This window comes from Streptomyces sp. DT224 (assembly GCF_049844595.1).
Classification (GTDB): domain Bacteria; phylum Actinomycetota; class Actinomycetes; order Streptomycetales; family Streptomycetaceae; genus Streptomyces.
On sequence record NZ_JBNCLI010000013.1, the window covers coordinates 183,005 to 238,087 of the forward strand.

Annotated in this window: 51 protein-coding genes (1 of these 51 running past the window's edge); 18 read left to right on the top strand and 33 right to left on the bottom strand. The window is 73.8% G+C overall.

Annotation, left to right across the window (positions count from 1 at the left end; all coding sequences use genetic code 11):
* On the bottom strand, positions 1-2,457 hold the 5' portion of the coding sequence (locus ACLQ2N_RS30265; RefSeq protein WP_425817967.1) for a tetratricopeptide repeat protein. 1,953 nt of this gene lie to the left of the window's left edge; the window shows 2,457 of its 4,410 coding nt (coding positions 1-2,457); its start codon is at positions 2,455-2,457; the stop codon falls past the left edge of the window.
* A gap of 6 nt (positions 2,458-2,463) precedes the next feature.
* Complete coding sequence (locus ACLQ2N_RS30270; RefSeq protein WP_425817968.1) at positions 2,464-2,784, bottom strand: CU044_2847 family protein; 321 nt, start codon at positions 2,782-2,784, stop codon at positions 2,464-2,466.
* A gap of 119 nt (positions 2,785-2,903) precedes the next feature.
* On the opposite strand from ACLQ2N_RS30270, the gene ACLQ2N_RS30275 reads away from it, so the two are divergent.
* Positions 2,904-3,896: a hypothetical protein gene (locus ACLQ2N_RS30275; protein ID WP_425817970.1), complete on the top strand. Its 993-nt coding sequence runs from the start codon at positions 2,904-2,906 to the stop codon at positions 3,894-3,896.
* Positions 3,897-3,910: 14 nt separating this feature from the next.
* On the opposite strand, the gene ACLQ2N_RS30280 is transcribed toward ACLQ2N_RS30275, so the two are convergent.
* The 8 genes from ACLQ2N_RS30280 to ACLQ2N_RS30315 are packed head-to-tail and all read right to left on the bottom strand — an operon-like array spanning position 3,911 to position 17,122.
* Positions 3,911-6,481, bottom strand: a complete 2,571-nt coding sequence (locus tag ACLQ2N_RS30280; protein ID WP_425817972.1) for an AAA family ATPase — start codon at positions 6,479-6,481, stop codon at positions 3,911-3,913.
* Positions 6,478-7,866, bottom strand: coding sequence for a hypothetical protein (locus tag ACLQ2N_RS30285; RefSeq protein WP_425817974.1), 1,389 nt, complete (start codon positions 7,864-7,866; stop codon positions 6,478-6,480). Before ACLQ2N_RS30285 ends, ACLQ2N_RS30280 begins: the two co-directional genes overlap by 4 nt.
* The gene (locus tag ACLQ2N_RS30290) at positions 7,856-8,515 is read right to left on the bottom strand and encodes a 4Fe-4S single cluster domain-containing protein (RefSeq protein ID WP_425817976.1); all 660 of its coding nucleotides are present in this window, start codon (positions 8,513-8,515) and stop codon (positions 7,856-7,858) included. Before ACLQ2N_RS30290 ends, ACLQ2N_RS30285 begins: the two co-directional genes overlap by 11 nt.
* Positions 8,512-10,068 carry a VWA domain-containing protein gene (locus ACLQ2N_RS30295; protein WP_425817978.1) on the bottom strand — a complete coding sequence of 519 codons (1,557 nt, stop codon included), beginning with the start codon at positions 10,066-10,068 and terminating at the stop codon, positions 8,512-8,514. The genes ACLQ2N_RS30290 and ACLQ2N_RS30295 overlap by 4 nt, the downstream gene beginning before the upstream one ends.
* Positions 10,065-11,390 (bottom strand): hypothetical protein, encoded by a 1,326-nt coding sequence (locus ACLQ2N_RS30300; RefSeq protein WP_425817980.1) that lies wholly within the window; start codon positions 11,388-11,390, stop codon positions 10,065-10,067. The genes ACLQ2N_RS30295 and ACLQ2N_RS30300 overlap by 4 nt, the downstream gene beginning before the upstream one ends.
* Positions 11,387-14,023: a hypothetical protein gene (locus ACLQ2N_RS30305; RefSeq protein WP_425817982.1), complete on the bottom strand. Its 2,637-nt coding sequence runs from the start codon at positions 14,021-14,023 to the stop codon at positions 11,387-11,389. Before ACLQ2N_RS30305 ends, ACLQ2N_RS30300 begins: the two co-directional genes overlap by 4 nt.
* A complete protein-coding gene (locus tag ACLQ2N_RS30310; RefSeq protein ID WP_425817984.1) occupies positions 14,020-15,201 on the bottom strand; it encodes a hypothetical protein in 1,182 nt (393 codons plus the stop codon). The genes ACLQ2N_RS30305 and ACLQ2N_RS30310 overlap by 4 nt, the downstream gene beginning before the upstream one ends.
* Positions 15,202-15,229: 28 nt before the next feature.
* On the bottom strand, positions 15,230-17,122 hold the full coding sequence (locus tag ACLQ2N_RS30315) for a hypothetical protein (RefSeq protein WP_425817986.1): 1,893 nt from the start codon (positions 17,120-17,122) through the stop codon (positions 15,230-15,232).
* A 329-nt stretch (positions 17,123-17,451) separates the two neighbouring features.
* On the opposite strand from ACLQ2N_RS30315, the gene ACLQ2N_RS30320 reads away from it, so the two are divergent.
* Together ACLQ2N_RS30320 and ACLQ2N_RS30325 are read left to right on the top strand one after the other, a co-directional pair.
* On the top strand, positions 17,452-18,516 hold the full coding sequence (locus ACLQ2N_RS30320) for a hypothetical protein (protein ID WP_425817988.1): 1,065 nt from the start codon (positions 17,452-17,454) through the stop codon (positions 18,514-18,516).
* Entirely contained in the window at positions 18,513-19,685 is a 1,173-nt protein-coding gene (locus ACLQ2N_RS30325) for a hypothetical protein (RefSeq protein ID WP_425817990.1), read from the top strand. The genes ACLQ2N_RS30320 and ACLQ2N_RS30325 overlap by 4 nt, the downstream gene beginning before the upstream one ends.
* 86 nt (positions 19,686-19,771) lie before the next feature.
* Here the strand turns inward: ACLQ2N_RS30325 and ACLQ2N_RS30330 are convergent, their stop codons facing one another.
* The 3 genes from ACLQ2N_RS30330 to ACLQ2N_RS30340 all read right to left on the bottom strand — a co-directional run bounded on the left by ACLQ2N_RS30330 (position 19,772) and on the right by ACLQ2N_RS30340 (position 21,217).
* Complete coding sequence (locus tag ACLQ2N_RS30330) at positions 19,772-20,209, bottom strand: NUDIX hydrolase (protein ID WP_425817992.1); 438 nt, start codon at positions 20,207-20,209, stop codon at positions 19,772-19,774.
* A gap of 30 nt (positions 20,210-20,239) precedes the next feature.
* Positions 20,240-20,596, bottom strand: coding sequence for an SDR family oxidoreductase (locus ACLQ2N_RS30335; RefSeq protein ID WP_425818181.1), 357 nt, complete (start codon positions 20,594-20,596; stop codon positions 20,240-20,242).
* Between the two features lie 78 nt (positions 20,597-20,674).
* Positions 20,675-21,217: a flavoprotein gene (locus ACLQ2N_RS30340; RefSeq protein WP_425817994.1), complete on the bottom strand. Its 543-nt coding sequence runs from the start codon at positions 21,215-21,217 to the stop codon at positions 20,675-20,677.
* Between the two features lie 238 nt (positions 21,218-21,455).
* Between ACLQ2N_RS30340 and ACLQ2N_RS30345 the strand changes: the two genes are divergently transcribed.
* Complete coding sequence (locus ACLQ2N_RS30345; protein ID WP_425817996.1) at positions 21,456-22,391, top strand: pseudouridine synthase; 936 nt, start codon at positions 21,456-21,458, stop codon at positions 22,389-22,391.
* A 5-nt stretch (positions 22,392-22,396) separates the two neighbouring features.
* On the opposite strand, the gene ACLQ2N_RS30350 is transcribed toward ACLQ2N_RS30345, so the two are convergent.
* From ACLQ2N_RS30350 to ACLQ2N_RS30360, 3 genes are all read right to left on the bottom strand, one after another.
* A complete protein-coding gene (locus ACLQ2N_RS30350; RefSeq protein ID WP_425817998.1) occupies positions 22,397-23,026 on the bottom strand; it encodes an MBL fold metallo-hydrolase in 630 nt (209 codons plus the stop codon).
* Positions 23,026-24,111, bottom strand: coding sequence for an S-(hydroxymethyl)mycothiol dehydrogenase (locus tag ACLQ2N_RS30355; protein WP_425818000.1), 1,086 nt, complete (start codon positions 24,109-24,111; stop codon positions 23,026-23,028). The genes ACLQ2N_RS30350 and ACLQ2N_RS30355 overlap by 1 nt, the downstream gene beginning before the upstream one ends.
* A gap of 106 nt (positions 24,112-24,217) precedes the next feature.
* Positions 24,218-24,919 carry a FadR/GntR family transcriptional regulator gene (locus tag ACLQ2N_RS30360; RefSeq protein ID WP_425818002.1) on the bottom strand — a complete coding sequence of 234 codons (702 nt, stop codon included), beginning with the start codon at positions 24,917-24,919 and terminating at the stop codon, positions 24,218-24,220.
* A 142-nt stretch (positions 24,920-25,061) separates the two neighbouring features.
* On the opposite strand from ACLQ2N_RS30360, the gene ACLQ2N_RS30365 reads away from it, so the two are divergent.
* Together ACLQ2N_RS30365 and ACLQ2N_RS30370 are read left to right on the top strand one after the other, a co-directional pair.
* On the top strand, positions 25,062-25,571 hold the full coding sequence (locus ACLQ2N_RS30365) for a gluconokinase (protein ID WP_425818004.1): 510 nt from the start codon (positions 25,062-25,064) through the stop codon (positions 25,569-25,571).
* Between the two features lie 11 nt (positions 25,572-25,582).
* Entirely contained in the window at positions 25,583-26,980 is a 1,398-nt protein-coding gene (locus tag ACLQ2N_RS30370; RefSeq protein WP_425818006.1) for a GntP family permease, read from the top strand.
* On the opposite strand, the gene ACLQ2N_RS30375 is transcribed toward ACLQ2N_RS30370, so the two are convergent.
* The gene (locus ACLQ2N_RS30375) at positions 26,966-27,655 is read right to left on the bottom strand and encodes a cytochrome b/b6 domain-containing protein (protein ID WP_425818008.1); all 690 of its coding nucleotides are present in this window, start codon (positions 27,653-27,655) and stop codon (positions 26,966-26,968) included. The two genes, ACLQ2N_RS30370 and ACLQ2N_RS30375, sit on opposite strands and share 15 nt — an antisense overlap.
* Positions 27,597-28,262 (bottom strand): molybdopterin-dependent oxidoreductase, encoded by a 666-nt coding sequence (locus tag ACLQ2N_RS30380; protein WP_425818183.1) that lies wholly within the window; start codon positions 28,260-28,262, stop codon positions 27,597-27,599. The genes ACLQ2N_RS30375 and ACLQ2N_RS30380 overlap by 59 nt, the downstream gene beginning before the upstream one ends.
* A gap of 182 nt (positions 28,263-28,444) precedes the next feature.
* On the opposite strand from ACLQ2N_RS30380, the gene ACLQ2N_RS30385 reads away from it, so the two are divergent.
* Complete coding sequence (locus tag ACLQ2N_RS30385; protein WP_425818010.1) at positions 28,445-28,885, top strand: ASCH domain-containing protein; 441 nt, start codon at positions 28,445-28,447, stop codon at positions 28,883-28,885.
* 7 nt (positions 28,886-28,892) lie between these two features.
* Here ACLQ2N_RS30385 and ACLQ2N_RS30390 read toward each other — a convergent pair whose 3' ends face one another.
* Positions 28,893-30,143, bottom strand: coding sequence for an FUSC family protein (locus tag ACLQ2N_RS30390; protein ID WP_425818012.1), 1,251 nt, complete (start codon positions 30,141-30,143; stop codon positions 28,893-28,895).
* 129 nt (positions 30,144-30,272) lie between these two features.
* Complete coding sequence (locus ACLQ2N_RS30395) at positions 30,273-31,928, bottom strand: FAD-binding dehydrogenase (protein WP_425818014.1); 1,656 nt, start codon at positions 31,926-31,928, stop codon at positions 30,273-30,275.
* 182 nt (positions 31,929-32,110) lie between these two features.
* Here ACLQ2N_RS30395 and ACLQ2N_RS30400 point away from each other — a divergent pair, with 182 nt between their 5' ends.
* Genes ACLQ2N_RS30400 through ACLQ2N_RS30415 form a run of 4 tightly spaced genes read left to right on the top strand, consistent with a single transcriptional unit; the run spans position 32,111 to position 34,309 of the window.
* Positions 32,111-33,001, top strand: a complete 891-nt coding sequence (locus tag ACLQ2N_RS30400) for a DMT family transporter (protein ID WP_425818016.1) — start codon at positions 32,111-32,113, stop codon at positions 32,999-33,001.
* 48 nt (positions 33,002-33,049) lie between these two features.
* Positions 33,050-33,562 carry an NUDIX domain-containing protein gene (locus tag ACLQ2N_RS30405; RefSeq protein WP_425818018.1) on the top strand — a complete coding sequence of 171 codons (513 nt, stop codon included), beginning with the start codon at positions 33,050-33,052 and terminating at the stop codon, positions 33,560-33,562.
* A gap of 43 nt (positions 33,563-33,605) precedes the next feature.
* Entirely contained in the window at positions 33,606-34,001 is a 396-nt protein-coding gene (locus ACLQ2N_RS30410; RefSeq protein ID WP_425818020.1) for a YidH family protein, read from the top strand.
* The gene (locus ACLQ2N_RS30415; RefSeq protein ID WP_425818022.1) at positions 33,998-34,309 is read left to right on the top strand and encodes a DUF202 domain-containing protein; all 312 of its coding nucleotides are present in this window, start codon (positions 33,998-34,000) and stop codon (positions 34,307-34,309) included. Before ACLQ2N_RS30410 ends, ACLQ2N_RS30415 begins: the two co-directional genes overlap by 4 nt.
* Before the next feature lie 15 nt (positions 34,310-34,324).
* Here the strand turns inward: ACLQ2N_RS30415 and ACLQ2N_RS30420 are convergent, their stop codons facing one another.
* Positions 34,325-35,269 (bottom strand): NADP-dependent oxidoreductase, encoded by a 945-nt coding sequence (locus ACLQ2N_RS30420; protein WP_425818024.1) that lies wholly within the window; start codon positions 35,267-35,269, stop codon positions 34,325-34,327.
* A 47-nt stretch (positions 35,270-35,316) separates the two neighbouring features.
* Positions 35,317-36,606, bottom strand: a complete 1,290-nt coding sequence (locus ACLQ2N_RS30425; protein WP_425818026.1) for a glucarate dehydratase family protein — start codon at positions 36,604-36,606, stop codon at positions 35,317-35,319.
* Positions 36,607-36,761: 155 nt separating this feature from the next.
* Here ACLQ2N_RS30425 and ACLQ2N_RS30430 point away from each other — a divergent pair, with 155 nt between their 5' ends.
* Positions 36,762-37,784 carry a phosphotransferase family protein gene (locus ACLQ2N_RS30430; protein ID WP_425818028.1) on the top strand — a complete coding sequence of 341 codons (1,023 nt, stop codon included), beginning with the start codon at positions 36,762-36,764 and terminating at the stop codon, positions 37,782-37,784.
* A gap of 5 nt (positions 37,785-37,789) precedes the next feature.
* On the top strand, positions 37,790-39,004 hold the full coding sequence (locus tag ACLQ2N_RS30435) for an acyl-CoA dehydrogenase family protein (protein WP_425818030.1): 1,215 nt from the start codon (positions 37,790-37,792) through the stop codon (positions 39,002-39,004).
* A gap of 4 nt (positions 39,005-39,008) precedes the next feature.
* Here ACLQ2N_RS30435 and ACLQ2N_RS30440 read toward each other — a convergent pair whose 3' ends face one another.
* Entirely contained in the window at positions 39,009-39,173 is a 165-nt protein-coding gene (locus tag ACLQ2N_RS30440; protein ID WP_425818032.1) for a hypothetical protein, read from the bottom strand.
* A gap of 74 nt (positions 39,174-39,247) precedes the next feature.
* Here ACLQ2N_RS30440 and ACLQ2N_RS30445 point away from each other — a divergent pair, with 74 nt between their 5' ends.
* Positions 39,248-40,141, top strand: coding sequence for a LysR family transcriptional regulator (locus tag ACLQ2N_RS30445; RefSeq protein ID WP_425818034.1), 894 nt, complete (start codon positions 39,248-39,250; stop codon positions 40,139-40,141).
* On the opposite strand, the gene ACLQ2N_RS30450 is transcribed toward ACLQ2N_RS30445, so the two are convergent.
* Genes ACLQ2N_RS30450 through ACLQ2N_RS30460 form a run of 3 tightly spaced genes read right to left on the bottom strand, consistent with a single transcriptional unit; the run spans position 40,131 to position 43,183 of the window.
* Entirely contained in the window at positions 40,131-40,724 is a 594-nt protein-coding gene (locus tag ACLQ2N_RS30450) for a TetR/AcrR family transcriptional regulator (protein ID WP_018103668.1), read from the bottom strand. The two genes, ACLQ2N_RS30445 and ACLQ2N_RS30450, sit on opposite strands and share 11 nt — an antisense overlap.
* Positions 40,725-40,763: 39 nt before the next feature.
* Complete coding sequence (locus ACLQ2N_RS30455) at positions 40,764-42,422, bottom strand: class I adenylate-forming enzyme family protein (RefSeq protein WP_425818036.1); 1,659 nt, start codon at positions 42,420-42,422, stop codon at positions 40,764-40,766.
* The gene (locus ACLQ2N_RS30460; RefSeq protein WP_425818038.1) at positions 42,419-43,183 is read right to left on the bottom strand and encodes an SDR family oxidoreductase; all 765 of its coding nucleotides are present in this window, start codon (positions 43,181-43,183) and stop codon (positions 42,419-42,421) included. Before ACLQ2N_RS30460 ends, ACLQ2N_RS30455 begins: the two co-directional genes overlap by 4 nt.
* A gap of 184 nt (positions 43,184-43,367) precedes the next feature.
* Here ACLQ2N_RS30460 and ACLQ2N_RS30465 point away from each other — a divergent pair, with 184 nt between their 5' ends.
* Positions 43,368-44,654: an exo-beta-N-acetylmuramidase NamZ family protein gene (locus ACLQ2N_RS30465; RefSeq protein WP_425818040.1), complete on the top strand. Its 1,287-nt coding sequence runs from the start codon at positions 43,368-43,370 to the stop codon at positions 44,652-44,654.
* 42 nt (positions 44,655-44,696) lie between these two features.
* On the opposite strand, the gene ACLQ2N_RS30470 is transcribed toward ACLQ2N_RS30465, so the two are convergent.
* Positions 44,697-47,537 carry a penicillin acylase family protein gene (locus tag ACLQ2N_RS30470; protein ID WP_425818042.1) on the bottom strand — a complete coding sequence of 947 codons (2,841 nt, stop codon included), beginning with the start codon at positions 47,535-47,537 and terminating at the stop codon, positions 44,697-44,699.
* Between the two features lie 229 nt (positions 47,538-47,766).
* On the opposite strand from ACLQ2N_RS30470, the gene ACLQ2N_RS30475 reads away from it, so the two are divergent.
* Complete coding sequence (locus tag ACLQ2N_RS30475; RefSeq protein WP_425818044.1) at positions 47,767-48,378, top strand: hypothetical protein; 612 nt, start codon at positions 47,767-47,769, stop codon at positions 48,376-48,378.
* 42 nt (positions 48,379-48,420) lie between these two features.
* On the opposite strand, the gene soxR is transcribed toward ACLQ2N_RS30475, so the two are convergent.
* A complete protein-coding gene (soxR, locus tag ACLQ2N_RS30480; RefSeq protein ID WP_425818046.1) occupies positions 48,421-48,936 on the bottom strand; it encodes a redox-sensitive transcriptional activator SoxR in 516 nt (171 codons plus the stop codon).
* Positions 48,937-49,067: 131 nt separating this feature from the next.
* Between soxR and ACLQ2N_RS30485 the strand changes: the two genes are divergently transcribed.
* Positions 49,068-49,529, top strand: coding sequence for a MaoC family dehydratase (locus ACLQ2N_RS30485; protein ID WP_425818048.1), 462 nt, complete (start codon positions 49,068-49,070; stop codon positions 49,527-49,529).
* A gap of 65 nt (positions 49,530-49,594) precedes the next feature.
* Here ACLQ2N_RS30485 and ACLQ2N_RS30490 read toward each other — a convergent pair whose 3' ends face one another.
* From ACLQ2N_RS30490 to ACLQ2N_RS30500, 3 genes are all read right to left on the bottom strand, one after another.
* The gene (locus tag ACLQ2N_RS30490) at positions 49,595-50,218 is read right to left on the bottom strand and encodes a TetR/AcrR family transcriptional regulator (protein WP_425818049.1); all 624 of its coding nucleotides are present in this window, start codon (positions 50,216-50,218) and stop codon (positions 49,595-49,597) included.
* Positions 50,219-50,305: 87 nt separating this feature from the next.
* A complete protein-coding gene (locus ACLQ2N_RS30495; RefSeq protein WP_164398473.1) occupies positions 50,306-50,596 on the bottom strand; it encodes a YiaA/YiaB family inner membrane protein in 291 nt (96 codons plus the stop codon).
* A gap of 59 nt (positions 50,597-50,655) precedes the next feature.
* Entirely contained in the window at positions 50,656-51,807 is a 1,152-nt protein-coding gene (locus ACLQ2N_RS30500; protein ID WP_425818051.1) for an acyl-CoA dehydrogenase family protein, read from the bottom strand.
* 65 nt (positions 51,808-51,872) lie between these two features.
* Here ACLQ2N_RS30500 and ACLQ2N_RS30505 point away from each other — a divergent pair, with 65 nt between their 5' ends.
* Positions 51,873-52,547, top strand: coding sequence for a TetR/AcrR family transcriptional regulator (locus ACLQ2N_RS30505; RefSeq protein ID WP_425818053.1), 675 nt, complete (start codon positions 51,873-51,875; stop codon positions 52,545-52,547).
* Here the strand turns inward: ACLQ2N_RS30505 and ACLQ2N_RS30510 are convergent.
* Both ACLQ2N_RS30510 and ACLQ2N_RS30515 read right to left on the bottom strand, forming a co-directional pair.
* The gene (locus ACLQ2N_RS30510; protein WP_425818055.1) at positions 52,544-53,623 is read right to left on the bottom strand and encodes a Zn-dependent alcohol dehydrogenase; all 1,080 of its coding nucleotides are present in this window, start codon (positions 53,621-53,623) and stop codon (positions 52,544-52,546) included. The two genes, ACLQ2N_RS30505 and ACLQ2N_RS30510, sit on opposite strands and share 4 nt — an antisense overlap.
* Positions 53,624-53,667: 44 nt before the next feature.
* Positions 53,668-55,062 (bottom strand): aldehyde dehydrogenase family protein, encoded by a 1,395-nt coding sequence (locus ACLQ2N_RS30515; RefSeq protein ID WP_425818057.1) that lies wholly within the window; start codon positions 55,060-55,062, stop codon positions 53,668-53,670.
* Between the last annotated feature and the right edge of the window lie 21 nt (positions 55,063-55,083).

The window sequence follows — 55,083 nt, forward strand, 5'->3', positions numbered from 1 at the left end:
GGGCACCGCGTGGAAGCGGCCGCCGGCCAGCGCGGAGCGCAGCAGTTCCTCGGCGCGGTCGATGTCGCCCTGGCCGACCAGCAGGGAGCCGAGGCTGGCCTGGGCGACCGAGGCGACCTGGCCCGCCATGGACTCGCCGACCGCGCGGGAGAGCGACCACGGCTGCTCGACGGGTTCGGCGCGCCCGGCCGGGACGCCGCCGGCCCGCACAGTGGCCTTGCCCTGGCCGCTGCCGGGGCGCTGTCCCGTACGCGCTCCGGCGGCGTCGCCGTCGGCGCCGCTGAGGACGCTCACCAGGCGGGCCTGGGCGAGCGGGGCGGCCTCGGTGTCGCCGGCCGCGACGATCGCCTCCAGCATGCGTTCGGCGCGCTCCTCCTCGCCGTCCGCGTGGAGCAGGGTGGCCAGCCCGACCTGCGCGACCTGGGAGAGCTGGGGGTCGCCGGCCGCGACGGCGCTCTCCAGGAGCCTGCGGGAGCGGTCGCGGTCCCCGTACATCATGAGCAGTTCGGCCAGGACGGTCCGGGCGAGCGGGACGACGCTGTCCACGGCGGACTCCGCGGCGCGTTCCAGGAGCCGGGCGGCCGCGTCGAAGTCGGCCAGGTAGAGGTGCATCTCGCCGAGCATGAGGGCGGCCCAGGCGGCGCTGTCGCGGTCGTCGGTGCCGTCCGCGATGCGGTGCAGGAGCCGTTCGGCGATGGCGGCCTCGCCCCGGACGAGCGCGGTGTAGGCGCTGGGGAGGAGTGCGGCGGCGGGGCGGCGGTCGGCGAGGTACTTCCAGGCGAACCACGGGACCGGGGCGGACGGGTCGTCGTCGCGGCGGTCCAGGTACTCCGAGAGGTACGGGGTGCTGGCGTAGCCGCCGGGGCCGGGGGCGCGGTGGACGAGCGCGATCGTGCCGGCGACCGGTTCGCGGGCCCAGGCCAGGGCGGTGCGGTAGGCGGTTTCGTCGGCGTCGAGCGCGGGGTGGTGCTCGGCCAGGTAGCCGGCGAACAGTTCGCGCAGCACGGCGTCCGGGACCGGGTCGGTGACGCCCATGCGCATCCAGTCGGCGGCGGCCCTGGCCAGGGCCCAGCCGGGCGGGCAGCTCTCGGCGCCGTCGGTGAAGCGCCGTTCCAGGCTGGGGGCGGCGACCATGAGTTCACCGATGCCCCGGGCCGCGAAGTCCTCCCCCGGGTAGGCCGCCCGGGCCGCCTCCGCGTCCTGGGGGCCCAGCAGGGTGGGCAGTTCGACGGTGCTCGCCTTGTCGATGACGGTGCGGGCGATGCGGCCGACGTCGTTCTCCATGGCGGTGAGCGCGGCCCGCTGCTTGGCGGGGAGGGTCGCCGCGATCGTCACGGCCGGCTGCCGGCGGGCCAGCCGGTCCAGGATCTGGAGGTCGAGGCCACCGGGGTGGAGGTAGCGGTGCAGGTCGTCGAGCCAGAGCACGACGCGGTCGGAGCCGGTGGGCAGGCTGAGCCGGCTGAGGTCGTCCAGCGTCCGGCGGGCCGAGTCGCCGGGGCGCGGCACGACGAGCCGGGCGTCCGGCATCGCCCGGGCCAGCGCCTCGTACAGGGTGCGCGACTTGCCCGCTTTGGAACGCCCGGCGAGCAGCACGAACCTGCGGGTGGCGAGGAGTTCGGCGAGCCGGGCGTCCTGAGGGCTGCGGCGCACGTAGGGGGCGCCGGCGGAGCCGCCCCGGTCCGGGTCGCTGTACTTGGAGCGGCAGACGCCGATGTCGTACGGGTCCACCTCGTCGACTCGCGGGATGCGGCCGTCCTCGGTGAGCGGAATCCAGAGCAGGGCCTCCAGCCGGTCGCGTACCTCGGTCGTCGTCAGGTCGCGGACGAGGGGGCCGAGTCCGGGCCAGTAGCGGGCCAGGGCCTCCGCCTTGACGGCGTAGGCGGTGCGCCGGTCGACGGAGGTCACCGAGTCGCGGGCGACGAGCATGCCGACGACGCCCTGGCGGTCGACGTCCCACACGGGTCCGCCCGAGAAGCCCTTCTCCAGGCCCCAGCCGGTGTGCGGGCCCGCCTCCACCTGGATCCACTCGCTGCCGGCGTGGCCGATGATGTCGCCGCGGACCGGGACGCCCCGGCGCTTGTGCTCCTCGGGGTAGCCGTAGGCGCGGAAGCGGTGGTCCCAGGTGCCGGGGCCGGTGGTGCGGAGCGGGGCGGGCAGGGCCTCGGGGGGTGCGGGCGCGGCGAGTTCGAGGACGGCGACGTCGCCGGTGCCGTCCCCGGTGTCCGGGTGCCAGCCGCCGGGGACGACCGCGGCGGGCAGCGGGTCGTGCGGAGCGGCGTACTGGAACCGTACGAAGACCGGCCGGGCGGGCGGCTCGGGGGACCGTCCGGGGCCCACGACGTGGGCGCAGGTCACGATGTGGCGCGGGGTGACGAGGAATCCGGCGCCCACCGGGTCGCCGTGCTCGGTCCTGCGTACGCCGACCAGCCAGGGCGGGCGTTCCCAGTCCGGAGACACCGCAGGTCAGTCCGCCTGCGGGCGGTTCCAGGAGACCTTGACCGCGAAATGCCCCTCGATCGCGGTCTTGGCGATCACCACGCCGGACTCGGCGTTGAACTTCATGCCGAACTCGATCTCGTACGCGTCGGGGCCGAGCGCCCGTACGGACTCCATGACGGAGCGGAGCGCGGGGCGGGCCTGGGCGAGCGCGTCCTCCAGCCGCCGGCCGGCGCGCACGACCTCGCCCGAGTCGCGCGAGATGCGTTCGAGTCCGGGTGCGTCGTCGGGAACCTCGACCTGGAGCGAGGCGCCGTCCGGCCCTTCGAAAGACACGACTTCCGGCATGAAGTCCCCCTGCGTTCAAGTGGGTTGCGGATCGATCGTATCGGGCGGGACGGCCCCCGCGAGGGGCTTCGGGTGATGTGATGATGGTGCGGGTGTGCACCCGGGGGACGGAGGGCGTCGTGAACGAGGCCGCGGAGGAGATCGCCGCCGCGCTGTCGGGCGCCGGGGCGGAAGGGCCGGAGGCGGAGGTGGCGCTGCGGGTCCTCGGCCTCACCTTCCGGTGGGCCGGGGCGGCGCTGGGCCGGGTCGACGGCGGTGAGAGCGGTGCGCCGGCCCTCGCGGCGCTGTTCGCGCTGGAGGACGCGCTCGCGGAGTCCGGGGCGCTGGCCGACGCACTGCCCGGGCTGCTGGCGGCGGCGATGCCGGGCGAGGCGTTCGGCGACGGTACGCAGGAGCTGATGCGCCGGCTCGGCGCCGTACGCGAGCGGGTCCGGGAGGAGCGCGAGCGGGCCGATCTCGCGCGTGCCGCGCTGGAGAAGCTGGCGGCCGCCGAGGGGGCGCTTCGGGACCGGCTCGCCGAGCACGAGGCGCTGCGGCGCCAGGTGGACGAGTTGCGGAGGCTGGAGCGGCTGGTACTCGCCCTGGACGCGCTCCAGGAGCAGCAGGAGGTCATCGCGGAGCGGCTGGCGGCCCTGCGCGGCCGGGACGCGGGGGTCGAGGGGACGCTGCGCACCAGCAGCGACGCGCTGGTGCGGCTCTCGGAGGACCGGCTCGCGGCCCTGGCCCCGCGCACCCGGGAGGCCCTGGAGCGGGCCGAGGAGGCGCAGCGCGCGCTGGCCGAGGAGGAGCGGGTGCACGGCGACGCGGCGGCCGACCTGGCCGAGCGGCAGGCCCGGCTGGAACGCATCCGCGAGGCGCAGGGCGACCGGGTCGCCTCGCTGCGGCGGTACGCGGCGGTGGACCGCGAGCTGGCGGGTGCGCTGGCGGCGCCCGGGGGCGCGCCGGACGGCGCGGTGGCGCCGGAGCACCGGGTGACGCTGGCCGAGGTGGCGGCGGCCACGGAGGAGATCGAGCGGCGGCTGGGCGCGGCGGACGAGGCGCTGCGGCGGGTGCTGACCGAACGGGAGGCGCGGGACCGGGGCGGGAAGTCGGTGGTGCACCGCACTCCATAGCGTGGCCCCTCGGTTCAGTACGGCGGAGCCGGTACGTCCTCCGGCAGGAACTGGCTGAAGGTGCCCGCCTCGGAGCCCTCGCCGGCCCGGGTGAAGCGGGCGGCCAGGCGGGATTCCATGAGTTCCAGGAGCTTGCGGACGGTGCGGGCGTTGCCGAAGCCCGTCGGGTCGGCGCGGCGGGTCGCGGCCAGCCACTCCCCCGCGTGGCGCGGCACCTCGGGGTGCAGGGTGTAGCCCTGGGCCGCGGCCATCCGGCGCAGGATCTCCAGGAGGTCCTCGGGGCCGTAGTGCGGGAAGGGGACGCGCTCGGTGAAGCGGGACGGGAGGCCGGGGTTGGAGGCCAGGAAGTCGTCCATGTCCCGGGGGTAGCCGGCGACGATCACGGAGAGGCGGCCCCGCCACTGTTCCATCTCCAGGACCAGGGTGTCGATCGCCTCCTTCCCGTAGCCGCCGTATCGCACATCGCTGACCAGGCTGTACGCCTCGTCGATGAACAGGACCCCGTCCAGGGCGTCCTGCACGGCCTGCCGGACCAGGGGGGCGGTCTCGCCGAGGTGGGCGCCGACCAGGGTCGCCCGGCTCGCCTGCACGACGTGCCCCTTGCGCAACAGGCCCAGCTCGCGGAAGAGGGAGCCGACGAGCTGGGCGACGGAGGTCTTCCCGGTCCCGGGCGGCCCGGTGAACAGCAGGTGCGGGGGTGTCAGTTCGCCGCTGCCGTGGGCCTGGCGCAGGCGCTGCCGGTTGGCGAGGCTGGTCAGCACCTCGCGGACCGGGCCCAGCCCCACGTACGAGTCCAGGTCGGCGAGGAGCCGCGCGGGGTCGGGCGCCGGGCGTTCCAGGTAGTCCCGGTAGCGCTCCGGCAGGTCGTCGGGGACGACCGGTTCGTCGACGTCGCGGCGCACCCGGTGGGACCAGCGGGTGAAGACGGCGTCCGCGAGGGTGCGCATGTCGCGGGCGTTGCCGAAGAACTCGTCCCGGGTGCGGTGCATCTCGGTCACGATGCTGAGGAGCTGGGTCTCGGTCTCGGGGGCGGGCCGTGCGCCGCGCTCGCGGAGGCGGTCGAGGGCGATGGTGTGCAGGGTCCCCGGCGCGTAGTCGGGGAAGCGCAGGATGTTGTCCTCGGCGATCCGGCTCTTGAGGCCGGGGTTGGCTTCCAGGAACTCGGCCATCTTGTCGGGGTATCCGGCGACGATCAGGACCAGCCGGGCGCGGTCGTTCTCCATGCGGGCGAGGAGCGACTGGATGGCCTCGTCGCCGAACCCGTCCCGCTGGTCGCTGAGTCCGTACGCCTCGTCGATGAACAGCACGCCGTCCAGGGCCCGCTCGATCGTGGCGTCGGTGAGCCCGGCCGTCTGGCCGACGTAACCGGCCACCAGGTCGCTCATCTTCGCCTCGACCACATGGCCCCGCTCCAGGAGCCCGAGGTCGCGGTAGATCTCGCCGACCAGGCGGGCCACCGTGGTCTTGCCGGTGCCGGGGTTGCCGGTGAACACCAGGTGCAGGGAGGGCGGTTCGAAGACGCCGGACCGGCCGCCCGCGTGCAGGGCCTCCGCCGTCTCGGTCTCGGCCCGCAGGTGCTCGAAGCGCTCGCGCACGACGTCGAGCCCGGGCATGGCCGCCAGCCGCTCCCAGGGGCTGCGGGGGTCGTCCGTGGTGACCCCGGGGAAGGAGTCGCGTACCGCGGCCGGGCCGAGTACGGCGCCCGGGGTGCCGGCCAGCTGTTCCAGCCACGCCTGCCAGGCCCGCGCCGTGCGGGGGTGGCTGCCCATCGCCTTGACCACGGTGTCCAGTTCCCGCCAGTCCCCGACGCGCAGCCCGGTGCGCAGCCGTACGGCGTGGATGAGCCGTTCCACCTCGGCGGCGGGCGGGTGCCCGATCCTGGCGGTGCCGGGGCGGCCCGGGGCGGCGGCCTGCTGGCGGACCAGGGCCTCCAGGGCCGGGTAGGCGTGGCAGGACTCCACGAACCGCGCGACCTCGTCCAGGCCGGGCCTGCGGAAGACCATCAGCCACAGGTTTCCGTTGCCGTGGTCGTCGGCCCAGCCGTCCATGGCACCGGCCAGTTCGCGCTGGGCGCGGTAGTGGAGCAGGGTGCCCTCGGCGTGCGCGAAGACGACGGCCGTACGGTGCCGGCGCTGCGTCAGATAACCCTTCAGGGTCATCACGGCGAACGGGTCGCTGACTCCGGGAGCGGGCGCGGGCAGCGGTGTGCTCTCCTCGCGGGGTGCGGCGCCGGTGACCCGGAGGTTTCCCATCGGGCCGCGCATGCCCGGCGTACGCATGACGGGGAGCCCCGTGCGGGGGCCGGGGGTGCGCCCGGCGGGACGGGACAGGTCGCGGGACGCGGTGTCCCGGAAGTAGACGGGGTGGTCGGTGGAGCTGAAGACGATCCGCTCGTAGCCCTCGGCGCGCAGCAGCCGCCACAGCGCCTCCTCCAGCCGGCACACCTGGTAGGCGGTGTCGACGAAGACGTCCCCGGCGCCGGGGCCGTAGAGGATGGTGAACGGTTCGCCGCCCCGCAGGGCCGCCGGGTCGAGCCGTTCCACCAGCGGCCCGGCGGGGCGGGCCGGTTTGCCCAGCCGGGTCATCCGCCGCTCCCCGTTCCCTTCCGCCGGGCCTGCTCCCCGCGCTGCCGGTGGCCCTCGATGTCCAGGAAGCCCCGGTCGGGGGTGCCGGGTTCGGCCTCGGGGGCGGCCGGGGCGGCCCGGCCGTCCTCGGCGAGGGCCTGCCGGACGGCCTCGGCGCGGTCGCGGAGCTGGTCCTCGGAGGTGGTGTCGTAGTCGTAGGAGAGGACCCGGACGACCTGTTCGCCGGAGTCGGGGGCGGCCTGCGAGATGTCGAGGACGATCTCGTTGCCGTTCTCGTGGCGCAGCTTGGCGTAGTACGAGCCCCGGGGGTCGGCGTTCTCGTACTCGCCGTCCACGAAGTCGTAGTAGGCGAGCCTGCTCAGGCTGTGGGCGACGGTGTCGGCCAGGTTCACCCGGAGCTGCGAGGCGAGGTGGCGCATCGTCGCGCGCCCCACGGTGTCGCCGAGCTCCTCCTCCAGGCGGGGCGCGTCCCGGTCGCGCAGGCCGAGCAGTTCGTCGGTGGCCGTTGCGTCGTCCCGGGCGCGGGCCAGGGTCTCGGCGGCCTCGGTGCGCAGCCGGTCCCAGTCGCCCTCGGACCAGTAGGCGACGTCCACGGTGTAGTCGGGCAGGACCGCACCGTCGGGGCCGGTGACGGGCTGTTCGCGGCTGCCCTCGATCGCACCGGCCACGGTGGCGAGGGCGTCGATGGCCGCCATCTGGGCGGTGCAGCGCTCGAGTTCGCGCTGTTCGGTGTCGGCGCGGAGCTCGCTCAGGGAGTGGCAGGTCTCCTGGACGAGCGCGAGGGCGGCGTCGAACCTGCCCTCGGCGGCGTTCTGTTCGGCGGTGGTGAGCCGGCCGGTGAGGCGGTCCAGTTCGCCCGGTGCGTAGCGCTCGTGGAGCCCCGCCTCGGCAAGGTCGGCGGCCAGGGCGCGGGCGTCGGCCAGCCAGGTGCGTACCGTGCGGCCGGCGTGGGCGCGGTCCTCGGTGAGCTCGCCGATCTCCCGGGCCAGCCGGGCGGTCTCGGCGCGGCGTTCGGCGCGTTCCTCGGCGATGGCCCGGCGGGTTCGTTCCTGCTGTTCGGCGAGGCTGCGGCGGGTCTCCTCGCGGATCTGTCCGGCAGAGGCGGCGAGCGCCCCGCGCACCTCGGCGGCCTGGTCGCGGAGCCGGCGCGCGGTGTCGGCCTCCAGGCGGCGGGTCTGCTCGCTGAGGCCCTGAACGACCGCTTCGTGGCGCTGTTGGCGTTCCTCGACGCGTGAGAAGACCCGGTCCAGGTCCTCGCCGGTCTTCCGGCGGACCTCCTCGATGAGGCCGGGGATGTTGCGCTGGACGTCCTTGAGCTGCTGGGCCTTGCGCTGGATGCGATACCACTCGGACTCGTCGACCTGGATGCGCTTCCTACCGCTCATCGTGTTCCTGTCCTCTCACGGGAGTCGTGGTGCGGGTGCGGACCGCGTCGACGGCGAGGTCGAAGGCGTCGAGCAGGCCGGGCGGCGGTACGCCGATGAGCAGGGCCTCCGGACCGTTGACGGCGATCTCGGCGGACCGGGTGCGGTGCTCGAAGTCGTACCCCGTGTCCGCGAGGCGCCCGGTGAGGTGGTGGACGCGCTGGTTGGCGCTGCCGCGCAGACCGCGTCCGTCGTCCAGCGCGGCCACGTACACGCCGTCCACCAGGACGTCCACCTCGGCCAGGAGCGCGGCGACGCCGGGTCCCGGCGGCCGGGTGCGGAGCCGTTCGAGCCGGTAACCGGTGAAGCAGATCACCGTCACGTCGCGGATCTCCCGGGCCCGCCGGGCCACTTCGGCGAGGCCCGCCGCCTGGGCCATGGGTTCGCCCCCGGAGAAGGTCAGCCCGGTCACCCGCGCGTCGGCCAGCAGCTCCCGGGCCAGTTCCGCCGGCGCGGCCTGCCGGGCCGGCCGGAAGGGGATCCAGTCGGGGGCCATGCAGCCGGCGCAGCTGAACGGGCAGCCCTGGACCCAGAGCGCGGACCGCACGCCCGGCCCGAGCGCTTCGGTGCCGACGCGGGTGGCGGCCACGTCGAGGGCGGTGCCGGTCATCCGGGCCATCCGGGGGCGGGGGCCTGGCTGGGCCCGTCCAGGTAGGTGAAGGAGACGCCGCTGACGACGACTTCGGCGCCGGGTGCGCAGACCGCGCCGCTCTCGCGGGCGGCGGTGCCGTCCGGCGAGAACCGGATGCGCAGATCGGTGCGGGGGCCCTCGCGGGTGGACCTGCGCCTTCCGTGGACGGTGCCCCGGCCGCCGGCCGAGGCGGGGCGCAGCGTCATCCGGCGGCCGCGCAACTCGACGCGTTCGGGCAGCGGCCCGCCGAAGGGGGTGGCCAGCAGGAGCACGCCCCGCAGCGGCGGCCGGTTGGTCCGCCGCCAGGTCAGCCATCCGGCGAGGACGAGGACGGCGAGCCCGGCGGCCAGTGCGGGCAGGAACACGGCGGAGCCCACGTCGGCCCGCAGCGGCAGCCCCGTCTGCTGGACGCGTACCGCCGCCGGGGTCTTGAGCCGGATGTCGGGGGCGAGGGGGCGCTGCCAGGGGGAGGTGACCTCGCCTGCCAGGTGGAAGGTGGCGCGGGCGTTCTCGGTGCGGCGGTAGGGCAGGGCGCCTGCGGAGAGCCGGCCGCGCAGCCGGAGGGTGTACGTCTTCGACTCGCCCGGTTCCAGGGCGAGCCGGGTGGGCAGCCCTTCGACGGCCAGGTCCGGTCCGGTGACGGAGGCGCTCAGCCCGGTGACGGTCAGGGGGACGTGGGCGGTGGCCGAGCGCAGGGTGAGCTTCCTGGTGGCGGAGCCGTCGCCGAGGTCGAGCGTGTCGCCGTCCTGCCAGGTGGCGGTGACGCCCTTGCCGGCGTCGGGTGCGAGGAGGCGCGCGGCCTTGCGGGCGCGGGCGCGGTCGCCGGCCCGGGCGAGGTAGGCGCCGAGGTCCTGGATGCCGTTCGGGCGCAGGACGGTGGTGTCGGGGACGACGTTCGCGAGGAGGCCCGCGCCGGTCGCGCCGCCGCCGAGGGGGATGGCGTATCCGGCGAGTGCGGTGCGTCCGGCGACCGCCTTCGCCCGCTTGGTGAGCGCGACCCAGGCGGGGCCGGACGCCTTGGGATAGCGGGAATGGGCGGCGGGGCGGTGCTCGCCGTCGGTGAGCAGGACGACCGAGGACACCGGGGAGGCGTCGTCGCGTGCCACCTCCTTCAGGGCGGCGTCCAGGGCGGCCCCGATGTCGGTGTCGCCGCCCTCGGTGGGCGCGGCCGGGAGCGCGGCGATGATCTTCGAGGTGTCGCCGGCCGGGCCCACGTAGCGCGCCTCGGTCCGGGAGTCGAACGTGAACAGCGCGACGTGGTCCTCCGGGGTGAGCCCGTCCAGGAAGGGGCGCAGCGTCGCGCGGACGGTGTGGTACCGGCCCTCCTTGGTCATGGAGCCGGAGGTGTCCACGAGGATCGCGTAGTCGGCCGGTTCCCGCTCCAGTTCGAGCGCCCGGTATATCTCGGCGCGGGTGGGGTCCGGGGCGGCGGGCGCGGCCTGGGCGGGGGCGGCCGGGAGCGCGGCGAGGAGCGCGGCGGCGAGCAGCGCGGCGCGGCGCCGGAGCGGCCGGGCGGGGGCGGTGCGGTTCACGGGCCCACTTCCTTGGAGTCGGTGCCGATGTCGGCCGGCAGGGTGCCCAGCGGGAACGCTCCGGGCGGTCCGGCGCCGAGGGGGTGCAGGACCAGGGCGGCGGTCCCGTCGGCGGCGAGCCGGACGCCCACGTGGAAGCGGTCGGTCTCGCCGCCGCCGGGCAGGGTGAGGGTGGTGAGGGGGGCGCGGGCACCGCTCGCGGGGTCGCTCACCCGCACCCGCACCGGGCGCCCCGGGGCGGTGCGCACGCCGATGCGCCGCCCGTCGGTCTCGGCGTAGACGGGGGGTCCGCCGGGTTCCAGCGTCCCGGCGGCGCTGATCAGCAGCTCCCGGTCCGTGGGCCGGCCGGCCTCGGTGCGGTGCGCGCCGATCCACAGCTCGTACGGGTAGCGGTCGGCCGGGTCGACGCGGCCGGCGGCGACGAGCGCGGCGCCGAGGACCGCCGCGTGGGCCGGGTCGGTGCCGTCGGGGAGGGCGGTGAGCGGCAGCCCGGCGGCGTCCAGGTGCGGGTGGAGGGGGCCGAAGCGGGCGACGCCGCCGGCCAGGGCGAGCGGGGCGGTCCGGCCGGGGGCGCCCAGCGCCTCGGCCAGCGCCCGGTCGAGGCCGTCGGTGAGCAGCGGCAGGGCGGCGCGGACCGTGCCGGCGGTGACGGGGCGGCCCGCGACGTGGTGGACGGCGGTGGTCTCGAAGCGTGCGGGGTCGCGGGCGGCCCGGTCGAGGACGAGGGCGAGGCGGCGGCCGGCGCCCGGCTCTGCCCGGACGGCGGCCAGGGCGCGGCGGGTGCCGTCGTCGGGGGTGAGCCCGGACCGGGTGAGGAGGGCCGTGTCGAAGCCGGCGCCGTAGCCGTCGTCGGGGGCGTGCCGGGAGGCGGCGGCGACGGCCACCGCGCCCGGGGTCACGACGCACGCGGACACCTCGGCGGCCGACGCGCCGAGGTCGCACACCGCGTACCGGCCGGGTGCGAGGCCGCCGGTGTGCCGGAGCAGGGCGAGCACGGCGTGCGGGGTGGCGAGGGTGCGCACGTCGGGGGCCGGCGCCCGGGCGGACGGGGCGGTGAGGACGTCGGCGGCGCGGCGCGCGTGGCCGGCCCGGTCGTGCTGCGGGACGACGACGAGCAGCCGGGCCGGGGCGTCGTGGTGCCGGAGGTAGGCGTCGTACGCGGCGCGCAGGGCGGCGGCCCGGTCGCCGCGCGCCGCCTCGGGCACGGACAGCCCCTCGCCGGGCACCGCGCCCGGCAGCTCGACCGGTTCGGGGTCGCCGCCGGGCCCGACGCGGGCGAGGCGCGCGTACCGCGATCCGGCGTCGATCGCGAGTGCCGTCATCCGTCCCCCTTCTTCTTGAGCCGGAACCCCCATCGGGGTGAGCGCTCCTCCTGGTACGAGGAGGCGGGCGGGTAGGCGGGGTGGCCGTCGGGGGTCCGGGGCGGGGCTCCCTGGGGGCCGCCGGGGGCCGGGGGGTGCGGCTGGGGGGCGGACGGCGGGGCGGCGGGCGGGGAGGGGCGGGGCGGGTACGCTCCGCGGGGCGGGGCGGTGTGTGCGGGGGCGCTGAGGGCTCCGATGATCCCGCGGTGGCGGGTCTCCTCGTGGTGGCTGTGGCGGATGAGCCGGGCGCACAGTTCGCGGTACCGGGCGTCGCGGCCCAGTGCCTCGTACACCGCGAGGCCGATGCGGGGCTGCTGCCGGTCGAGTTCGGCGGTGAGCGCGTAGCCGAAGTCGGGGCCGCAGTCGCTGATCAGGGCGGCGATCTCGTCCAGCAGGCGGCCGGTGACCGAGCGGTGCGGGCAGCCGCTGATGATGATCCTCGCCAGTTCGCCCAGCTCCGCCCGGGCGTTGACGGCCAGCCGCAGCCGCCGGACCGCGCGCAGCCAGCCGAGCCCGGTGCGTTCCAGGCCCTCGACCAGGTCGGTGGGGAGGTCGAGGTCGAGCCAGTGGCCGTAGTCCGCCTGCATCAGCCGCCGGGACAGGCCCTCGCCGACGGTGGTCTCGATGCTGGGCCGCTGTTTCATCCACCGGGTGAGGACGGGCCAGCCGTGCTCGGGGTCCGGCCGGTCCCCGAGGAGGGCGGCGATCACGTCGTCGCGCAGGGCGGGGTCCCCGTCGGTGCGGGCCACGAGCGCGTCGGCGTACCGGTCGAGGGCGGGGGCCCCGTCGGTGATCCCGAGCAGCCGGGGCAGCGGGGCCGCCGGGCGGAAGCCGGGGTCCGCCGCCCGGCCGGTGAGCCACAGCAGGTCCGCTTCGGCGGCGGTGCCCGGCGGGAGCCCGGGGGCTCCGGGGCGGGCCAGTTCGTCGAGGAGCGTGAGGAGTTCGGCCTGCCGGCCGGCCCGCAGGACGCCGCGCAGGACGGGCCACAGCGGGCCGATCACGGCGGGCTGCCCGTGGTCGCGGGCGGTCTCCAGGGCGATGCGCCAGGCTTCCTCGTTGTCCCCGACGAACGCGGTGGCGTCGGCCTCGGTGGCGCCGGCGGCCGTGTGGTGGCCGGTGAGCGCGCCGGCGAAGCGCAGCCAGCGGGGGAACGGTCCCGCGCCGGGGGCGGCGGCGAGGGACAGCAGCCTTTCCAGCGGGCGCAGTTCGCGGGCGTGGTTGGTGAACAGGCCGCGCACCCAGGCGAGTCCGGCCTCCGGTGAGGCCAGCAGGACCCCGTCGGTGGTCTCGGTGGAGTAGCCGTACTCCCGTTCCACCATGTAGGCGAGCTGTCCGGCCCAGACGGGGTCGTAGCCGGGGGCGGTCGCCAGTGCCGTGAAGAGACGGCCGAACGCGGCGGGCCGGCCGGTCCCTTCCAGGGCGTGCATCAGGCTCAGGTACTTCCTGGCCAGGGCGAACGTCTCCTTGGACGCCGGCTGTGCGAGGACGTCGGCGGCGAGCAGGTCCGGGACCGCCGGAATCCAGTGGCGGGCGAGGAGGGCGGTGGCGGCGCCGTCGTCGGGGCGCACGGCGGTGCGGGCGAGGAAGGAGACCAGCTCCCGCTGCCCTCGCTCGGCCAGGGTGTCGAGGGCGTGCAGGGCGAGCAGCCGCCCCACCTCCTCGGTCTGCCCCCTGCCCTGCCGGACGGCGTCCAGGACGGAGTCCAGAAGGTCCAGTTCGCGCAGGACGCGGACGGCGTCGGCGCCTTCGCGCAGCGGGACGGGTGCGGTGGCGGCGAGGAGGTGGGCGACGACGTCGGCGGTGGACTCCCGCTTGGCGCGTACCCGGGACAGCTCGGCGAGGTAGATGCGGGCGGTGTCGCCGCCGGGGGCCGGGGCCCGGCCGGTGGCGAGCGGGAGCTCCAGCTGCCCGCTGCGCGCGGACCCGGCGAACACCAGCCGCAGCGCGTGCTCGGTCTTGCCGGCCCAGGTGGCGCCACTGAGCCACGTGCGGCAGCCGTACGGCAGCAGGGCGCAGATCGCGTCGAGGACCCGGACCCGCTCGGCGATGCCGGGGAGGGCGGAGCCGCGCGGGGCGGTGATGACGAGGTGCCGGCCGTCGAGGAGGAGGGCGGCCGCCCCGGCGGCCCACTCGAAGCCCAGCCGGTCGATGGTGTCCGCGAGTTCGGCGGCGGGGGTGCGCTCGGCGTGCAGGACGGCCTCGGCGCCGGGCTGGGTCTCGGTGCGGGCGGCGGCCCGGTCGAGGGAGGTCCAGGTCAGCCCGGCCCGACTGGCGGGCTGCCATTCGGCGAGCAGCAGCCGCCAGGTGTAACTGGGCCTGCCGGTGCTGTCCTTGGAGCCGTCCCAGGTCGTGTCGACCACCGCGCAGACCGGCCGGTCCTCACCGTCCGCGGTGCTGAGGAAGACCCGCCAGGGCAGTTCGCCGTCCGGGTCGCGGCCGTCCGGGGTGCCCGTGGTGGCGCTCCACAGATAGCGCTGGGCCCGGTCTCCCGGGAGGCTGCCGTCCAGCACCTCGTACCCCATGGAGCGGCCCGCCCGCTTGCCCAGCACGGCCCAGTCGGCGGGCAGCGGGACCGCGCCCGGGCTCTCGCTCACCGCTGCCACGGCTTCGAGCCGCCGGACCGGATGCGCCTTTCGAGGTCGATCAGCGGTTCCAGCACGTTGATGGGCACGGGCGAGGTGCAGATGCGGGGGACGCCGTCCACGACCTCGACGTTCAGGTAGTTGCGGTAGTCGAAGATGTTCTGCGGGTTGAGCCGGAAGCCGATGGCGGAGGTCGCGTAGTACGAGATGCGCGACGGGTGGAAGAAGTTGGACAGGCCGTCGCGCACCAGGCGGGCGCTGGCGCCGCGCACGTCGTCGCACATCCACTGGAAGAAGCGGGCCGCCTGGTCGTCGGGGACGCGCGGCAGCCGGTTGCCCTCCAGGCTCTGCGTCACCCAGCCCGCCTCCACGGCCGGACGGAACACCTCGGGGTCGTCGAACTTGGTGATGCAGACCGAGACGTGGTGGGGCAGCCGGTTGCGGTGGAGCTTCCCGGCGTCGCGGACCCGGGCGTTGAGTTCGGTGAGCATCGAGTAGAGGAAGTTGAGCCCTTCCCCGGCCCGCTGGCTGTCGAGCAGCGGGTCGAAGAGGTAGATCAGCCCCTGGGAGCGGGCCAGCTGGTCGAGGACCCTGGGCCGCAGGGCGTTGGCCTCGTCGCCCCGGTACGCCTCGCCGGTGACGTCCTGGACCTCCAGGATGAAGCCGGTCTCCCTGCTCTTCTTGAACGGCCCGGCCTTCGGCTCGTCGCCCTGGAAGGACCAGGACAGGGGCTGGAGGCCCACGGTCGCCTCGGGGAAGAGGCGGCGGATCGCCAGCTGGGTGACGCCGTCGTTGAGGAATTCGATGGACTCGGGGTTCATCCCGCCGATGACCCAGTTGGAGCGGCTGTGGCGCTGCTGCTGCATCGCGGCGATGGCCATCGAGGCCAGGTAGGTCGTCTTGCCGGAGCGGGGCGCGCCCCACAGCCCGATGCGGACCCGGTCGGCCGCCGGGTTCTCCACACCGGTGGGGGCGACGGGGATCGGCAGGGGTTCGAGGTGGCCGTCCACCGAGGGGTAGGACGGCTGTCCCGGCCCGTAGGCGACGGTGGTGTCGGGCTGCGGCGGCAGGGTGCCCCAGGGGGCCGTGGTGGCGTCGGGGTCGGAGGACGAGGCGGTGTGACCCGGCGGTTCGGAGCGCCCGACCGCGTCCTCGGGGGGCTCGTTGGGGTCGTAGTACGGATCGGTCATGTGTCTCTCCTCGTACCAAGGCGGTCGGTCACAGCAGCGGGGTCGCGAGGGCCAGCGGACAGGGCGGGCCGTCCCACTGCCAGGAAGGGGCGAGGGCGTCGGCCACGTCGTCCGCCGTCTCGGAGCCGGGGCGGAAGGAGCCGCCTGCCCCGAGCGCGTCCCACGCGGACGCGGTGTAGTGGTGGACGGGGCCCTTCGGGCCGGCGTCCGGGTCCGCGCGGGCCAGGACCCGGACCCCCCGGGCGCGCAGTCCGTCGAGTTCGGCGCGCCAGTCGGCGCCGAGGGGGCAGGCGGGCACCATCTCGTGCTGCTGCTCGGGCAGTCCGGGCGGGCGGCGGCCGACGACGAGCAGGACGCGTCGGGTGTCCGGGACGCGGGCGGTGGGGGGCCGGGCCCGGACGAGCCGGCCCACTTCCCTGAGGGCGTCCTCCAGCGAGGAGGCGGTGTCCTGTTCGCGCCGCGCGGGCCGCCAGCCGGTCAGCGCGGCGAGGGCGGCCCGGGCGGGGCCGGCCGGGACGCGCAGCAGGAGCAGGGGGCGGGGGCCGTAGCGGTTCTCGTGGACCGCGTGGTCGTAGTGGCCGACGACGCCGACGCGCAGGCCGGGTCCGTGCCGCCGGGCCAGGGTGGCGATGACGTCCCGGGCGAAGCCGAGCCGCTCGCCGGTCTCCTCGGCGTCGGCGCCGCTCATCTCGACGGTGAGGAACACGTCGAGGGCGGGCGGCTGGATCACGCGCCGGGGCAGGCTGCCCACCAGGGCGGGGATGTCGGGGAGTTCGCACCGGCCCTCCGCGTGGGCGCCCTCGTGCGCGGTGACCTCCCCCGGGCCGTGCAGGACGAACGCGAGGCGTGCGGGTGCGAAGGCGGCGAGGTCGGTCCGCCGCGCGGAGAGGGCCACCGCGCCGCGCCCGTCGGCCCTCGGGGTCCCCGCGAGGACGGGCAGCAGCACCGGGGCGCGGGCGGCGAGTCCGCCGTAGACGGTGATCTCGGCGGTCGCGGTCTCCCCGCGCCGCAGCCGCGATCCGGCCGGGAAGAGGACCTGGGTGTGGGCGTGCACCTCGCCGGTGTGCCGGTCCACGCGGGCGAGGAGCAGGGAGTGGTCGACGGCCAGCGGCGCGGTCCGCAGCGCCGCGCGCACCGCCTCGGCGGTGTCGGTGCCGGAGGCGGTGCCGGCGCCGGCGGCGGCGCCGGCGCCGGCGGCTGCTTCGCCGGGCCCGGGTCCGATCTCGGCGCTCGGGCGGTACACGGCCCGCAGCAGGGCGGCGGCCCGGTCGAGGAGGACCCAGCCGCTGCGGCGGCCGAGGAGCACGAGCGTGCGGGCCCGGGAGAGCGCGGGGTGGGTGCGCAGCCACCGGGTGACCGCCGCGTCGAACTCCGCGCGGTCCAGGGGCTGCTCGGTGCCGATGCCCCCGGCGAGCCGGAAGCGGCGCGGTGCGGCGTCGCCGTCCAGCACGGGCAGGAGCGAGGCCCAGTCGGTGCTGCCGGCGTCGGTCTGGCGGGGGATGCCGCTGCGGTCGGCGGCGGCGCGGATCACGTGCAGGCGGTCGGGCGTGAATTCGGCGAACACCACGTCGGGGATGCGTCCGTCGACCAGGTCGGTGAGGATCTGCTGCCAGCGGGCGGAGTCGTGCGGTGGTAAGGAGCCCCCGGGTAAGGACGGCGGTGCGGGCTCCGCCGGTCCGGCCCTGAGCAGCGGGGCGAGCCGCCGTACGCCCTCCGCGTCCCCCTGTGAGAGCGTCGCGGCCCGTAAGTCCCAGGCGTGCTGGGCGGTGTGCAGCGCGGTCCGGGCCGCGTCGGTGTCCTCGTCGGTCAGGGCGCCGAGGACCGGGTCGTCCCACATGCGCCAGGAGCAGCCCGCGCACTCCTGTCCGTCCGTGTCCGGTGTCGCGCACACCGGGCACACCGCACCGGTTCCCCTGGCCAAACCCCGGCTCCCCCCTCGTATCCCCGCCGCTCACCCTCCGCGCATGGTCACTGACCACAGGCGCTCGGCTCCGGGGCGTCATGGTGACACAACGGCGGTCGCGAAGGTCAGGGTTCGGAAGGATGAACCCGATCATCTCGCCGGACACCCCGTGGTGAACCGGTTCTTCGCTCGGGTGCTTCACGGGGGCGGGCCCGGTGCCGTACGGAATCGGCAACCGGGTCCGTTCTGTGCCGAGTTGGGTCCGCCACCCCCTTCCGCGAGGTGACCGGTGAGGTCGTAGCATCGACACTTTGCGCGGTCTTTACTGCTTCACGAGGGGGAACGTGATGGGCATCGGCAGGCGACGGGCCTCGGTCATCGCCGGGGTGGTGGCCGGGGCGGTGCTGGCGACGGGCACCGTCCTGTGGGCGACGGACAGCGGGCCGTTCCGGGAGAGTTACTGCTGGGGTGCGTGGGAGCAGAACAGCGGCCCGTCCTTCCTCGGTGACGGGGCGCTCGAGAAGTCCGGCTCCGAGCGCGGCTCCACCGAGTCCGCCGCGCCGTCGGCCGCCCGCCCCCACGGCACCTGCACGGTGTCCGTCACCTCCGAGGTCGAGGACGACGACTCGGACGAGCCGCTGGCCTTCGAGGAGTCGGTGACCCTGGAGTACGGTCCGGTGCCCGCCGGGGCGAAGGAGCGGCGGGCCTGGCTGGCGCACTACTTCCACGGCTCCGCCTCCCCGCTGCCGGACGGGCTCGACGGCCTGGCCGGCGGGGACCGGGGCATGCTGGTGCTCCCGTCGTCCTGCGACAAGGACGGCGCCCCGTCCGTGGTGACGATCCGCAGCGAGAGCACGGGCGACGGCCATCTCGGCAAGGTGCCCGTGCCGTTCACGATCGCCACGCGCACCGACGTGGTCCGGATGCTGCTCGCCGCCGCCAACACGGGTATGGAGAAGGCCGGGTGCGCGCCCGCGCGGCCGCTGCGGAGCAGCTCCCCGATGGTGACCGTGGCCGAGGACGAGGAGTCGGCGGCGTCGCCTCTGTGCCGGATCCCCGGGATGACGTTCGACTACGGCGAGGGCTCGCGCTACCGGCAGCAGGTGGGCGCGGTCACCGACCGGCTCCAGACGTGTTCGGTGGTGTGGAGGCAGCTGCGGATGCCCGAGGAGCCGTCCGCGCAGTACGTGATGGCCGGCCGGACCCGTCTCGTGGACCTGTTCCGGGGGCTGCCGGAGGGCACTGGCCAGGGCTTGGTGCGCCGCGGCTGCGGCGGCCGGCCGACGGTGTTCTACGGGCACGTGGAGGCCGGTCTCCAGGACCGGGGCCGCCCCTCCGACCAGCGGGTGTTCGAGCGGTTCGTGGAGTCCGTGGGGAAGCGCATCGGATGCGGGAGCGGTGAGGACGCGTGAGTGAGGAGAAGGCCGTGGAGGAGAACCCGGTGACGGACGCCGAAGCCACCCCCGTGCCGGAGGCGCCCCGGCCCCCGCTCGCCCGCCGTCTGCTGCGAAGCCGTACCGTGCGGGCCGCGACCGCCGCCGCGCTGGCCGGGGCCCTGCTGGGTGCGGGCACGGTCGCCTGGCGCACGGACACGCTGCCGCTGGCGGGGTCGTCCGCGCCCTGCTGGGACTCGCTCGGTTCCGGTTCCATGGACGCCCTGTTCGGGGACCGCAGGACCGAGGTGGACGAGCAGTCCCTGCACGACGACCCGATGGGCGGCACCGGTGCGTACGGCCAGTGCCGCATCACGAGCTACGAGGGCGACCGGGCGCGCCGCCAGGTGACGGTGAACGTGCGCCGTCTCGATGGGCTGCGGGGCACCGACGCGCAGGACTGGCCGAGGGAGTTCCTGTCCTCGGGCATGGTGTCGCTCGGCGACGGGCTGCCCGGCATGGCCTCGTCCTCGCGCGCCTGGATCGCGCTGCCGCAGGCGTGCACCGGGCGCGACGACTTCACCGGGCCCACGGTGGTGGACATCGGCATGGGCCGGGCGGACTTCGAGGTGTCGCCCGACGAAGCCCCGCGGGACCGCACGGCCCTGACCGGAGCCCTGATCGACGCGGCCAACGGGGTGATCGACGGCTTCGGCTGCTCCGGCACGTACCGGGAACCGCGCGATCTGCACCCGCCGGTCCTGTGGGACAGCACCCGGACGTCCATGTTCTGCGGGATCAAGGGCCTCGCCCTGCCGGCGGCGTACCGGAAGGAGCTGCGGGAGACGCGCGCCAGCGGCGAAGGCGGCCCGGCCCAGGTCTGCGAGGCGGGGTACGACTCCGACGAGACGGCCGTGCGGCTGACGACGGTGACCGATCCGGCGCTGTCCGAGATCTACTCGTCGGACGCGCTGCACTCGGGTGCGCCCGTGAAGGGGACCCGGGGCTACGGCAAGATCGGCGGGAACCGGGCGGTGTTCAAGGCGCTCTGCCAGACCGGGCCGGTGATGTTCGTCCTGGAGCAGCTGCGCCCGGCGGGCAAGGGCAGCCGCTTCACGTTCACCCGCGATCTGCTCCCGGCCTACGTGGCCGCGGAGGCCGAGCGGATCGGCTGCGGCCCGCAGAAGCTGACGCTCCCCGCGCCCTGAGCGCCGAGCGAACAACACGTAGCGACGTCATCAGGGCCGCCTCACCTCGGAGTCGGCCCTGATGACGTGCTGACGCACCCGAAAGTTCAGGGCGATGCTTCGAGCCCGAGGCTTCCGGCCCTGATGGCTCCCCGTAGGACGTGGACGATGTCCTCGGGCTTGAGGTCGATACCGTCGAGGCCCTCCAGGGTCAGCGGGATCTCCTCCAGCGCATACTCACCGCGGCCCTCGGCGCTGAACTCGGGACCGGTGCGGTCATCGAAGGACCAGGTAGCGATGCGGGCGAGGTAGAAGAGCTGACGCTCGTCGTCGGACTCCATCGTGTGGAGCAGACGGATGATGTCGGCCTTACCCGCGATCTCTTCGTGGATCTCCCGGTGGAGCGCGGCCTCGCGAGACTCGTCGGTGGGCTCGACGCCGCCACCGGGCAGGACCCAGTACACGGGGATGCCGGGCCTGGTGCGACGGATGACCAGCATCGTGTGGTCGGGGGTGACGAGGACAGCACGGACTCGTTCCCTCATTTCGGTTTGCCTCCTTGCTTGTTGGTGGTCTCAGTGGAGCAGCCAGCCGCCGTCGACGTGGACGGACTGCCCCGTAAGGAACCAGGCGGAGGGGCCTACGAGAAACGCCACCAGGGCGGCGACGTCCTCGGGGCGGCCACGGCGCGGGACGCGCTGGCGCTTGATCTGGTCCTCCGGCCGCGCGCGGTGCCGGGCGGGGAGGGCGTTCTCGGCCTCGGCCTGGATGGCTCCGGGCAGGACTGTGTCGACGCAGATTCCGTACGGGCCCAGTTCGCGGGCGAGAGAGCGGGTAGGTCCCAGCAGCCCGGCCTTCGCGGTGCTGTACGCGACGAGGTTCGTCCGGCCGCGCGGGAGTTGACGCTTCCGATGTTCACGATCCGGCCCCAGCGGCGCTCGATCACGCCGGGGGTGAACGCTGTGTCGCGACGGTTACCTTCCCTGCGCTCCGGTCGGCCGGAAGGGCGATCACCCTCCGGCAGGATCGGCGACCTTGCCCTCCAACAGCTCCAGCGCCTCCTCCCACCGGAAGCGGTCTGCCCCACCGCCCGCCTTCGGCCGGTGGGGCTCGTAGGACCCGATCATCACGCCCATCTCCCGTAACCGCTCCAGGCTTCGGCCGTACGCCGGGTGGGCGGCCATGGCCGTGTTCACGTACGGGAGGACGGCGGTCGGGATGCCGAGCCCGTATGCCTCGCACAGGATGCCGAGGGCCAGGGTGTCGGCGATGCCGGCCGTCCATTTGTTGATCGTGTTGAAGGTGGCGGGCGCGACGGCGATGGCGTCGGCGGGCGGCAGCGGACGCGGGTCGCCGGGACTGCGCCAGGCCGAGCGGATCGGGTAGCCGGTCTGGGCCTCGACCGCTTCCGTGTCGAGGAAGCCGAGCCCTTGGGGTGTGGCTACGACCCCGACGCCCCAGCCCTTGTTCTGTGCGGCGGTGATCAGTTTGTGGGCGTCGCCCGCGATCCCGGCTGCGCAGACGACGACGTACAGGAAGGGTTGTGTCGTCACGCTGGGGCTCCCGGTCGTCGGCTCAGGCGGTGGAGTTCGGGCAGCGTACGCCGCCGGTCGCGCGCGGCCATGTACAACCCCAGGTATTCAGCGGCTCCGTATGAAGACCGGAGGCGCCCAGCAAGGTGCACGCCAGTCCAAGCACCGGCGGTTCCGCGTCGAGGGGCGCCAAGCCCCATGAAAGGATGCCCGGCACCATGAGAACCACCAGCTTTCCGGTGCCGGGCGGGTGCCCCCGGTGAGGGGCCGGGCGAAGCCGCCGCCGTCGCCGCTTCCCCAGCGCGACGGCGTCGACCCGGTCCGGGTCCGGCTCCCGGCCGATCCGGGAGGCCGGTGGGCGACGGTCGGGGACCATCTGGTGGACCGGTTCGCCGGGGCGATCGGCGCGGACCGGGTCGAGGCGCTGCTCGCCGATGGCCGGTTCGTGTCGGCGGCGGGCCCGGTCACCGGCGACGAGCCGTACGCGGCGGGGCGCTACCTGTGGTTCCACCGGGACTTCGCGCCGGAGGAGCCGGTGCCGTTCCGGGTGGGCGTCGTATACCGGGACGCGCACCTGGTCGTCGCGGACAAGCCGCACTTCCTGGCGACGATGCCGCGTGGCCGGCACATCACGGAGACGGCGGTGGCCCGGCTCCGCCGCGATCTGGAGCTGCCGGAGCTCCAGCCCGCGCACCGGCTGGACCGGCTGACGGCGGGCCTCGTGCTGTTCGTGGTGCGGCCCGGGGAGCGCGGGGCGTACCAGACGCTGTTCCGGGACCGGCTGGTGCGCAAGGAGTACGAGGCGGTGGCCCCGTACGATCCCGGGCTCGTTCTGCCGCGTACGGTGCGCAGCCGCATCGTGAAGGAACGCGGGGTGCTCGCGGCGCGGGAGGAGCCCGGCGAGCCGAACAGCGAGAGCCGGATCGAGTTGCTGGAGCACCGGGGCGGGCTCGGCCGTTACCGGCTGCTGCCCGCCACCGGGCGCACTCATCAGCTGCGGGTGCACATGAACAGCCTGGGCCTGCCGCTCGTCAACGACCCGGTCTACCCGGTGACCGAGCCGGACGCCGCCCCCGGTGACTTCTCGCGCCCGCTGCAACTGCTCGCCCGGATACTGCAGTTCACCGACCCGGTCACGGGAGAGCCGCGCCGCTTCGAGAGCGGGCTGCGGCTCTCCGCGTGGCCGGATCGGTAGGACCCTCAGTGGCCCCGGGCGATCCACTCGTCCAGGTGCGGGGCCTCCGCGCCGATGGTGGTGGAGTCGCCGTGGCCGGTGCGCACCTCGGTCGCCGGGTCCAGGGTGAGCAGCCGGTCCCGGATGGAGTCCACGATCACCGGGAACGACGAGAAGGACCGGCCGGTGGCGCCGGGCCCGCCCTGGAAGAGCGTGTCCCCGGTGAAGACCGTGGCCAGGCCGGGGGCGTACAGGCAGACCGCGCCGGGGGCGTGGCCCGGGGTGTGCAGGACCGTCAGCGTGGTGCCGGCCACCGTGATCTCCTGGCCGTCGGCCAGCTCGCCGTCGGGCGCCCGGTCGGGGTGGGTCTGCGTCCACAGCGGCAGGTCGTCCGGGTGGAGCAGGATCGGCGCGCCGGTGGCGGCGGCGAGCGCGGGGGCGGCGTCGATGTGGTCGTTGTGCGCGTGGGTGCAGACGATGGCGCGCAGCGTCCGGCCGCCGAGGGCTTCCTCGATGGCGGCGGCGTCGTGGGCCGCGTCGATGACGACGGCCTCGGTGTCGTCCCCGACGATCCAGACGTTGTTGTCGACGTCCCACTCGCCGCCGTCGAGCGCGAAGGTGCCGGAGGTGACGAGGTGGTCGATGCGGGCGGCCATCAGAACACCACCACGGAGCGCAGCACGTCGCCGTCGTGCATCCGGCCGAACGCCTGCTCGATGTCGCCGAGGCCGATGGTCTCGGTGACGAACGCGGCGAGGTCGAGGCGGCCCTGCTGGTGGAGGTCGACCAGCATCGGGAAGTCGCGGGACGGCAGGCAGTCCCCGTACCAGGAGGACTTGAGCGAGCCGCCGCGGCCGAAGACGTCGAGCAGCGGGAGTTCCAGCTGCATCTCGGGGGTGGGGACGCCGACGAGGACGACGGTCCCGGCGAGGTCGCGGGCGTAGAACGCCTGCTTGTACGTCTCCGGGCGGCCGACGGCCTCGATGACGACGTCGGCGCCGTTGCCGCCGGTCAGCTCGCGGATGGCCTCGACGGGGTCGGTGGAGCGGGAGTTGACGGTGTGGGTCGCGCCCATCGACTTCGCCGTCTCCAGCTTGCGGTCGTCGATGTCCACGGCGATGATCCGGGCCGCGCCGGCCAGCCGGGCGCCCGCGATCGCGGCGTCGCCCACGCCGCCGCAGCCGATGACGGCGACCGAGTCGCCGCGGCCGACCTGGCCGGTGTTGATGGCGGCGCCGATGCCCGCCATGACCCCGCAGCCGAGGAGCCCGGCGACGGCCGGGGAGACCTCCGGGTCGACCTTGGTGCACTGGCCGGCGGCGACGAGGGTCTTCTCGGCGAAGGCGCCGATGCCCAGCGCCGGGGACAGCTCGGTGCCGTCGAGGAGGGTCATCTTCTGCTTCGCGTTGTGCGTGTCGAAGCAGTACCAGGGCCGCCCGCGCAGACAGGCGCGGCACTGGCCGCACACCGCGCGCCAGTTGAGGATCACGAAGTCGCCCGGGGCGACGTCGGTGACGCCCTCGCCGACGGACTCCACGACACCCGCGGCCTCGTGGCCGAGGAGGAAGGGGAACTCGTCGCTGATGCCGCCCTGCTTGTAGTGCAGGTCGGTGTGGCAGACGCCGCACGCCTGGACCTTGACCACGGCCTCCCCGGGGCCCGGGTCCGGGATGACGATCGTCTCGACGCGGACCGGTTCGTTCTTGCCCGGTGCGATGACCCCTTGTACGTGCTGCGGCATTCCCGTGGACTCCCTTTTCCCGACTCTTCGCTGAGACCGGTGCTCCCGGTTGTGTGGCCGGGATCGATCACGGGCAACGGTACGCGGTACCGGGCCGGGGCCGGTCTCAGGGCGCGAGGACGTCCAGCTCGTGCAGGGCGCCGACGGCGATCTCCTTCGTCAGGCGCTCGGCCTCGGCCGCGTCCCCGGCGCGCACGGCCTCGGCGAGCCGGACGTGGAGGGTGACGGCCGCCGGGTCGGGGTCCTCGAACATCACCTGGTGGTGGGTGCGGCCCGCCAGGACCTCGGCGACCACGTCGCCCAGGCGCGCGAACATCTCGTTGCCGGAGGCGTTGAGGACGATGCGGTGGAAGGCGATGTCGTGCGCGAGGTAGCCCTCCAGCTGCTGGCCGCGCGAGGTGGCGACCATGCCGAGGGCGCGCTCGGTCAGTTCGGCGCACTGCTCCGGGGTGGCGTTGCGGGCGGCGAGCGAGGCGGCGACCGGTTCGATCGCGGAGCGCAGCACGGTGAGGGAGCGCAGCTGGCGGGGGCGGTCGGCGCCGGCCAGCCGCCACCGGATGACCTGGGGGTCGTACACGTTCCACGCCTCGGCCGGCCGTACGGTCACGCCGACGCGGCGGCGGGACTCGACCAGGTGCATCGACTCCAGGACCCGGACCACCTCGCGGACCACCGTGCGCGAGACGTCGAAGCGCCGGGCCAGCTCGTCGGTGCGCAGGACCTGGCCGGGCGGGTGCTCCCCGGCGGCGATCTCCAGGCCCAGGGCGTCCAGGACATGCGTGTGGAGCCCCTGGGCAGGTGTGGTCATGGACCAAGGGTACGGGGCCGCCTCCGAGCCCATTAAGTACGACGTTTATGTCACACCCCCTTGAATAAGTCGTACGTATAGGTTTCAGTGGCGCGACGGACCGATGTCGAGGGAGACATCGAAGAGACAGCGAGGCACCGCTATGAGCACCCCCCACGTCGTCGTGGTGATGGGCGTGGCAGGGACCGGCAAGACCACGATCGGTCCCCTGCTCGCCGACGCACTGGGCGTCCCGTACGCCGAGGGCGACGACTTCCATCCCCCCGCGAACATCGCCAAGATGTCGGCCGGCACCCCGCTGGACGACGCGGACCGGTGGCCCTGGCTCGACGCGATCGGGCGCTGGGCGCACGGCCGGGCGGGGCTCGGCGGGGTCGTCAGCAGCTCCGCGCTCAAGCGCTCCTACCGGGACCGGCTGCGCGCCGAGGCCCCGGGCGCCGTCTTCCTCCACCTGACCGGGGACCGTTCCCTGATCGAGGAGCGGATGGCTGCCCGCAAGGGCCACTTCATGCCGACCGCGCTCCTCGACTCCCAGTTCGCCACCCTCCAGCCGCTGGAGGACGACGAGGCCGGCGTCGCCGTGGACGTCTCCGGCACCCCCGAAGAAATCACCCAGCGAGCCGTCGCCGCGTTGCGCCGGCTCGACAGCTAAGGACCACCACCGTGACCAGTCTCAGCGTCGAGACGCTGGCAGCGGACGCCGTCGAACCGATCACCTCGGCCGGCAACGCGCAGTTGGGCATCGCCGTCCTGGCGGGCATCGCCGTCATCGTCCTGCTCATCACCAAGTTCAAGATGCACGCGTTCCTCGCGCTCACCATCGGCTCGCTGGCGCTCGGCTCGTTCGCCGGTGCCGCGCCGGCGAAGACGATAGCGAGCTTCACCGCGGGCCTCGGCTCGACCGTCGCGGGCGTCGGCGTCCTGATCGCGCTCGGCGCGATCCTGGGCAAGCTGCTCGCGGACTCCGGCGGGGCCGACCAGATCGTGGACACGATCCTGGCGCGGACGAGCAAGCGGGCCATGCCGTGGGCGATGGTCCTCATCGCCTCGATCATCGGCCTGCCGCTGTTCTTCGAGGTCGGGATCGTCCTGCTGATCCCGGTCGTGCTGCTCGTCGCCAAGCGCGGCAACTACTCGCTGATGCGCATCGGCATCCCGGCCCTGGCCGGCCTGTCCGTGATGCACGGCCTCATCCCGCCGCACCCCGGCCCGCTCGTCGCGATCGACGCGCTCGACGCCAACCTCGGCGTCACGCTGGCCCTCGGTGTGGTCGTCGCCATCCCGACGGTGATCCTGGCCGGACCGGTCTTCTCGCGTTACGCCGCCCGCTGGGTGGACATCAAGGCGCCGGAGAAGATGATCCCGCAGCGCCCCTCCGAGGACCTGGAGCGCCGCCCCGGCTTCGGCGCCACCCTCGCCACGATCCTGCTGCCCGTCGTGCTGATGCTGATCAAGGCGCTCGTGGACATCGTGGTGGACGACCCGGAGCAGGGGCTCCAGAAGGTCACCGACGTGATCGGCTCGCCGCTGATCGCGCTGCTCGCGGCCGTGATCGTCGGCATGTTCACGCTGGGCCGGGCGGCCGGCTTCACGAAGGCGCGGCTCTCCACCACCGTGGAGAAGTCCCTCGCGCCGATCGCCGGTGTGCTGCTCATCGTGGGCGCGGGCGGCGGCTTCAAGCAGACGCTGATCGACGCGGGCGTGGGCCAGATGATCCTGGACTTCTCCGAGGACTGGTCGATCCCGGCCCTGCTCCTCGGCTGGCTGATCGCCGTCGCGATCCGGCTCGCGACCGGCTCGGCGACCGTGGCCACGATCTCGGCGGCCGGCCTGGTCGGCCCGCTGGCGGCCGACATGTCGACCTCGCACGCGGCCCTGCTGGTCCTCGCCGTCGGCGCGGGCTCGCTCTTCTTCAGCCATGTCAACGACGCCGGCTTCTGGCTGGTGAAGGAGTACTTCGGCATGGACGTGGGCCAGACGGTGAAGACCTGGTCGGTGATGGAGACCATCATCTCCGTGGCCTCGCTGGTCTTCATCCTGCTGCTGTCACTCGTCCTCTAGCCGGTCCACCGCCCGCTCGCCGGGTGCCCACAGCGGGTGCTCGCGGCGGGCCCACTCCCGGCCCACCGACCCGGAGCGCATGCCGCGGCGTGCCTCCGGGTCGGCGTACGCCATGGCGATGTGCCCGGCCAGCACCAGGCCGGCCGCGAGGGCCAGCCAGTCGTGGACGAAGGTCGCGGCGGTGCGCCAGGCCAGCGGGGCGAACCCGGTGAACCACATGAGCAGCCCGGTGCCCGCCATGACCAGCACCGCCCCTGCGATCCACGCCGCGTACAGCTTCTGCCCGGCGTTGAACTTCCCGGCCGGCCGCGCACCGGGCCGCCGGTCGCGCCGCAGCGCCGCCCGCAGCCACTGCCGGTCGTGCGGCCCGAACCGGTTGAGCCGCCGCAGGTCCGCCCGCAGCGTCCGCGCCGCCAGACCCGCGAGCAGCGGTACGGGCACGAGCAGCCCGGACCACTCGTGCACGGTGACCACGAGGCGGCGGCGCCCGACGAGCTGGGCGAGCTGCGGCACGTACAGGCAGGCGGCCGAGGCCACGCACAGCAGCATCAGGGCGGCGGTGGTCCGGTGCACCAGGCGCACCGGGCGGGCGAACCGGTGGACCCGGCCCGCCGGGTCAGACCGTGGGGGCGTCGTCGCGGCCGTTGGACCGGCCGACCCAGGCGTCGACGTCATAACCGAGCTTCTCCCAGTAACCGGGGCGTACGGAGTCCGTGACGGTGATCCCGGAGAGCCATTTCGCCGACTTGTAGAAGTACATCGGGGCCACGTAGAGCCGTACCGGCCCGCCGTGGGCGTGCGACACCGGCTTGTCGTTCATCCGCAGCGCCACGAGCACATCGGCGCGGCGGGCCTGGGCGAGGGTCAGGCTCTCGCTGTAGGTCCCGTCGAAGCAGGTGAAGCGGACGGCCCTCGCACCGGGCCGCACCCCGGCCGCGTCCAGCAGGGCGGACAGGCGTACCCCCTCGAAGGGGGTCGAGGGCACCCGCCAGCCGGTGACGCACTGGACGTCCCGGACGGTCCGGGTCTGCTCCATGCCGCGCAGGGCGTCCAGCGTGTACGTGGCCGGGCGGTCGACCAGCCCGTCGACCTTGAGCCGGTAGTCGGCGGCGCCCTTGGCCGGTACGGAGGAGGCCACGGAGTAGTAGCGGAAGCCGCCGCCGTTGGGCAGCAGACCGGTGAGACCGGTGGGGTCCTTGCCCGCGACCGCGCCGAGCCCCGATTCGAGCGTCCGTTGCAGGAGGGGCGCGGCGACGAGTCCGGCGGCGCCGAGGCCCAGCATGGCGAGGACCACGCGGCGGCCGACGGGGGCGCCGACGCCGTCGGGGCCGTCGTCGGGCGGGAAAGTGTTCACCTGACGATTCGAGCACCCGGGGCGCCCGCGCGCCAGGGGCGGCGGCGGGCCGTCACCGTCCCGTCAGATGTGCCGCGCGCCGGTCCTCGGCACGGTGCCAGACTGGCGCCATGCCGAACCGTGAAGCGCTCAAGCCCTTCCTGCTCGCCTTCCCCGGGCCGCTGCGCGACCAGTTGGTCGCGGCGGTCCTGGACGGGCGGAAGGTGTCGACCTCCGGACTGCTCGTGGAGTACGAGATCGAGCAGGAGGAGCTGCCGCCGGTCGGTGAGCGGTCCGCCCTGATCGACTCGGACGGCCGGGAGATCGCCGTACTGGAGGTGACCGGGGTACGGGTGCTGCGGCTGGCGGACGTGGACCTCCAGCACGCGCTGGACGAGGGCGAGGGCTATGCGTCGGTCGCCGAGTGGCGGGCGGGCCACGAGCGGTTCTGGCACAGCGAGGAGATGCGCGACGCGCTCGGCGACCCGGAGTTCACGGTGGACGACGAGACGATGATCGTCGCCGAGCGGTTCCGGGTGGTCGAGCGCATCGAGGCGGACGCGGAGGGCTGACCGGGCCTCACCGCACCTCGGCCTCCGTCCCCTTCTCCCGGCCCGCGCCCTTCACCAGGCCCAGGCGGCGACGGATCGCGAGCAGCCGGGGGTGGCGTTCGTGCAGCTCGGCCGAGCGGCGGTCGAGCTCCTGGCCCAGGCGCTCGGCGCGCTTCTCGATGTCCAGCTCGTCCAGGATGCGGTCCACCTCGGCGAGCAGCGCCCCGTGCAGCTGCCACTTCCGGGGGTGCTCCTGGACGGCGGCCAGCAGCATGTCCGCCACCAGGTCGCGGGTCCTGCGGCTGGTGTCGAGCGCGTCGGTGAGCCGGTCCTCGGCCTCCTCGGCGCTGGCGGCGACCGGGGTCGTGATGAGCAGCGAGAAGCTTTCGATGGCCCCCGCCATCTGCTCGAACAGTTCCGTCATGTGGGCCGCGACCTCGGCCGGGAACTGGGGCGCGTCGCCCCGGTCCTTGGCCAGGTCGGTCAGGGTCCTGGACAGCACCCGGACGACGACGGCGCAGATCTCCAGCGTGTCCAGGCCCGTCCGCAGCACCACGCGGTGCAGCAGCCCCTGCCGCACCCTGGGGTTGTACATGAGGCTTTCCTCGGCCTGCCGGAGCGAGGCGTCCACCTCCACGATGTCGTGGTCGAGACGGCGGGCCCGGTGCAGCCGGTCGGCCGCCTCCGCGACGGTGACCGGGCGGGCGAGGTCGCTCCCCAGATCGCGGAACATCCGCCCCATCTCGCGGGCCAGCCCGTCGATGGAGGCGCCCGCGGTCTGCACCCAGACGGGCGGGGCGAACAACAGGTTGAACAGCAGGCCCACGCCGGCGCCGATCAGTGTCTCGTACACGCGCTCCCAGGCCATGCTGGACCGCGCGGTCTGCGAGGTGACGCCGAGGACCAGCATGGCGCTGATCGCCACCTCGGGGACGAACTCGTCCACCCGGACCAGTCTGCCGACGATCAGCGCCGTGAAGATGGTCAGCCCCAGGCTCCACCAGGAAATGCCGACCAGTGAGCTGAAGCCGCTCGCGATGAGGACGCCGACGACGACGGCCACCACACGCTTGACCGACATGTTGACGGTGGCGTAGAGGGTGACCTGGACGACGAGCAGCGCGGTCAGCGGTGCGGTCAGGGGGGCGGGCTCGGTCAGGGTCGCGGTCGCCACGGCATAGGCGATGACCGCGGCGCCCGTGGAGCGCAGGGTCTGCGCCGCCACGGGCTCCGTGGTGCGCCGGACGAGGTTGATGACGGGTTCGGCTACTCCTGGCATCTTCTTCCCATGCCCGGATAAAGGCGTCTCCCCACGGTTCCGCACCCGGAACCCCACCGGACGGACGCGCCCGGGGCGGGAGGGCCTGTCCGGCGGATCCTCGTGGATCAGCCGGACGGGCCCCAAGCCTCAGCCGACCGCCTTCGCCGCCGCCCGGCCCGCCGCGCGGCCGGAGAAGATGCAGCCGCCCAGGAAGGTGCCCTCCAGCGAGCGGTAGCCGTGCACCCCGCCGCCGCCGAAGCCGGCCGCCTCCCCCGCCGCGTACACCCCGGGCAGCGGGGTGCCGTCGCCGGTCAGGACGCGCGAGGACAGGTCGGTCTCCAGGCCGCCGAGCGACTTGCGGGTCAGGATGTTCAGCCGTACGGCGATGAGCGGCCCGGCCTTCGGGTCCAGGATGCGGTGGGGCGTCGCCGTGCGGATGAGCTTGTCGCCCAGGTAACTGCGGGCGCCCCGGATCGCGGTGATCTGGAGGTCCTTGGTGAAGGGGTTGGCGATCTCCCGGTCACGGGCGGTGATCTCGCGGCGCAGCGCGTCCTCGTCGATGAGGCCGTCCCCGGTGAGCGCGTTCATGCCGCGTACGAGGGAGCCGAGGTCCTTCTCCACGACGAAGTCCACGCCGTTGTCCATGAACGCCTTCACGGGGGCGGGGACGTCGGCGCGGGCGCGGCCGATCACGCCTCGGACCGACTTGCCGGTCAGGTCGGGGTTCTGTTCGGAGCCGGAGAGCGCGAACTCCTTGCCGATGATCTTCTGGTCCAGCACGAACCAGGTGTACTCGTGGCCGGTCCGCATGATGTGTTCGAGGGTGCCCAGCGTGTCGAAGCCCGGGAAGAGCGGGACGGGCAGCCGCTTGCCGGTGGCGTCCAGCCAGAGCGAGGACGGGCCGGGCAGGATGCGGATGGCGTGCTTGTCCCAGACGGGGTTCCAGTTCTCGATGCCCTCGGTGTAGTGCCACATCCGGTCGCGGTTGATGTGGTGGGCGCCCGCCTTCTCGGCGACGCCGAGCATCAGCCCGTCGACGTGCGCGGGCACGCCGGAGAGCAGCTTGGCCGGCGGGGTACCGAGCCGCTGGGGCCACTGGGCGCGTACGAGGTCGTGGTTGCCGCCGATGCCGCCGGAGGTGACGATCACCGCCTGGGCCCGGAGCTCGAAGGCGCCCGCGGTCTCCCGGCCGCTGGCGGTCCCGCGCGGCGCGGCGCTCGGCTCCAGGACCTCGCCGGTCACCGTGTCGACGGCGCCCCCGGTGCGGGCCAGACCGGTGACCCGGTGGCGGAAGCGGAAGGTGACCAGGCCCTTGGCGACGCCCTCGCGGACCCGGCGCTCGAAGGGGGCGACGACACCGGGTCCGGTGCCCCAGGTGATGTGGAAGCGGGGGACGGAGTTGCCGTGGCCGTTCGCGTCGTAGCCGCCGCGCTCCGCCCAGCCGACGACGGGGAAGAACCGCATGCCCTGGGCGTGCAGCCAGGAGCGCTTCTCGCCGGCCGCGAAGTCGACGTACGCCTCGGCCCACTGGCGCGGCCAGTGGTCCTCCTCGCGGTCGAAGCCGGCCGTGCCCAGCCAGTCCTGGAGGGCCAGGTCATGGCTGTCCTTGATGCGCATCCGGCGCTGTTCGGGCGAGTCCACGAGGAAGAGGCCGCCGAAGGACCAGTGCGCCTGGCCGCCGAGCGACTGCTCGGGCTCCTGGTCGAGCACGACGACCGAGCGCCCCGCGTCCACCAGTTCCGCGGTGGCCACGAGCCCGGCGAGCCCCGCCCCGATCACGATCACATCAGCGTCGTACGCCATGGTTTCCATCCTTGTCGGGGCTCGCGAAGTTACTGGTGCGTCAGATCTTGGGCACCGCGTCTCCCCGCGTCAACCGCCCGGTCGTCCGCCCCGGTCGGCCGCGCCGTCGCCGCACCGGCGGGGGCGGGCGGTTATCGTCGGAACACATCACCCTCCTCCGGCCTGACGTGGGGTGGACAAGCGTGTCCGTGCTGGTCCTCGTGCTCGCCGTGACGGCCGCCTGCTGCCTGGGCTTCGGCTTCGTGTTCCAGCAGGCCGCCGCCGCCCACGCGCCCAAGCGCGACTACCTGACGTTCCGGCTGCTGCTCGATCTGATGAAGGTGCGCAGCTGGCTGGCCGGGATCGGTCTCATGGTGTGCGGCATGGTGCTCGGGGCGCTGGCGCTCGGCAAGGGCGAGGTCTCCGTCGTGGAGCCGCTGCTGGCGACGAACCTGCTCTTCGCGATGGCCCTGTCCCGGCACCGCACCGGCCAGCGGCTCGGCCGGCAGGGCTGGGCGGGGCTCTGGCTGCTCGCGCTCGGGGTCGCCGCGTTCCTGGTGGCGGGCGAGCCGAAGGGCGGCGAGGCGGTGTCGAGCCCGCTGCGGCACTGGCTGGTCGTCGGACTGGTGGCCGGGCTCGCCCTGCTGCTGACCGCGTTCGCCAAGCGGCGCAGGTCCCGGGCGTCCCCGGCGCTGCTCGCGGTGGCGGCCGGGCTGCTCTACGGCTTGCAGGACGCGCTGACCCGGGTGAGCGCCGAGCGCTTCTCGGAGGCCGGCTGGTCGGGCCTGCTGACGTCCTGGCAGCCGTACGTGGTGCTCGTGCTCGGGGTGACGGGCCTGCTGCTGGTGCAGAGCGCCTTCGAGACGGGTCCGCTGCGGATGTCGCTGCCCGCGCTGACGGCGGCCCAGCCGCTGGCCGGGATCGCCTGCGGGATCGGCTTCCTGGGCGACCAGGTGCGGACGGACGCGGGCGCGCTGGCCTGGCAGGCCGCCGGGCTCGCGGCGATCGTGACGGGCATCGTGCTGCTGGGGCTGCATCCGGCGATGCCGGAGGGCCCGGTGCGGCGCGGTACGCACAGCCTCCAGCGGCACTGAGCGCGGGGCGGCGCCGGGCGGCCCGGGGCCTGGGGTTGGATGGCGGGCATGAACCCTTCTGACGAGATCCTGGACATCGTCGACGAGAACGACGTGGTCGTGGCGCAGGCCCCGCGCGGCGAGGCGACCGCCCGGGGGCTGCGCCACCGGTGCGTCTTCATCGAGGCGCGGGACGCCGAGGGCCGGGTCTTCGTGCACCGCAGGACCGCGAGCAAGCTGGTGTTCCCCTCGCACTACGACATGTTCGTCGGCGGGGTGGTCGGCGCGGGTGAGAGCTACGACGAGGCGGCGCTGCGGGAGGCCGAGGAGGAGCTGGGCGTCTCGGGGCTGCCGCGCCCGGAGCCGCTGTTCAAGTTCCTGTACGAGGACGGCCTCCACACCTGGTGGTCGTCGGTCTACCGGGTCAGGTGCGAGCTGCCGGTGAACCCGCAGGTGGAGGAGGTCGCCTGGCACACCTTCCTGGACGACGCGGAGCTGGAGCGGCGGCTCGGCGACTGGCTGTGGGTGCCGGACGGGCTGGACTGCTACCGGCGGCTGCGGGCGTTCCGGGAAGCCGGCTGAGCCGGTCGGAAGTGAACGGAAAAGCGGCGGATAAGGTCCACGCGTGAACGAATTCGTACAGAGCCTGCGGCTGTGGTTCGCGCCGCAGCGCATCCGCGCCGAGGGCGAGACGCCCGACTACCGCTTCTCGCTCGCCAACGAGCGGACCTTCCTCGCCTGGATCCGCACGGCGCTGGCCCTGATCGGCGGCGGCTTCGCGGTCGACCAGTTCCTGCCGGAGCTGTCCGGATGGGTGCGGGCGGGCCTGTCGCTCGCGCTGCTCGCGGCGGGCGTGCTGTGCGCGCTGCGGGCGGTCAACCACTGGGTGCGGTGCGAGCGGGCGATGCGGCGCGGCGAGGACCTGCCGGTCTCACGCTTCCCGACGCTGCTGAGCATCGCGGTCGCCGTGGTGGCGGTGGCGATGGTGGTGGTGGTCCTCTTCGGCTGGGAGGGCCGGTGACCGCCGGGGAGCGCGACCCGGGGCTCCAGCCGGAGCGGACCCGGCTGGCATGGCGGCGTACGACGCTGTCCTGCACGGTGGCGGCGGTGCTGGCCGTGAAGCAGACGCTGCACGGCGGGGCGACGAGCGCGGGGGTCATCGCGCTCGCACTGAGCGTCCTGGCCTGGCTGGGGTTCCTCCTGGTCGCCCACCGCCGGGTGCAGTCCATGGGCGGCGCCCGCCCGGAGCCCATGGCGGCGGCGGGCGCCCTCACGGCCGCCGCGTGCACGGTGGCGCTGGCGGTGTTCGCGGCGGCGATGCTGTTCTGAGGGCCGGGCCCCGGCTCACCCCTGCGGCGCGTCCCAGTCCACGGTGACGACGATCTTGCCCCGGGTCCGGCCCTCCGCGTTGAGCCGCTGGGCCGCCGCCGTCTCGGCCAGCGGGAAGACGCGGTCGACGTGCACGGTGACGATGCCCTGCTCGGCAAGTTCGGCGAGGTGGGCCAGGTCGTCGGCGTCGGGCCGGACGAACGCGTACCGGCCGCCGTACGAGAACACCTCGGTGTCCACGATGGAGGCCAGGCGGCCCTCGGGGGCCAGGGTCTCCGCGGAGGCGCGCAGGGCGTCCCCGCCCACCGTGTCGAAGGCGGCGTCGATGCCGTCGGGGGCCAGCGCCCTCAGCCGGTCCGCCAGCCCGTCCCCGTACTCCACGGGCTCCGCGCCGAGCGTGCGCAGGTGGTCGTGGTTGCGGGCGCCGGCGGTACCGATGACGCGGCAGCCGGCATGCCGGGCGAGCTGGACGGCGAGTGAGCCGACACCGCCCGCCGCCGCGTGGACGAGGACGGTCTCGCCCTCCTGGACGCGCAGGACGCGGTGGAGCACCTGATAGGCGGTGAGGCCGGCCAGGGGCAGGCCCGCCGCCTCCTCGAAGCTCAGGCGCAGGGGCTTGCGCGCGAGGGTGCGCACGGGCGCGGCCACGTACTCGGCGAAGGTCCCCCGGCTGAGGAAGTCCTCGCGGACGTAGCCGATGACCTCGTCGCCCACCGCGAACTCGTCCACGGCGACGCCGGGCTGGACGACGACGCCGGAGACGTCCCAGCCGGGGATCACCGGGAAGACCGTGTCGAGCAGGCCGTCCAGGTTGCCTTCGCGGGCCTGCCGGTCGACGGGGTTCACTGCCGCCGCCCGGACCTTGACCAGGACGGTGTCGGGGCCGACCTTCGGGTCGGGCCGCTCGCCGTACTCCAGGACACCCTCGTCGCCGAACCGGCTGTAACTGATCGCCTTCATGCTCCGACCCTCGCGGCGGGGCGGGGCGCGCGCAACTCAGCCGGGTGTCACCAGCGCGGGATCGACGGGGTCCGCCAGTCCGGCTCGGCCTTGCGCATCGCGGCGGCGTCGTCGCGCTCGCGCATCGTGCCGTCGTCGTCGAGCCAGCGGCGGTGCAGCGCGGCGAGCCGGTCCCGGTCGAGTTCGACGCCGAGGCCGGGGGCGTCGGAAACCGTGAGGCGGCCGTCCTCGAAGACATGGCGGGCGGTGATGACGTCCTCGGTCTGCCAGGGGTAGTGGCTGTCGCAGGCGTAGTCCAGGTTGGGGACGGTGGCCGCGACGTGCGTCATCGCGGCGAGGCTGATCCCGAGGTGGGTGTTGGAGTGCATCGAGAGCCCGACGCCGTGCAGGCGGCAGATCGCGGCGAGTTCGCGGGTGCGGTGCAGCCCGCCCCAGTAGTGGTGGTCGGACAGCACGACCTGTACGGCGTCCCGGGCGAACGCCTCGGGGACCTCGGCGAGCGTCGTGACGCACATGTTGGTGGCCAGCGGTACGCCGGTGGCGGCCGAGACGGCGGCCATCGCGTCCGTGCCGCTCGCCGGGTCCTCCAGGTATTCGAGGACGTCCTTCAGCTGCTCGGCGACGTACCGCGAGGTCTCCACGGACCAGGCGCCGTTGGGGTCCAGGCGCAGCGGCTGCCCGGGGAACGCCTCGGCGAGCGCGCGGACGGCGGCGATCTCCTCGTCGGGCGGGAACACCCCGCCCTTGAGCTTGAAGGAGGAGAAGCCGTGGTCGCGGGCGAAGCGGCGGGCCTGGGCGACGACGCCGGCCGGGTCGAGGGCGGCGCCCCAGTCGTCGCGCTCGCCGCCTTCCGGGTGCTCTGCCCAGCGGTAGAAGAGGTACGCGCTGTACTCGACCCGGTCGCGGACCTTGCCGCCGAGCAGCGCGTGCACCGGGAGCCCGACGGCCTTGCCGAGCGCGTCCAGGCAGGCCACCTCGAAGCCGGAGACCACCGAGAGCCTGAGCTTGTCCGCGGTCTGGACGCCGCGCAGCCCGCCCGCGTCGACGCGCTCGTCGGCCGCCCGTGCGTCGCCGCACACCTCGTCGGCCAGGGCGAACAGCCCGTTCACGTCGCTGACCGGGCGACCCGGCAGGGCGGCGGCGAGCGGCCGCGCGAGCTCCAGGTACGTGCCGTCGCCGTAGGTCTCGCCGATCCCGGTGACCCCGCCCCGGGTGACGACCTCCACGATGAGCCGGGGCGTGTACGGCTGGTGGACGCCCTGGGTGTTGAGCAGGGGCGGGTCGGCGATGAGGATCGGGGTCAGCCGGACTTCGTCGATGAGCAGCGCGGTATCCATACGTGAACCCTATTCAGGGATGCGACCAAACACCAGGGGGTCGGCGCCCGGTCGGCACCGGAGACTCCGCATCGGGTTCCGGGGACGCACTGGACGACATACCGACTGGTCGGCATCATGAGAGCGACCGTTCGCCCACCCCGGAGGTACGCACGATGAGCCACGTCCATCCGCCAGGTCTCGATCTCGACCGGCTGCGCGGACACCTGGACCGCGAGCGCCCGGGACTGGTGAACGGACCGCTGGACGCCCGGGTGGTGGAGGGCGGCCGGTCGAACCTGACGTACGTCGTCACCGACGGCACGAACCAGTGGGTCGTCCGCCGGCCGCCGCTGGGGCACGTGCTGGCCACCGCGCACGACATGAAGCGCGAGCACCGGGTGATCAGCGCCCTGCACCCCACGGCGGTCCCGGTGCCCGAACCGCTCCTGCTCTGCGAGGACGACTCGGTCGTCGGCGCGCCGTTCTACGTCATGGAGTACGTCGAGGGCACCCCGTACCGCACGGCCGAGCAGCTGGCCCCGCTCGGCCCGGAGCGCACCCGCGCCGCGGTGCTCGCCCTGGTCGACACGCTGGTCGAGCTGCACGCCGTGGACCCCGGGGCGGTCGGGCTCGGCGACTTCGGGCGGCCCGAGGGCTTCCTGGACCGGCAGCTGCGCCGCTGGGGCAAGCAGCTGGACGCCTCCCGCAACCGCGAGCTGCCCGGCATCGAGGAGCTGCACGCGGCGCTCGGCCGCGAGCTGCCCGTCTCCCCCGCGCCCGCCGTGGTGCACGGCGACTACCGCCTGGACAACGCGCTGATCGGCCCGGACGACGAGATCAAGGCCGTCCTCGACTGGGAGATGTCAACGCTCGGCGACCCGCTCACCGACCTCGGGCTGCTCGTCATGTACAGCTCCGACCTGGGGCTGCCGGAGTCGCCGGTCTCCACGACCAGCGGCGCCCCCGGCCACCCCTCCCCCGCCGAGCTGATCGAGCGCTACGCGGCCCGCTCCGGCCGCGACACCTCGGCCATCTCCTGGTACACGGCGTTCGCCTGGTTCAAGCTCGCCGTGATCCTGGAGGGCATCCACTACCGCTACACCCTGGGCCAGACCGTCGGCGGCGGCTTCGACCGCATCGGCGATCTCGTCCCCGTCTTCATCGAGCACGGCCTCACCACCCTCCAGGAAGGCTGATCCCCATGGACTTCGCATTCGACGCCCGTACCGAGGAGCTGCGCACCCGGCTCCTCGCCTTCATGGACGAGCACGTCTACCCGGCCGAGCGGATCGCGGACGAGCAGCGGGCCGAGCTGGACTCGCCGTGGCAGACCCCGCGCATCGTGGAGGAGCTGAAGGCACAGGCCCGCGCGCAGGGCCTGTGGAACCTCTTCCTGCCGGGCACGGAGCACGGGGCCGGGCTGAGCAACCTGCAGTACGCGCCGCTGGCGGAGATCCTGGGCCGCTCGCCGCGGCTGGCGCCCACCGCGACGAACTGCGCGGCGCCGGACACCGGGAACATGGAGGTGCTGGCCGAGTTCGGCACGGACGAGCAGAAGAAGCGGTGGCTGGAGCCGCTGCTGGCCGGGGAGATCCGGTCGGCCTTCGCGATGACGGAGCCGGAGGTCGCCTCCTCGGACGCGACCAACATCGAGACCCGGATCACCCGTGACGGCGGCGACTACGTCATCAACGGCCGCAAGTGGTACATCTCCGGTGCGATGAACCCCGACTGCGAGATCTTCATCGTGATGGGCAAGACTGACCCGGACGGCGCGGACATCCGCCGCCAGCAGTCGCAGATCCTGGTGCCCCGGGACACCCCCGGTCTCACGGTGAAGCGCGCCATGCAGGTCTACGGCTACGAGGACCACTGGCACGGCGGGCACGCGGAGGTCGTCTTCGAGGACGTGCGCGTCCCGGCGTCGAACCTGATCGGCGAGGAGGGCGGCGGCTTCGCCATCGCCCAGGCCCGGCTGGGTCCGGGGCGCATCCACCACTGCATGCGGCTCATCGGCATGGCGGAGCGGGCGATCGAGCTGATGTGCCGCCGCGCGGTCTCGCGTACCGCCTTCGGCAAGCCGCTCGCCCAGCAGGGCGTCGTGCAGAACTGGATCGCGGACGCCCGGGTCACCGTCGAGCAGCTGCGGCTGCTGGTGCTGAAGACGGCCTGGCTGATGGACACCGTCGGCAACCGGGGCGCGCACACCGAGATCCAGTCCATCAAGATCGCGACTCCGCGCGCGGTGGTCGCCATCCTCGACCAGGCGGTGCAGCTGCACGGCGCGGGCGGGGTGAGCCAGGACTTCCCGCTCGCCGAGCTGTGGGCCTCGGCCCGCACCCTGCGGCTCGCGGACGGCCCGGACGAGGTGCACCAGCGCTCGCTGGCCCGGCGCGAGATCAAGAAGTATCTGTAGCGCTTCAATAACCCCCGGACGGTACGTGGTCGGCCAGGGCCAGTTCGCGGGCGAAGGCCCGCACCCGCAGCAGGGTGCGGGCCAGCAGCCGGACCGGGCGGGGGCGGTGCGGGCCGTAGGCCGCGGTCCACAGGGCGGGGATGCGGGTGGAGCTCTGGATGTGCGCCATGAATCCAGCTTGGCCCCGCCCCGGGAGGCGGTCCAACAGATGGTTTCGCTGGGAGCCATCGATACTGTAGATGCATGGAGATACGCCAGCTCCGCCACTTCATGGCGGTGGTCACGCACGGCAGTTTCACCGCCGCCGCCCGCGCCGAGCTGATCGTGCAGTCGGCGCTGAGCACGTCCGTGCGCAACCTGGAACGGGAACTGGGCGCCGAGCTCTTCGACCGCACCGGCCGCCGGGTCGTCCTCACCGAGGCCGGCCGGGCGCTGCTGCCCGCCGCGCGGACGGTGCTCGCGGGGACGGACGCCGCCCGGGACGCGGTGGCGGCGGTCTCGGGGCTGGCCACCGGGCGGGTCCGCGTCGGCACGATCCAGACGCTGACCTGCGTCGACCTGGCCGCCGAACTGGCCGCGTTCCACCGGCTGTGGCCCGGGGTGCAGATCTCACTGCGCGAGGCGACGACACCGGAGCTGGTGGCGGCGGTGCGCGCCGGGGAGGTGGACCTCGCCTATCTGGCGCCGGACGCCGCCGAACTGCCGGAGGGCATCACCGCGTTCGCCTCCTGGCACGAGGAGCTGGTGCTGATCACCGCGCCCGGGCACCCCCTCGCGAGGGCGGGGCGCACCCTGATCAAGGACCTCGCCGAGGAGCCGTTCGTGGACTTCCGGGCGGGCACGGGTCTGGAGACGGCGGTGCGCCGGCTGGCCGCGCACTGCGGTCTGGAGCGCCGGATCACCTGCGACGTCACGCAGATCCGGCTCCTCGTCGACCTCGTCCGGGCGGGCATCGGGGTGGCGATCGTGCCGCGCCGGATCGGGGAGGACGCGGGGCTGCCGTGCGTGACCATCCGGCAGCCGGAGCCGGGCCGGACGGTGCTGCTGGTGGGCCGGGCGCCCCGGCCGCGCAACCCGGCGGCGGAGGCGCTGCTCGGGCAGCTGTGCGGCGAAGAGGGCGCCGCCGTTACGGTCTGAGGGCCCTCAGCAGCAGGTCGGCGAGGTGGTCGGCGACCTCCTGCGGGGTGAGGGGGCCGTCCGGGCGGTACCAGGTCGACAGGTGGTGGACCGAGCCGAAGTGGTAGTCCACGATGAGGTCCGCCGGGGTGGCCGTGGAGAACACCCCGCTGCGCTGGCCCTCCTCGACCAGGGCGCGGAAGCGCTCGTGGTAGCGCCGCCGCTCGCCCCGTACCTGCTTGTTCTTCTCCGGGCTCAGGTGGTGCATGGAGCGGAAGAAGATCGAGGCGTCGTCAAGGTTCTCGATGGTGGTGACGACGACGTCGGCCGCCGCGTCGCGCAGCCGCTGCTCGATGGGCGCCTCGGCGTTCGCGAAGGCGTCGAGGCGCTCCTGCTGGAGGCGCAGCACCCGGGCGTACACCTCCTGGAGCAGGTCCTCCTTGGAGCCGAAGTAGTGGTAGAGCGCCCCCTTGGTGACGCCGGCCGCCTCCACGATCTCCTGCACCGAGGTGCGGTCGTAGCCCTGCTCGGCGAACAGCCGGGTGGCGGCGGCCAGCAGTCGCTGGGGGACGGGGGTGCCGCTCCCGTCCGTCTCCTTGGCCATAGCCGCCGCCTTCCTTCCGTGCGTACGCGAATGTCTGTTCTAGCGGGCTGAACGCAGTTCCCGCCTGAGGATCTTCCCACTTGCCGTCTTGGGCAGCTCGGCCAGGATCTCGACCTCGCGCGGGTATTTGTACGCGGCGAGCCGTTCCTTGCAGTACGCGCCCAGCTCGTCCGGCTCCACGGACGCGCCCGGACGCAGGCTGACGTAGGCCCGGACCGTCTCGCCCCGGTAGGCGTCGGGCACGCCGACGACGGCGGCCTCGCGGACGGCCGGGTGCGTGTAGAGGACGTCCTCCACCTCGCGGGGCCACACCTTGAAGCCGGAGGCGTTGATCATGTCCTTCTTGCGGTCGACCACGTAGAGCCAGCCCTCGCGGTCCATGAAGCCGATGTCACCGGTGCGCAGCTCGCCGTCGGGGAAGGCGGCCGCGGTGGCCTCGGGCAGCCCCCAGTAGCCGGAGACGACCTGCGGGCCGCGCACCGCGATCTCGCCCTGCTCCCCGAAGGGCACCTCGGCACCGTTCTCGTCCAGGATGCGGACGACGGTGTCCGGGCCGGGCACGCCGACCGAGAGGGTTCCGGAGACCGGGTCGACGGGGGCCTCGCGCTCCGGGGGCACGGAGGCGCAGGGGGCGGTGCACTCGGTGAGCCCGTAGCCGTTGCGGATGTACGGGCCGAAGCCCGCCCGGAACTTCTCCACGAGCGCGGGCGGCAGCGGCGCGCCGCCGGAGGAGATGACCTGGAAGGACGCGAAGTGCTCGGGCGTCACGCCGGGGGTCGCGGCCAGCGCCATGAAGGCGGTGGAGGGCCCGACGGTGTACGCGGGGCGGTGCTCGGCGAAGGCGTCGAGGACGACCCCGGGGTGGAAGCGGTAGGCGAGGACGAGGGTGCCCGCGTTGGTGAGGCAGGCGGCCAGCTGGCAGACCATGCCGGTGATGTGGAAGAGCGGGGCGAGCGCGAAGTAGGCGGCGCCCTCGGGGACGGGGTGGCCGGTGCGCTGGCGTTCGGCGTTGACCATGATGTTGCCGTGGGAGTTCATGGCGCCCTTGGGGGTGCCGCTGGTCCCTGAGGTGTAGCTGATCAGCGCGGTGCCGGCGGCGGCGGGCTCCCGGCCGGCGGGGGCGGCGAGGCCCCGGCGGGCGACGGCGACCAGGTCGTCGGCGTCCCCGGCGGCGGGCAGCCGCTCGAAGTCCAGCACCCGCTCGTCGTTCTTCGTCTGGAGGTCCAGCTCGCAGGCGGTGAGCGCGATCCGGACGCCGGGCGCGGCCGCGGCGGTGTCCCGTAGGTACGCCTCCCAGGCCCGGTCCGAGCAGATGAGGGCGGTGACCTGGGCGTCCTTGAGTACGTGGCCGACCTCGGCGGACTTGTACATCGGGTTGACCGGGACGACGGTGGCGCCGGCCTTCCAGGCGCCGAGGAGCGCGAGGACGAACTGCGGGGAGTTCTGGAGCATGATCGCGACCCGGTCGCCGCGCTCCAGGCCCCGGGCGGCGAGGTGGCCGGCCACGGAGTCGGAGAGCTCGTCCGTCTCCCGGTAGCTCAGGCGGCCGTCGAAGTAGGCGAGCGCCGGGTGGTCCGGGGTGCGGGCGACCGACGCGCGGAAGGCGTGCACCAGAGTCTCGGCGGGGTGGACGGGGGCCCGCTGGGCCTCGCTGAGCAGCGCGAGCCAGGGCTTCGCCGCGTAGAGGGAATCGGTCATGCTCCGGTCTCCTCCCAGGCGCGCTGGAGGCGGTTCATCCCGCGGATCCAGCGGTCGGTGTCGGCGGCCCTGGCTTCGTAGTAGCCGGCGACCTCGGGGTGCGGCAGGACCAGGAACCGGTCCTCGGCCATGGCGTCGAACAGGGCGTCCGCAACGGCCTCGGGCTCGATGGCGCCGGGGGCGAGGACGAGTTCGCCGGCCGATCCGGCGGCGGTGAGCATGTCCGTACGCACGCCCTGCGGGCAGATCGCGTGGACCCTGACGCCCCGGTGCCGGTAGGTCAGCGACAGCCACTCCGCGAAGGCGACCGCGCCGTGCTTGGTGACGCTGTACGGGGCCGCGCCGATCATGGTGAGCAGCCCGGCGGCGGACGCGGTGGAGACGAACCGGCCGCTGCCGCGCTCCAGCCAGTCCGGGAGCAGCGCGCGGGCCGCCCGGACGTGGGCCATCACGTTGACGTCCCAGGCCGCGGCCCAGACCGCCTCGTCGGCCAGCGGGTCGCCCGGCGAGGCGAGGCCCGCGTTGGCGCAGTAGACGTCGACGGTGCCGTCCAGGGCGTCCCGGGCGGCTTCCACGATCCGGGAGGCGTCCCCGGCGACCGGGATGGCGCCGGTCTCCTCGGCGAGCGCCTCGATCCGGGACGCGTCGAGGTCGTTCACGACGACCCGTGCGCCCTCGGCGGCGAATCTGCGGGCGAGGGCGGCGCCGATGCCGCCTCCGGCCCCGGTGACCACCACGCCCGCGCCCTGCACCGTACTCATCGCTCTCGCACCTCTCAGCCGACTGCACGGGCAGACTAACCAGTCGGTATGTCGCGTGGGAAGGGGTGGGGCCGTCTCATCGGCCATTGCCGGCGCGGCGGCCCCGTCCGGCACGTTCCCCCGGGCCCCTCCGCGCGCTAGCGTGCGTGACCATGACACTCGTCGCGATCTTGGAGGTAGCCGAATGAGCCTGTCCAGGCGTGGTTTGCTGACCGCCGGCGGTGCGATGGGAGCCCTCGCGGCCACGGCCGCCTCGGCCGGCCCGGCGGCGGCCGGTGCTCCGCACGGCAAGGGCCGCGGGCACGGGAACGGGGGCGGGCAGCGGGTCCGTACCGGCTTCGACCGGCTGGCGGCGGACGGCTACGCCCTGCTGAAGGGGCAGCGCGTCGGCGTCGTCACCAACCCGACCGGGATCACGTCCGACGTCCGGCACATCGTGGACGTGATGCACCCGGACAGCCGGGTGGACCTCACCGCGGTCTTCGGCCCCGAGCACGGCTTCCGGGGGACCGCGCAGGCGGGCGGCTCCGAGGGCCGCTACGACGACCCGGCGACCGGGCTGCCCGTCTACGACACGTATCTGAAGAGCGGTCAGGCGCTCGCCGACGTCTTCACGGCGTCGGGCGTGGACACGATCGTCTTCGACATCCAGGACGCCGGCGCCCGCTTCTACACGTACATCTGGACCCTGTACGACTGCATGGAGGCGGCGGCGCTCGCGGGCAAGAGGTTCGTCGTGCTGGACCGGCCGAACCCGGTGTCGGGGCGGGCGGCGCTCGGGCCGGTGCTCGACCCGGCGTTCGGCACGTTCGTGGGGCGCCGGGAGATCGCCCAGGCGCACGGGATGACGGTGACCGAGCTGGCGCTGCTGTTCAACGGGGAGTTCCTGAAGGACCGCCCGGCCGAGCTGGAGATCGTGAAGATGTCGGGCTGGTCGCGCTCCGACTTCTTCGACGAGACCGGCCTGCCGTGGGTGCCGCCGAGCCCCAACATGCCGACGCCCGACACGGCCCTCGTCTACTCCGGCACCTGCATGTTCGAGGGGACGAACCTGTCCGAGGGGCGCGGCACGACCCGCCCGTTCGAGCTGCTGGGCGCGGAGGGCATCGACCACGCGTGGGCGGACGCGGCCAACGCCCTCGATCTGCCCGGGGTGGCGTTCCGCGAGGCGTACTTCGCGCCGACGTTCTCGAAGTTCCAGGGCAGGACCGTGGGCGGAGTGCAGCTGCACGTCCAGGACCGCGAGGTCTTCGACCCGGTGCGGACGGGGATCGCGCTGCTGATCACCGCGAAGCGGACGTGGAGCGGGTTCGCGTGGCGGTCGGACAACTGGATCGACAAGCTGACCGGCAACACCCGGGTGCGCACGATGATCGACGCGGGGGCGGACCTGGACGAGGTCGTCGGCGCGTGGGCGGACGACCTCGCGGCGTTCCGGGCCGTGCGGAAGCGGTATCTGCAATACCGGTGAGGTGAGCCGGGCGGGTCCGCGAGGGCCCGCCCGGCCGCGTTCTCACCGGTGGCTCGGGAACTCCACCACCTGCTGGTACGTCGGGCGGTTCTGCCAGTGGATGCCCTTCTGGGCGATGCCGCCCAGCGCGCGGTGGATGATCGAGTCCGTGCACCACTGGTCGCCGGCCTCGCAGCTGTCGTCGCCCGGGTAGACCTCGGCCGCCGGGACCGCCGCCGCCTCCTTGAGCGAGGCGAGCAGCGCCGTACGGCAGGCGCTCAGGTCGCCGCCGCCGCAGTACGGCTTGGCCAGCGGGCCCTTGACCGGCTGCCCGAGCACCTGACGCAGGTCCTTGTCGGCGAAGCCCCACCAGCCGTACTGGAAGGCCGAGCCGCTGTGCACCCCGCTCGGCCCGTGACTGGCCGCCGGGGACTCGTCGGTGGCGACGTTCGCGGTGAGCGCTTCGTACAGGTCGTCACCGAGTCCGGGCCGGAACTCCGCCTCGATCAGCCTCGGCCACCAGGCGTCCATGATCCGGACCGCGTCGGCGTGCCCGTACGTGTGCGAGCCGGGGCTCGTCTCCTTGCGCTGGGCGCCGGCCGCGCGCCAGGAGTCCAGCTGCTGGACCACCGCGTTCAGGTCCGGGTCGGTGACCGGCTGGGACCGGACGACCTTCAGCAGCTCGGGCAGCAGCTGCTCGCCGCGCAGGTCGGTGAGGGCCGCGTCCGCCATGGCCCGGGTGAGCGAGGCGCGGGTCACGCCGCCCTCGGCGACGAGCTTCGACACCCGGTCGTCCAGCAGGTCGCCCCGGTGCACCGCGCTGAGCCCGAAGCCGGCCGCCGCGTACCCCTCGGCCTGCTTGTTGTTCCAGGAGATGTAGTAGTCCTGGCCGCTGGAGTGCGGGTGCTCGGCGAAGGCGGTGTACGAGGCGGTGTTGGCGGCCGGGTCATATCCCTGCCACTCGTACGCCTTCTCGGCGCGGACCGGCAGCGCCGGGTCGACGCCGGGCGCGCGCACCGGGTTCATCCCGCTGTTGTAGTACGCGGCGGTGCGGGAGTCGGCGTAGAACCAGTTGAAGGCGTAGTCGATGCTGCTCGCCGCCCGCTGGAAGGAAGCGGCGTCGGTGACGTACGCCGGGTCGTTGAGCATCTGGAAGCCGATGATCGAGTCGGCCTCGTGGCGGTAGGTGGAGCGGAGCGTGGTGTACGCGACGGGCTTGCCGGCCACCGTGGCCCGGTGGGTGACGATGCCGTAGTTCGTGCGCCACACCTGCATGCGGTACGAGCCCTTGGCGGTGGAGTCCGCGACGGTGGGCTTCCAGGAGTTGGTCTTCTCCATCTTCTCCATCGCGGTGCAGGCGCCCCGGTAGAGGTAGTGCGTGGAGTCCTTGGTGGGTGCGGAGCCGTCGGGCTCGCACAGACCGACGGCGTAGGTGTCGGTGATGTCCTGGCCGGCCGAGGTGGCGCTCCAGGCGTAGTCCTGGCCCCGGCCCATCTGGATGTACATCCCGACACCGGCGAAGGAGACACCGCGCGCGCTGATGCCCGGGCCCTGGAGCTCCTGGAGCATCATCAGCTGCGGGGCGAAGTAGCCGGTCTGCGGCCCGAACACGGCCACCGGGTTTCCGCTCGCGGTGTGCTGTCCGGACACCAGCAGGGCGTTGGACATCCCGCGCTTCTGGGCGCCGGAGCCGGACCCGGGCAGCGAGCCCTCCGGGATGACGCCGTCGTCGAAGATGCCCTGCGCCTTCCTGAGCGCGGCCGGCGCCTTGACGGGCGCCTTCACGCCAGTGCCGGCGGAGCCGGTGCGGTCGTGGATCAGCGGCTCGGCGGTGACCGAGCCCCGGTCCGGGAGGGCCGTGCCGACGGCCTTGCCGGGCTTGCCGGCGTACGGGAAGGAGGTGCCGTCGTGGAGGGTGAGCACGGCCTCGGGGTCGTTGCGCTGACGGAAGGACTCCCAGACCCTCGTGCCCTCGGCGACGCCGTACTTCTGCTGGGCGGACAGCAGCGACAGCGCCGCCTGCACCTCGCCGCCGCCCCCGCCGCCGAACTGGCCGCCGACGACCGAGGCGATGGAGATCAGGTCGGTCAGCTTGAACGGCTGGATCTCGCCGATGTTCGTGAGGGCGTCGATCTTGCCGGTCAGGACGTACTCGCCGGGGAAGGAGCGGCTGTCCTTTGACTTCTTGCGGTAGGCGTTGATCCCGTCGACGTACGCCTGCGCGTCCGCCATCGCCTGTTCGCCCCTGGCCCCCTCATGGGTCCTGATGTACTCGACCTGGGCCTCCAGATCGGCCTCGGTGTACGGGGCCTGCGGCCAGAACTGCTGCTCCAGGCCCTGGTTGGCGAGGGCCCCGCCGGCGAACGAGGTCAGTTCGCCGCGCCCGATGTGCCGGAAGAGGTCCATCAGCCACAGCCGGTCCTGCCCGGCCGCGTATCCGGCGCCGAACTCGGTGCCGTAGCGGGTGGTGCCCTTGATGTGCGGGACGCCGGAGGACTTGTCGCGGGTGATGGTGACGTCGTCGCGCGGCGAGGTGACGGACTCGATCTGGTCCTTCGGCACGCCGAACGAGGCGTCGTTGAAGAAGTCGGTGAGCTTCCGGTCGGTGAGCCCGGTGTGCCCGGCGACCAGGCCGTCGTACTGGTCGAGCTGGTCGTCGCTGTGCGCGGGATGCGTGCCGAACGCCTTGTTGCCCAGGATCTCCACCAGGGTGGCGTTGCCGTTCTCGCCGGGCGGCAGGATGTCGTCGCACTGCCCCTGGCAGTAGTCGGGCACGGGGTCCGCCTCGGCGGCGCCCGCGTGGGGAGCGGCGGCGAGCAGGGACGTGCCGAGGGCGAGGGCCGCGGCCAGGGCGGCGGCTCTGGTGGTACCGGTGCGGGCGGTCATACGGGTGCGTGGGGGCATGCGTACTCCTCCGAGAGGCCGATGCGCGGCAGGTTACCGACGGTATGACCGACCGGTAAGATGAACATCGGTCACCTTTTCCGAATCGCCACAAGCCGCCGGATTCTGTGCGGCGTCTCACCTTTCGGACGCTTCGGCCCTTGGATGGAGCCGATCCGGGCAGTCGTACGTCCATCCCCTGACGCCGAAGTACGGGCGACGGAGTACGAGCGACGGAGGTGGCGGCTCAATGGCCGGTTTCCGGAGTCTGGCGAGACAGGTCCGCGACCCGAGGAGCGATCTGGCACTGCGGCGGTACTCGCTGCGCAAGTGCCTGGAGCGCTTCGCCCCCTACGGGCACCGGGCGACCTGGGACCATCTGTGCGCGCGGCACGGCATAGCCCCCGAGGACCGGGCCCCGGACCCGGCGCGGCTGGTGCGGGCACTGGACGAGCTGGAGCGGGCCCGCACGGTCTGGCTCGGGTACGAGGCGGGGTTCGCGGAGCGCCGCAGGCGGGAGAAGCACCGGGGGCTGCGCCGGCCCGGCGCCTTCGACGACTGGCACCGGCGCACCTGGGGCGGCAACGGCGTCGCACGCTGCGACGACCCGGCGGTCCACCCCTCGGCCCCGCTCGCCGAGGTGCTGGCCCGGCTGATCTCGGCCCTGGAGGCGGAGCCCGGCACCGGCTGCCCGGTGTGCGGCAGGACCAGGATCACCTGGCGGCACGACCTGGACAGCGAGCCGTGGTCGGGCCCGGTCTGCACCGGGTGCGGAATCGTGGTGCCGCAGCCCGTGCTCACCCCGGCGGCCCTGGCGCGGGCCCGCCGGGACCGCGCGGGCGACCTGGCGACGGTGGCCTGAGAGAGGAGCGGCCCGCCGCGCGGGCCGCTCGGCACCCCTCGGTCAGCAGCAGCCCTCGACGCTCTTCGCCGGCTCGCGGCTCGCCGGTGCCCGGTCCGCCCCCTTGCGCTCCGGCATCAGGCGCGAGCCGCTGATCTTCTCGCCGTTGATGTCGTCCGGGTTGGACAGGACGCAGGTCTCCAGCGAGAGGCAGCCGCAGCCGATGCAGTCGGTGAGATGGTCGCGGAGCCGGTGCAACTGCGTGATCCGGTCGTCCAGCTCGGAGCGCCAGGCGTGCGAGAGGCGCGCCCAGTCGTCGCGGTTCGGGGTGCGTTCCTCGGGGAGTTCGGCCAGCGCCTCGCGAATGGTGGCCAGCGGGATGCCCACCCGCTGGGCCGCGCGGACGAAGGCGACCCGGCGCAGGGCGTCCCTGCTGTAGCGGCGCTGGTTGCCACTGGTGCGACGGCTGCTGATCAGGCCCTTGGCCTCGTAGAAGTGCAGGGCCGACACGGCGGCTCCGCTGCGCGCGGAGAGCTGGCCGACGGTGAGTTCATGGAGTGTCTGCGGGATCTGGGGCACCCGTCGAAGCCTACGTGGCCGATGCCCGGCCGGTCCGTCGTTGACAGGAACGCACCCGCCAAGGATGCTGAGCAAGCGCTTAGACAGCGTGGATGAATGGACGGCAGAGCGGGAAGGCAGGGACCAGGGACATGGCTGAGCCGAGGATCTTCGACTCCGCGCAGGCGCTGCGGGACGGCGTGGGCGAGCAGCTGGGGTACAGCGACTGGCTGGAGGTCGACCAGAAGCGGATCGACCTGTTCGCCGATGCCACCGGCGACCACCAGTGGATCCATGTGGACCCGGAGAAGGCGGCGGCCGGACCGTTCGGGAAGACCATCGCGCACGGCTATCTGACCCTGTCGCTGCTGCCGGTGCTCGTCCCGCAGGTCATGGCGGTCGAGGGCGCGAAGATGGGCATCAACTACGGCACCAACAAGGTGCGCTTCCCCTCCCCCGTGCCCGTCGGCTCACGGGTGCGCGCGACGGCCGTCCTGAAGAGCGTCGAGGAGGCGGGCGGCGGTGTGCAGATCACCGCTGTCGTGACGGTCGAGCGCGAGGGCGGCGACAAGCCGGCGTGCGTCGCCGAGTCGGTGTCGCGCTACTACTTCTGAGCCCGCGCCGGTGTGCGTACGCGAACGCCCCCGGCCCCACGAGGGGGCCGGGGGCGTGACCGTACTCAGCGCCCGGCGGCGACCATGCGCAGCACCAGGTCCGCGTACAGCTCGGCGACCTCGTCGGGCGTCCGGCTGCCCTGCGCGTTGAACCAGCGCGCCACGTCGATGCAGAGCGACAGCACCGCGAGCGTGGTGCCCGGCACGTCCGGCACGTCGAACTCGCCGGAGGCGACGCCCTCGCCGATGATCCGGCGCACCACCGCGTCGGTCCTGCGGCGCAGCGCGATGATCTCGGCGCGGTGCTCCTCGCCGAGCGCGTCCAGTTCGTACTGGACCACGCGGGCGGTGGTGTGCCGTTCGGCGTGCCAGCGGACGAAGGAGCGGACGGCGGTGGCGAGCCGTTCGGCGGCCGTGCCGTCGCTGCCGGCGGCGGCCTCCAGCACGGCCAGGGCCCGGTCGTGGCCGATCCGGCTGATCCGGTGGAGCAGCTCTTCCTTCGTCTTGTAGTGGATGTAGAGCGCGGCGGGGCTCATTCCGGCGCGGCCGGCGATGTCCCGGGTGGTGGTCGCGTGGTACCCGCGCTCGGCGAAGGCGTCGACGGCCGCGACCAGGAGCCGCCGGGCGGCCTCGGGCGTCACCTCGGCCCACGGCGGGTCCTCGGCGTCGGTCTCCTGCGCCGTGCTCATCGTCGCTCGCCCCTCTCAGTCACCAGGACGCACACCATACCCCGATCCTGAGCAAGCGCTTAGGGCGGCCTTCTGGCGGGTGGGAGCTCAGAGCTTCTGGAAAGGGTCGTGCTCGGCGAGGATCTTCTCCAGCCGGGCCTGGTCGACCCGGCTGACCAGCTGGCCCGCCTCCTGCCGGTCCCGGACGACCTTGGCCAGGGTGAAGCAGGACGTGACCAGGTAGAGGACGCCGATGGCGAGGAAGGCGCGCACCCAGGCGTCGGCGTCGAGGAAGTAGATTCCGAGGGTGACCGCGGCCATCGCGATCCCGAAGGACGCGACGGCCTGCCCGAAGTAGGCGGAGGTGGTCTGCTGTTTGACCGGTGTCGTCTCACTCATGCGGCCCAGCATCCGGCGGTGTGATCCACGCCGCATCCGTACGGATACTCATACGGTACTCAGAACGCGGAGACCCCCGTCAGGGCCCGGCCGATGATCAGCTTCTGGATCTGGCTGGTGCCCTCGTAGAGCGTCATCACGCGGGCGTCCCGGAGCAGCTTGCCGACCGGGTACTCGTCGATGTAGCCGTAGCCGCCGAAGACCTGGAGGGCGTTGTTGGCGGCACGGACGGCGGCCTCGGAGGCGAACAGCTTGGCCCGGGACGCGGCGGTGGCGAAGTCCTGGCCCCGGTCGACGAGGTCGGCGACCCGCCAGGTGAGCAGGCGCGCGGCCTCGACGTCCACGGAGATGTCGCTGATGAGCTCCTGGACGAGCTGGTAGCCCGCGATGGGCCTGCCGAACTGCTCGCGTTCGCCCGCGTATCCGACGGCCGCGTCCAGGGCCGCCTGGGCGATGCCCACGCAGCCGGCCGCCACCGACATCCGACCCTTGGCCAGGGCGGACATGGCGATGGAGAAGCCCTTGCCCTCGGGGCCCAGCAGGGCGCTCGCGGGCACCCGGACGTCCTCCAGGACCAGTTCGGCGGTGGCCTGGCCGCGCAGGCCGAGCTTGCCGTGGATGGTGCGGCGGGTGAGGCCGGGGGCGTCGGCGGGGACCAGGAAGGCGGAGACGCCCTTGTGGCCGGGGGTGTCGTTGGTGCGGGCGAAGAGGAGCACCACGTCGGCCCAGGTTCCGTTGGTGATGAACATCTTGCTGCCGTTGATCACGTAGTCCGCGCCGTCCCGCACGGCCCGGGTCGCCAGGCTGCCCGCGTCCGAGCCGGTGCCGGGTTCGGTGAGCCCGAAGCAGCCGACCGCGTCGCCCGAGGTCAGCCGGGGCAGCCACTGCCGCTTCTGCTCCTCGTCCCCCCAGGCGGCGACGGTCTTGGCGACCAGGCCGAGGGAGACCGAGACGATCCCGCGCACCGAGGAGTCGCCCCGGCCCAGCTCCTCGGTCACCAGACAGTAGGCGAGGTGGTCGCCCCCCGAACCGCCGTACTCCTCGGGGACGGTCAGACCGAGGAAGCCGAGGGCGCCCAGCTTCCTCACGATCGACTTGTCGACGTTCTCGGTCCGGTCCCATTCGGCCGCGTACGGGGCGACATCGCGGGTGACGAAGTCCTTCGCGAGCTGCCGTACGGCTTCCTGCTCCTCGCTCAGCTCCAGGTTCATCGGCCGCACCCTCCGCTTTAATTAGCACTGCTAGTTTTCAGATCGCAGGGCCTACTATGTGCCGCATGGCCCGCCCGCGCAAGCCCCTCCTGAGCAGAGAACGCATCGTCGAGACGGCGAGCGCCCTCGTGGACGCCGAAGGGCTCGACGCGGTGTCCACCCGCCGCCTGGCGGCCGAGCTGGGGGTCAGCGGGCCCTCGCTGTACAACCACTTCCGCAACAAGGACGAGATCCTGGACGCGGTCGCCGACGCCGTCTCGGCGCAGGTCGATCTGTCGATGTTCGAGGAGTCGGATCCCCGGGACTGGCGGGCCGCGCTGCACGACTGGGCGGTCTCCTACCGGGCGGCGCTCGCCGCGCATCCGCACATCGTCCCGGTGCTCGCGCAGGGGCCCGGGCGCCGCCCGGCCGGCCTGCGGGTGGCGGACGCCGTGTTCGGGGCCATGGTGCGCGCGGGATGGCCGCCGGCCCAGGCCACGTACATCGGCGCGCTGATGCGTTACTTCATCACCGGCTCGGCGCTCGGCTCCTTCGCCCGGGGGTTCGTGGACGACGAGACGGCGTACGACCCCGCCGACTACCCGCACCTGGGGCAGGCACACCTGCTGGCCGAGCGGCGCCAGCAGGTGGACGAGGGGGCCTTCGAGACCGGTCTGCGGGCGCTGGTGGACGGGCTGGAGCTGCAGTACGCGCAACTGGAGCCCGCCCACCACGGAGCACGCGGGTCGGGCACGCCCTAGAAGACGACCAGCGCCCGGCCGCCCTTGCCCGCGATCATGTGGTCGAAGGCGGCGGGGATGCCGTCCAGGCCGATGCGTTCGGTGACCATCATGGAGAGGTCGAAGCGGCCCGCCCGGATGTGGTCCGCCAGCACCGGGAGGTCGCGGACCGGGTCGCTGTTGCCGTAGACGCAGCCGGTCAGGGACCGCCCCCAGTGGAAGATCTCCAGGGCGTTGAAGGTGACCTGCTGGTCCTTGCCGCCGATCCCGACGACCGTGGTGCGGCCGCCCCGCCGAGTGGACTCCCAGGCGCTCCGGATGGTGACCGCCCGCCCCACGCACTCGACGGCCACGTCCGCGCCCTGGCCCCCGGTGAGCTTCCGGATGTCCCGGGGCGTGGTCTCCGAGGCGATGACGAAGTCCGTGGCGCCGGCGCGGCGGGCCAGCTCCTCCTTCTCCGGGGAGACGTCCACCGCGATGACCTGCGAGGCGCCCGCGATCCCGGCGGACTGGAGCACGGCGAGACCGACGCCGCCGATGCCGAACACCACCACGGACTCCCCCGCGCGCACCTGGGCGCTGTGGTGGACCGCGCCGTACCCGGTGAGCACCGCGCAGCCCAGGAGCGCCGCGTCGGTGAGCGGGATGCCGTCCGGGGCGGGCAGCACGCAGTTCCCGGCGACGACGGTCTCCTCGGCGAAGGCGGCGACGTTGAGCCCGGGGTGCAGGTCGGTGCCGTCGGCGGTGCGGGCGTGCACGTTCGCCGAGCCGGACAGGGCGGCCGCGCAGAGCCACACCTCGCCGATCCCGCAGTGGTGGCAGCTGCCGCAGGAGGGCGCCCAGTTGAGGACGACACCGTCACCCGGGGCGACATGGGTGACACCTTCGCCGACCGAGACGACGGTGCCGGCGCCCTCGTGACCCAGGACGGCGGGGACGGGCACCCTCATCGTGCCGTTGGACAGCGAGAGGTCGGAGTGGCAGACCCCGGCGGCGGCGAGGCGGACGCGCACCCGGCCGGGGCCGGGCTCCGGCAGGACGATGTCGGTGATCTCCAGCGGAGCTCCGACGGCGGGCAGTACGGCGGCGCGGACCACGGACTTGCTCCTTGCTGATCGCTGAGGGGTGGGCGGTACGGGGCTCAGAACTGGAGGGACTTGGTCTGGAGGTACTCGGACAAGCCGTGCGCGCCGAGTTCGCGGCCGACGCCGGACTGCTTGTAGCCGCCGAAGGGCGCGAGCGGGTTGAAGCGGCCGCCGTTGATGTCGACCTGGCCGGTCTCCATCCGGCGGGCGAAGGCCACGGCCGTCTCGTCGTCGGCGGCCCAGACGGCGCCCGCGAGTCCGTAGACCGTGCCGTTGGCGATGCGGAGCGCGTCGTCCTCGTCCTCGTACCGCAGGATCGAGACGACGGGGCCGAAGATCTCCTCCTGGGCGATCGTCATCTCCGGGGTGACGTCGGCGAACACCGTGGGGCTGACGTAGTAGCCGGTGGGCAGCGGGGCCTCGGGGCCGCCGGCGACGAGCCGGGCGCCCTCCTCGACGCCCTTCTCGATGTAACCGCGCACCCTGGCCTGCTGCCTGGCGTTGACGAGCGGGCCGACCCGGTCGCCGGGCACGTACTTGGCGGCGGCCGCCGCCGCGAGCGCCACGGCCTCCTCGTACCGCTCCGCGTCGACCAGCATCCGGGTCCAGGCGCTGCACGTCTGGCCGGAGTTGGACATCACGTTGGCGACGCCCACGTTGACCGCCCTGGCGAGGTCCGCCCCGGGCAGGATCACGTTGGCGGACTTGCCGCCCAGTTCCAGCGCGACGCGCTTGACCGCCCCGCCGGCCGTGGCGCCGATCCGCCGGCCGACCGCGGTGGACCCGGTGAAGGAGACGAGGTCGACGTCCTCGTGCGCGGCGAGGGCCTGTCCGGCGACCGGGCCGAGGCCGGTGACCAGGTTGAACACGCCCGCGGGCAGCCCGGCCTCGGCGACGGCCTCGGCGAAGAGCTGGGCGGTGAGCGGGGTGTCCTCGGCGGGCTTGAGGACGACCGTGCAGCCGGCGGCCAGCGCGGGGGCCACCTTGGCGACGATCTGGTGCAGCGGGTAGTTCCACGGGGTGATCGCGCCGACGACGCCCACGGGCTCCAGGTACACCGTCGAGCTGCCGTGCCGCTCCTCGAAGGCGTACGTGGCGGCGAGCTCGGCGTACGTCCCGGCGACCAGGAGCGGGAGGCCCGCGTGCACGGAGAGGGCCAGCGCGGGCGGGGCGCCCAGCTCGGCGGTGACCGTCTCGGCGATCTCCTCCGCGCGGACGCCCAGCACGTCGCGGAGCGCGGCGATGCGGGCGGCGCGCTCGGCGGGCGGGGTGGCGGCCCAGCCGGGGAAGGCGGCGCGGGCGGCGCGTACCGCCGCGTCGACGTCCTCCGCGGTGCCGGCCGGGACGTGGCCGATGACCTGCTCGTCCGCCGGGTTCACGACCGCGATCGTGTCCGTTCCCGCGGCGGGCCGCCATGCGCCGCCGATGTACATACCGTCGTGGGCCTTCATCGCTGTTCCTCCCGGGCACGG

Coding starts and splice junctions, on each gene's coding strand:
- ACLQ2N_RS30270 (WP_425817968.1), bottom strand. CDS start 2,784: ATGCCGGAAGTCGTGTCTTTCGAAGGGCCGGACGGCGCCTCGCTCCAG.
- ACLQ2N_RS30280 (WP_425817972.1), bottom strand. CDS start 6,481: ATGACCCGGCTGGGCAAACCGGCCCGCCCCGCCGGGCCGCTGGTGGAA.
- ACLQ2N_RS30285 (WP_425817974.1), bottom strand. CDS start 7,866: ATGAGCGGTAGGAAGCGCATCCAGGTCGACGAGTCCGAGTGGTATCGC.
- ACLQ2N_RS30290 (WP_425817976.1), bottom strand. CDS start 8,515: ATGACCGGCACCGCCCTCGACGTGGCCGCCACCCGCGTCGGCACCGAA.
- ACLQ2N_RS30300 (WP_425817980.1), bottom strand. CDS start 11,390: ATGACGGCACTCGCGATCGACGCCGGATCGCGGTACGCGCGCCTCGCC.
- ACLQ2N_RS30310 (WP_425817984.1), bottom strand. CDS start 15,201: ATGACCGATCCGTACTACGACCCCAACGAGCCCCCCGAGGACGCGGTC.
- ACLQ2N_RS30320 (WP_425817988.1), top strand. CDS start 17,452: ATGGGCATCGGCAGGCGACGGGCCTCGGTCATCGCCGGGGTGGTGGCC.
- ACLQ2N_RS30330 (WP_425817992.1), bottom strand. CDS start 20,209: ATGAGGGAACGAGTCCGTGCTGTCCTCGTCACCCCCGACCACACGATG.
- ACLQ2N_RS30350 (WP_425817998.1), bottom strand. CDS start 23,026: ATGGCCGCCCGCATCGACCACCTCGTCACCTCCGGCACCTTCGCGCTC.
- ACLQ2N_RS30355 (WP_425818000.1), bottom strand. CDS start 24,111: ATGCCGCAGCACGTACAAGGGGTCATCGCACCGGGCAAGAACGAACCG.
- ACLQ2N_RS30360 (WP_425818002.1), bottom strand. CDS start 24,919: ATGACCACACCTGCCCAGGGGCTCCACACGCATGTCCTGGACGCCCTG.
- ACLQ2N_RS30365 (WP_425818004.1), top strand. CDS start 25,062: ATGAGCACCCCCCACGTCGTCGTGGTGATGGGCGTGGCAGGGACCGGC.
- ACLQ2N_RS30375 (WP_425818008.1), bottom strand. CDS start 27,655: ATGACGTCGACGCCTGGGTCGGCCGGTCCAACGGCCGCGACGACGCCC.
- ACLQ2N_RS30380 (WP_425818183.1), bottom strand. CDS start 28,262: ATGCTGGGCCTCGGCGCCGCCGGACTCGTCGCCGCGCCCCTCCTGCAA.
- ACLQ2N_RS30385 (WP_425818010.1), top strand. CDS start 28,445: ATGCCGAACCGTGAAGCGCTCAAGCCCTTCCTGCTCGCCTTCCCCGGG.
- ACLQ2N_RS30390 (WP_425818012.1), bottom strand. CDS start 30,143: ATGCCAGGAGTAGCCGAACCCGTCATCAACCTCGTCCGGCGCACCACG.
- ACLQ2N_RS30395 (WP_425818014.1), bottom strand. CDS start 31,928: ATGGCGTACGACGCTGATGTGATCGTGATCGGGGCGGGGCTCGCCGGG.
- ACLQ2N_RS30405 (WP_425818018.1), top strand. CDS start 33,050: ATGAACCCTTCTGACGAGATCCTGGACATCGTCGACGAGAACGACGTG.
- ACLQ2N_RS30420 (WP_425818024.1), bottom strand. CDS start 35,269: ATGAAGGCGATCAGTTACAGCCGGTTCGGCGACGAGGGTGTCCTGGAG.
- ACLQ2N_RS30425 (WP_425818026.1), bottom strand. CDS start 36,606: ATGGATACCGCGCTGCTCATCGACGAAGTCCGGCTGACCCCGATCCTC.
- ACLQ2N_RS30430 (WP_425818028.1), top strand. CDS start 36,762: ATGAGCCACGTCCATCCGCCAGGTCTCGATCTCGACCGGCTGCGCGGA.
- ACLQ2N_RS30435 (WP_425818030.1), top strand. CDS start 37,790: ATGGACTTCGCATTCGACGCCCGTACCGAGGAGCTGCGCACCCGGCTC.
- ACLQ2N_RS30440 (WP_425818032.1), bottom strand. CDS start 39,173: ATGGCGCACATCCAGAGCTCCACCCGCATCCCCGCCCTGTGGACCGCG.
- ACLQ2N_RS30445 (WP_425818034.1), top strand. CDS start 39,248: ATGGAGATACGCCAGCTCCGCCACTTCATGGCGGTGGTCACGCACGGC.
- ACLQ2N_RS30450 (WP_018103668.1), bottom strand. CDS start 40,724: ATGGCCAAGGAGACGGACGGGAGCGGCACCCCCGTCCCCCAGCGACTG.
- ACLQ2N_RS30455 (WP_425818036.1), bottom strand. CDS start 42,422: ATGACCGATTCCCTCTACGCGGCGAAGCCCTGGCTCGCGCTGCTCAGC.
- ACLQ2N_RS30460 (WP_425818038.1), bottom strand. CDS start 43,183: ATGAGTACGGTGCAGGGCGCGGGCGTGGTGGTCACCGGGGCCGGAGGC.
- ACLQ2N_RS30465 (WP_425818040.1), top strand. CDS start 43,368: ATGAGCCTGTCCAGGCGTGGTTTGCTGACCGCCGGCGGTGCGATGGGA.
- ACLQ2N_RS30470 (WP_425818042.1), bottom strand. CDS start 47,537: ATGCCCCCACGCACCCGTATGACCGCCCGCACCGGTACCACCAGAGCC.
- ACLQ2N_RS30475 (WP_425818044.1), top strand. CDS start 47,767: ATGGCCGGTTTCCGGAGTCTGGCGAGACAGGTCCGCGACCCGAGGAGC.
- ACLQ2N_RS30485 (WP_425818048.1), top strand. CDS start 49,068: ATGGCTGAGCCGAGGATCTTCGACTCCGCGCAGGCGCTGCGGGACGGC.
- ACLQ2N_RS30490 (WP_425818049.1), bottom strand. CDS start 50,218: ATGAGCACGGCGCAGGAGACCGACGCCGAGGACCCGCCGTGGGCCGAG.
- ACLQ2N_RS30495 (WP_164398473.1), bottom strand. CDS start 50,596: ATGAGTGAGACGACACCGGTCAAACAGCAGACCACCTCCGCCTACTTC.
- ACLQ2N_RS30500 (WP_425818051.1), bottom strand. CDS start 51,807: ATGAACCTGGAGCTGAGCGAGGAGCAGGAAGCCGTACGGCAGCTCGCG.
- ACLQ2N_RS30505 (WP_425818053.1), top strand. CDS start 51,873: ATGGCCCGCCCGCGCAAGCCCCTCCTGAGCAGAGAACGCATCGTCGAG.
- ACLQ2N_RS30515 (WP_425818057.1), bottom strand. CDS start 55,062: ATGAAGGCCCACGACGGTATGTACATCGGCGGCGCATGGCGGCCCGCC.